51 protein-coding genes and 2 CRISPR repeat arrays (1 of these 53 cut by a window edge) are annotated in these 57,415 nt (G+C 63.3%); of the genes, 28 read left to right on the top strand and 23 right to left on the bottom strand.

The genetic code is table 11. The features are described 5' to 3' along the window. Window positions 1-57: 57 nt before the first annotated feature. The 6 genes from SAJA_RS14665 to SAJA_RS14690 form a co-directional block, all read right to left on the bottom strand. Window positions 58-1,260: a UbiH/UbiF/VisC/COQ6 family ubiquinone biosynthesis hydroxylase gene (locus tag SAJA_RS14665; protein ID WP_123659419.1), complete on the bottom strand. Its 1,203-nt coding sequence runs from the start codon at window positions 1,258-1,260 to the stop codon at window positions 58-60. Continuing rightward, complete coding sequence (gene ubiH / locus SAJA_RS14670) at window positions 1,257-2,486, bottom strand: 2-octaprenyl-6-methoxyphenyl hydroxylase (protein ID WP_123659420.1); 1,230 nt, start codon at window positions 2,484-2,486, stop codon at window positions 1,257-1,259. Before ubiH ends, SAJA_RS14665 begins: the two co-directional genes overlap by 4 nt. Next, a complete protein-coding gene (locus SAJA_RS14675; protein ID WP_221180275.1) occupies window positions 2,483-3,820 on the bottom strand; it encodes an aminopeptidase P N-terminal domain-containing protein in 1,338 nt (445 codons plus the stop codon). The genes ubiH and SAJA_RS14675 overlap by 4 nt, the downstream gene beginning before the upstream one ends. Beyond that, the gene (locus SAJA_RS14680; protein WP_184999928.1) at window positions 3,817-4,362 is read right to left on the bottom strand and encodes a UPF0149 family protein; all 546 of its coding nucleotides are present in this window, start codon (window positions 4,360-4,362) and stop codon (window positions 3,817-3,819) included. Before SAJA_RS14680 ends, SAJA_RS14675 begins: the two co-directional genes overlap by 4 nt. A 339-nt stretch (window positions 4,363-4,701) precedes the next feature. Beyond that, window positions 4,702-5,103: a JDVT-CTERM system glutamic-type intramembrane protease MrtJ gene (gene mrtJ / locus SAJA_RS14685; RefSeq protein WP_123659423.1), complete on the bottom strand. Its 402-nt coding sequence runs from the start codon at window positions 5,101-5,103 to the stop codon at window positions 4,702-4,704. A gap of 42 nt (window positions 5,104-5,145) precedes the next feature. Then, window positions 5,146-6,423 (bottom strand): JDVT-CTERM domain-containing protein, encoded by a 1,278-nt coding sequence (locus tag SAJA_RS14690; protein WP_184999929.1) that lies wholly within the window; start codon window positions 6,421-6,423, stop codon window positions 5,146-5,148. Between the two features lie 525 nt (window positions 6,424-6,948). Here SAJA_RS14690 and argE point away from each other — a divergent pair. The 9 genes from argE (at window position 6,949) to SAJA_RS14735 (ending at window position 14,170) form a co-directional block, all read left to right on the top strand. Continuing rightward, window positions 6,949-8,100 (top strand): acetylornithine deacetylase, encoded by a 1,152-nt coding sequence (gene argE / locus SAJA_RS14695; RefSeq protein WP_123659425.1) that lies wholly within the window; start codon window positions 6,949-6,951, stop codon window positions 8,098-8,100. Window positions 8,101-8,157: 57 nt separating this feature from the next. Beyond that, window positions 8,158-9,501 carry an amino-acid N-acetyltransferase gene (gene argA / locus SAJA_RS14700; RefSeq protein ID WP_221180276.1) on the top strand — a complete coding sequence of 448 codons (1,344 nt, stop codon included), beginning with the start codon at window positions 8,158-8,160 and terminating at the stop codon, window positions 9,499-9,501. A 26-nt stretch (window positions 9,502-9,527) separates the two neighbouring features. After that, window positions 9,528-10,256, top strand: coding sequence for a 16S rRNA (uracil(1498)-N(3))-methyltransferase (locus tag SAJA_RS14705; RefSeq protein ID WP_184999930.1), 729 nt, complete (start codon window positions 9,528-9,530; stop codon window positions 10,254-10,256). Next, window positions 10,253-10,507 carry a hypothetical protein gene (locus SAJA_RS14710; RefSeq protein ID WP_123659427.1) on the top strand — a complete coding sequence of 85 codons (255 nt, stop codon included), beginning with the start codon at window positions 10,253-10,255 and terminating at the stop codon, window positions 10,505-10,507. Before SAJA_RS14705 ends, SAJA_RS14710 begins: the two co-directional genes overlap by 4 nt. A 142-nt stretch (window positions 10,508-10,649) precedes the next feature. Then, window positions 10,650-11,600, top strand: a complete 951-nt coding sequence (gshB, locus tag SAJA_RS14715; RefSeq protein ID WP_123659428.1) for a glutathione synthase — start codon at window positions 10,650-10,652, stop codon at window positions 11,598-11,600. Between the two features lie 59 nt (window positions 11,601-11,659). Next, window positions 11,660-12,214, top strand: a complete 555-nt coding sequence (locus SAJA_RS14720; protein ID WP_123659429.1) for a YqgE/AlgH family protein — start codon at window positions 11,660-11,662, stop codon at window positions 12,212-12,214. Then, window positions 12,207-12,671 (top strand): Holliday junction resolvase RuvX, encoded by a 465-nt coding sequence (gene ruvX, locus SAJA_RS14725; protein ID WP_184999931.1) that lies wholly within the window; start codon window positions 12,207-12,209, stop codon window positions 12,669-12,671. The genes SAJA_RS14720 and ruvX overlap by 8 nt, the downstream gene beginning before the upstream one ends. Next, the gene (gene pyrR / locus SAJA_RS14730) at window positions 12,668-13,171 is read left to right on the top strand and encodes a bifunctional pyr operon transcriptional regulator/uracil phosphoribosyltransferase PyrR (protein ID WP_123659430.1); all 504 of its coding nucleotides are present in this window, start codon (window positions 12,668-12,670) and stop codon (window positions 13,169-13,171) included. The genes ruvX and pyrR overlap by 4 nt, the downstream gene beginning before the upstream one ends. 21 nt (window positions 13,172-13,192) lie before the next feature. Further along, window positions 13,193-14,170, top strand: coding sequence for an aspartate carbamoyltransferase catalytic subunit (locus tag SAJA_RS14735; protein ID WP_123659431.1), 978 nt, complete (start codon window positions 13,193-13,195; stop codon window positions 14,168-14,170). A gap of 472 nt (window positions 14,171-14,642) precedes the next feature. Here SAJA_RS14735 and SAJA_RS14740 read toward each other — a convergent pair whose 3' ends face one another. The 5 genes from SAJA_RS14740 to SAJA_RS14760 all read right to left on the bottom strand — a co-directional run bounded on the left by SAJA_RS14740 (window position 14,643) and on the right by SAJA_RS14760 (window position 19,514). Further along, a complete protein-coding gene (locus SAJA_RS14740; protein WP_123659432.1) occupies window positions 14,643-15,722 on the bottom strand; it encodes a succinylglutamate desuccinylase/aspartoacylase family protein in 1,080 nt (359 codons plus the stop codon). A 96-nt stretch (window positions 15,723-15,818) separates the two neighbouring features. Next, window positions 15,819-16,724 (bottom strand): 30S ribosomal protein S6--L-glutamate ligase, encoded by a 906-nt coding sequence (gene rimK / locus SAJA_RS14745; RefSeq protein ID WP_123659433.1) that lies wholly within the window; start codon window positions 16,722-16,724, stop codon window positions 15,819-15,821. 68 nt (window positions 16,725-16,792) lie between these two features. Beyond that, window positions 16,793-17,233 (bottom strand): ATP-dependent zinc protease family protein, encoded by a 441-nt coding sequence (locus SAJA_RS14750; RefSeq protein ID WP_123659434.1) that lies wholly within the window; start codon window positions 17,231-17,233, stop codon window positions 16,793-16,795. 47 nt (window positions 17,234-17,280) lie between these two features. Further along, entirely contained in the window at window positions 17,281-18,480 is a 1,200-nt protein-coding gene (locus SAJA_RS14755) for a PilT/PilU family type 4a pilus ATPase (protein ID WP_123659435.1), read from the bottom strand. After that, window positions 18,477-19,514 carry a type IV pilus twitching motility protein PilT gene (locus tag SAJA_RS14760; RefSeq protein WP_123659436.1) on the bottom strand — a complete coding sequence of 346 codons (1,038 nt, stop codon included), beginning with the start codon at window positions 19,512-19,514 and terminating at the stop codon, window positions 18,477-18,479. The genes SAJA_RS14755 and SAJA_RS14760 overlap by 4 nt, the downstream gene beginning before the upstream one ends. A 396-nt stretch (window positions 19,515-19,910) precedes the next feature. On the opposite strand from SAJA_RS14760, the gene SAJA_RS14765 reads away from it, so the two are divergent. The 5 genes from SAJA_RS14765 to moaCB are packed head-to-tail and all read left to right on the top strand — an operon-like array spanning window position 19,911 to window position 22,971. Beyond that, complete coding sequence (locus SAJA_RS14765; RefSeq protein ID WP_123659437.1) at window positions 19,911-20,624, top strand: YggS family pyridoxal phosphate-dependent enzyme; 714 nt, start codon at window positions 19,911-19,913, stop codon at window positions 20,622-20,624. A gap of 28 nt (window positions 20,625-20,652) precedes the next feature. Then, window positions 20,653-21,315 carry a ribose-5-phosphate isomerase RpiA gene (gene rpiA, locus SAJA_RS14770; protein ID WP_123659438.1) on the top strand — a complete coding sequence of 221 codons (663 nt, stop codon included), beginning with the start codon at window positions 20,653-20,655 and terminating at the stop codon, window positions 21,313-21,315. Between the two features lie 19 nt (window positions 21,316-21,334). Next, window positions 21,335-21,592: a MoaD/ThiS family protein gene (locus SAJA_RS14775; RefSeq protein ID WP_123659439.1), complete on the top strand. Its 258-nt coding sequence runs from the start codon at window positions 21,335-21,337 to the stop codon at window positions 21,590-21,592. A gap of 2 nt (window positions 21,593-21,594) precedes the next feature. Next, entirely contained in the window at window positions 21,595-22,032 is a 438-nt protein-coding gene (locus SAJA_RS14780; protein WP_123659440.1) for a molybdenum cofactor biosynthesis protein MoaE, read from the top strand. 21 nt (window positions 22,033-22,053) lie between these two features. Further along, a complete protein-coding gene (gene moaCB / locus SAJA_RS14785) occupies window positions 22,054-22,971 on the top strand; it encodes a bifunctional molybdenum cofactor biosynthesis protein MoaC/MoaB (RefSeq protein ID WP_123659441.1) in 918 nt (305 codons plus the stop codon). A 48-nt stretch (window positions 22,972-23,019) separates the two neighbouring features. On the opposite strand, the gene SAJA_RS14790 is transcribed toward moaCB, so the two are convergent. From SAJA_RS14790 to modA, 4 genes are all read right to left on the bottom strand, one after another. Beyond that, window positions 23,020-23,469, bottom strand: coding sequence for a DUF1496 domain-containing protein (locus tag SAJA_RS14790; RefSeq protein WP_123659442.1), 450 nt, complete (start codon window positions 23,467-23,469; stop codon window positions 23,020-23,022). A gap of 79 nt (window positions 23,470-23,548) precedes the next feature. Then, entirely contained in the window at window positions 23,549-24,658 is a 1,110-nt protein-coding gene (modC, locus tag SAJA_RS14795; protein WP_184999932.1) for a molybdenum ABC transporter ATP-binding protein, read from the bottom strand. Further along, entirely contained in the window at window positions 24,655-25,338 is a 684-nt protein-coding gene (gene modB / locus SAJA_RS14800) for a molybdate ABC transporter permease subunit (RefSeq protein ID WP_123659444.1), read from the bottom strand. Before modB ends, modC begins: the two co-directional genes overlap by 4 nt. A gap of 6 nt (window positions 25,339-25,344) precedes the next feature. Beyond that, the gene (gene modA / locus SAJA_RS14805) at window positions 25,345-26,154 is read right to left on the bottom strand and encodes a molybdate ABC transporter substrate-binding protein (protein ID WP_123659445.1); all 810 of its coding nucleotides are present in this window, start codon (window positions 26,152-26,154) and stop codon (window positions 25,345-25,347) included. A gap of 408 nt (window positions 26,155-26,562) precedes the next feature. On the opposite strand from modA, the gene SAJA_RS14810 reads away from it, so the two are divergent. From SAJA_RS14810 to cas3f, 9 genes are all read left to right on the top strand, one after another. Continuing rightward, window positions 26,563-27,225: a hypothetical protein gene (locus tag SAJA_RS14810; RefSeq protein ID WP_123659446.1), complete on the top strand. Its 663-nt coding sequence runs from the start codon at window positions 26,563-26,565 to the stop codon at window positions 27,223-27,225. Between the two features lie 364 nt (window positions 27,226-27,589). After that, on the top strand, window positions 27,590-28,441 hold the full coding sequence (locus tag SAJA_RS14815) for a cytochrome b/b6 domain-containing protein (RefSeq protein WP_123659447.1): 852 nt from the start codon (window positions 27,590-27,592) through the stop codon (window positions 28,439-28,441). Next, complete coding sequence (locus tag SAJA_RS14820) at window positions 28,434-29,216, top strand: molybdopterin-binding protein (protein WP_123659448.1); 783 nt, start codon at window positions 28,434-28,436, stop codon at window positions 29,214-29,216. The genes SAJA_RS14815 and SAJA_RS14820 overlap by 8 nt, the downstream gene beginning before the upstream one ends. Beyond that, entirely contained in the window at window positions 29,213-29,830 is a 618-nt protein-coding gene (msrB, locus tag SAJA_RS15410) for a peptide-methionine (R)-S-oxide reductase MsrB (RefSeq protein WP_123659449.1), read from the top strand. The genes SAJA_RS14820 and msrB overlap by 4 nt, the downstream gene beginning before the upstream one ends. Before the next feature lie 146 nt (window positions 29,831-29,976). Beyond that, entirely contained in the window at window positions 29,977-31,815 is a 1,839-nt protein-coding gene (locus SAJA_RS14830; protein WP_123659450.1) for an ABC transporter ATP-binding protein, read from the top strand. Between the two features lie 5 nt (window positions 31,816-31,820). Then, the gene (locus SAJA_RS14835) at window positions 31,821-32,747 is read left to right on the top strand and encodes a DMT family transporter (RefSeq protein WP_123659451.1); all 927 of its coding nucleotides are present in this window, start codon (window positions 31,821-31,823) and stop codon (window positions 32,745-32,747) included. After that, window positions 32,747-33,616, top strand: a complete 870-nt coding sequence (locus tag SAJA_RS14840; RefSeq protein ID WP_123659452.1) for a DMT family transporter — start codon at window positions 32,747-32,749, stop codon at window positions 33,614-33,616. The genes SAJA_RS14835 and SAJA_RS14840 overlap by 1 nt, the downstream gene beginning before the upstream one ends. 156 nt (window positions 33,617-33,772) lie before the next feature. Next, window positions 33,773-37,163: direct repeats of the CRISPR family, unit length 28 nt; unit sequence GTTCGCTGCCGCGTAGGCAGCTTAGAAA. A 118-nt stretch (window positions 37,164-37,281) separates the two neighbouring features. Further along, window positions 37,282-38,265, top strand: coding sequence for a type I-F CRISPR-associated endonuclease Cas1f (cas1f, locus tag SAJA_RS14845; RefSeq protein ID WP_123659453.1), 984 nt, complete (start codon window positions 37,282-37,284; stop codon window positions 38,263-38,265). Then, window positions 38,262-41,663, top strand: a complete 3,402-nt coding sequence (gene cas3f, locus SAJA_RS14850; RefSeq protein WP_123659454.1) for a type I-F CRISPR-associated helicase Cas3f — start codon at window positions 38,262-38,264, stop codon at window positions 41,661-41,663. Before cas1f ends, cas3f begins: the two co-directional genes overlap by 4 nt. Here the strand turns inward: cas3f and SAJA_RS15575 are convergent. Continuing rightward, on the bottom strand, window positions 41,624-41,875 hold the full coding sequence (locus SAJA_RS15575; RefSeq protein ID WP_221180279.1) for a type II toxin-antitoxin system RelE/ParE family toxin: 252 nt from the start codon (window positions 41,873-41,875) through the stop codon (window positions 41,624-41,626). The two genes, cas3f and SAJA_RS15575, sit on opposite strands and share 40 nt — an antisense overlap. A gap of 104 nt (window positions 41,876-41,979) precedes the next feature. Then, window positions 41,980-42,174, bottom strand: coding sequence for a type II toxin-antitoxin system RelB family antitoxin (gene relB, locus SAJA_RS14860; RefSeq protein WP_123659455.1), 195 nt, complete (start codon window positions 42,172-42,174; stop codon window positions 41,980-41,982). A 495-nt stretch (window positions 42,175-42,669) separates the two neighbouring features. On the opposite strand from relB, the gene csy1 reads away from it, so the two are divergent. From csy1 to cas6f, 4 genes are read left to right on the top strand one after another with little or no spacing between them, the layout of a single operon-like run. Further along, window positions 42,670-44,031, top strand: coding sequence for a type I-F CRISPR-associated protein Csy1 (csy1, locus tag SAJA_RS14865; RefSeq protein ID WP_123659456.1), 1,362 nt, complete (start codon window positions 42,670-42,672; stop codon window positions 44,029-44,031). Continuing rightward, entirely contained in the window at window positions 44,028-45,014 is a 987-nt protein-coding gene (gene csy2, locus SAJA_RS14870) for a type I-F CRISPR-associated protein Csy2 (protein ID WP_123659457.1), read from the top strand. The genes csy1 and csy2 overlap by 4 nt, the downstream gene beginning before the upstream one ends. A 29-nt stretch (window positions 45,015-45,043) precedes the next feature. Beyond that, window positions 45,044-46,078 (top strand): type I-F CRISPR-associated protein Csy3, encoded by a 1,035-nt coding sequence (csy3, locus tag SAJA_RS14875; RefSeq protein ID WP_123659458.1) that lies wholly within the window; start codon window positions 45,044-45,046, stop codon window positions 46,076-46,078. 3 nt (window positions 46,079-46,081) lie between these two features. After that, window positions 46,082-46,651, top strand: a complete 570-nt coding sequence (cas6f, locus tag SAJA_RS14880; protein WP_123659459.1) for a type I-F CRISPR-associated endoribonuclease Cas6/Csy4 — start codon at window positions 46,082-46,084, stop codon at window positions 46,649-46,651. A 129-nt stretch (window positions 46,652-46,780) separates the two neighbouring features. After that, window positions 46,781-48,850: a CRISPR direct-repeat array (repeat unit 28 nt; unit sequence GTTCGCTGCCGCGCAGGCAGCTCAGAAA). Between the two features lie 303 nt (window positions 48,851-49,153). Here cas6f and SAJA_RS14885 read toward each other — a convergent pair. Both SAJA_RS14885 and SAJA_RS14890 read right to left on the bottom strand, forming a co-directional pair. Further along, window positions 49,154-50,011 carry a MurR/RpiR family transcriptional regulator gene (locus SAJA_RS14885; protein ID WP_123659460.1) on the bottom strand — a complete coding sequence of 286 codons (858 nt, stop codon included), beginning with the start codon at window positions 50,009-50,011 and terminating at the stop codon, window positions 49,154-49,156. Window positions 50,012-50,152: 141 nt separating this feature from the next. Further along, entirely contained in the window at window positions 50,153-51,568 is a 1,416-nt protein-coding gene (locus SAJA_RS14890; protein WP_123659461.1) for a sugar porter family MFS transporter, read from the bottom strand. 268 nt (window positions 51,569-51,836) lie between these two features. Between SAJA_RS14890 and SAJA_RS14895 the strand changes: the two genes are divergently transcribed. Next, window positions 51,837-52,847: a Gfo/Idh/MocA family protein gene (locus SAJA_RS14895; RefSeq protein WP_123659462.1), complete on the top strand. Its 1,011-nt coding sequence runs from the start codon at window positions 51,837-51,839 to the stop codon at window positions 52,845-52,847. Window positions 52,848-53,015: 168 nt separating this feature from the next. On the opposite strand, the gene SAJA_RS14900 is transcribed toward SAJA_RS14895, so the two are convergent. The 4 genes from SAJA_RS14900 to iolE all read right to left on the bottom strand — a co-directional run. Further along, a complete protein-coding gene (locus tag SAJA_RS14900) occupies window positions 53,016-54,149 on the bottom strand; it encodes a Gfo/Idh/MocA family protein (RefSeq protein ID WP_123659463.1) in 1,134 nt (377 codons plus the stop codon). Window positions 54,150-54,175: 26 nt separating this feature from the next. Further along, window positions 54,176-55,357, bottom strand: coding sequence for a Gfo/Idh/MocA family protein (locus tag SAJA_RS14905; protein WP_123659464.1), 1,182 nt, complete (start codon window positions 55,355-55,357; stop codon window positions 54,176-54,178). 201 nt (window positions 55,358-55,558) lie between these two features. Continuing rightward, window positions 55,559-56,722: a Gfo/Idh/MocA family protein gene (locus SAJA_RS14910; protein WP_123659465.1), complete on the bottom strand. Its 1,164-nt coding sequence runs from the start codon at window positions 56,720-56,722 to the stop codon at window positions 55,559-55,561. A 165-nt stretch (window positions 56,723-56,887) separates the two neighbouring features. Then, window positions 56,888-57,415, bottom strand: partial view of a myo-inosose-2 dehydratase gene (gene iolE, locus SAJA_RS14915; protein WP_425471675.1) — the 3' portion only. Its footprint extends 366 nt past the window's final position; the window shows 528 of its 894 coding nt (coding positions 367-894); its start codon lies off the right edge, out of view — the gene reads right to left on this strand; it ends in the stop codon at window positions 56,888-56,890.

Below are 57,415 nucleotides of genomic sequence, written 5' to 3' on the forward strand. Positions count from 1 at the left end.
CTTGCCCGGCCAGATTTTGGGCACCAACGCGGCGCTCGTACGAAACGGCAACAGGCCCTAGCGCAGCAGGCGCGCCTGACTGCCGGAAAGCCCCACGGCCTGGCCCAGCATGAGCCGGCGCACCGGGGCCAGCGCCGTGGCGCCGGTGATCGCCCAGGCGCGTAGCTCACGGAGCATCGGGTTGGCGCTGCCATAGAGCCGCTTCAACCCGTCGGTGGCGGCCAGCATGGCCATGTTGTCGGCCATGCGGGCCCGCTGATAACGCTTCAGATACGCCAGCGCGCCGGCATCCGCCTGGGCGGCCCGGCCGGCCTCGAGCGCATGGACCAGCTCGGCCACGTCCAGCAGGCCCAGATTCACGCCCTGCCCGGCCATCGGGTGCAAAACGTGCGCGGCATCCCCGATGAGGGCAACCCGCGGGTCGACGTAGCGCTCGGCGTGCATGAGCTTGAGCGGAAACGCGGCCCGTGTATCGATGGACACGATCTCGCCCAGCACATGCTCGCTGGCTGCCGACAGCCGGGCACAGAAAGCCGCATCATCGAGCGCGGCCAGCTCTGCGGCCAGCGCGTCATCGGCGTGCCAGGCCAGCGAGCAGCGCCCGTCGGCCAGCGGCAGAAACGCCACCGGGCCGGTCTCGGTGAAACGCTGCCAGGCGATATGTCGATGATGGCGTTCCGGCGTGACCGCGCCGACCGTGCAGCGCTGATGATAAGACCAGCCGGTGGTCTTGATGCCGGCCGCGTCGCGCACGGCGGAGTTCGCCCCCTCGGCACCCACGACGAGGCGGGCCGTCAGTTCACTGTCGTCGTCGAGTGTCAGCCGTGCACAGTCGGGCTCGACTGTCAGATCCGCCAGCAGCGCCGGGCAGAAGACATCGACCTGATCGAGTGCCTGCCAGGCCGTGGCCACCACGAGCCCGTTCTCGACGATATGGCCGAGCTCGGGCAGGCCCACGGCGGTGTTTTCCAGAAACAGCTCGGCGTGATGGCCGGCGTCCCACACTTTCATGCCGGTGAAGGCACAGATCCGCTCGGCGGCGATGGTCTGCCACAGCCCGAGATTATCCAGCAGCCGGCGCGGCCCCGGGGCGATCGCCGACTGGCGCAGATCGAACTCGGCGCCGGCATCGAAAGCCGGCGGCGCCTTGGCCTCGACCAGCGCGACATCGAAACCGGCCTGGGACAGCGCGACCGCGGCCACGGCGCCGACCATGCCGCCGCCCACGATCGCCACGTCATATCGTGCGGCCTTGTTCATCGCTTGATTCCTTTATCCACGCGCGGAAGATCATCCAGCAGCGCCAGCCCCATGCTGCGACGCGCCATGTCTGCGCGCAGGCCCGGCGCCAGCGACAGGCCGAACAGCCCGGCCCCGCGCGCATGGCCCAGGCCCGGCAGATGATTAGAGAAGAGCCGGACAATGCCGTCGGTGAAGTTGGCCACGCGGTGCTGGTCGGGCCGGCGGGCCTCGGCCCACGCTGCCAGCATATCGGCGTCGCCCGGATCGAAGGCATCGCCTTTCAGGCCTTGATGCTCACGGATGATATCGGCCAGCCCCAACGCATCGCGGATCGACAGATTGAAGCCTTGGGCAGCCGCCGGATGCAGCGCGTGCCCGGCGTTGCCGATAAGTGCGGCCCGCGGCGCCACGGCCTGATCGGCCAGTACTCGGGCCAAGGGATAGGCCCCGCGCGGGCCGGCCAGCGTGAGCGCGCCAAGGCGGTGGCCAAACGCGGCGTTCAGCGCTTGGGTGAACGCTGTCTCGCTGGCGCTGCAAAGCTCGGTGGCCTCGTCCGTGGGCACCGCCCAGACCGCGGCGCAGGTATCGGGCGTACGTGGCAGCAATGCCAGCGGGCCGCCCGGCAGGAAACGCTCATAGGCACAGCCCTCGTGGGCACGCTCGGGCGTGACCACGGTGATGATCGCGCTCTGGCCGTAATCATCGACCTGTGCGCCGATGCCAAGTGCGGCTCGCACCGCGGATTTCTGGCCGTCAGCGCCGATGACCAGGCGGGCATGCACGGCCCGGCCGTCATCAAGAGTAAGCACCGGGTGGCCCTGGCCGTTATAGTCCAACGACTCGAAGAGCGCCGGGGCGATGATATCGACATGCGCCTGGGCTGCCAGCCGGTCACGCAGTGCCGCGATCATCGCCGTGTTGGGCACCACATAGCCCAGCGCCGGCAGATCGTATTCGTCTGCGGCAACCGTCACACGGCCGAAATAGCCGGCCTGGGAGACGTGCAAGCGCTCGATGGCGGCCGCGGAATCGGCCATCGCCCCCCACAGATCCAACGACTCGAACATGGCCCGCGTGCCCCAGGCCAATGCGGTGGTGCGTGCCTTGAGGTTGTCATCGGCCGGCGCATCGAAGGCCACGGCCTCGATCAGGGCCACCGACAGACCAGTATCGGCCAGCGCACAGGCCAGGCTCGCCCCGGCCAGCCCGCCACCGACGACGGCGATATCGTATTCGCGACTCACGTGGGGCTTGCCTCGCTCATCAGGGTTTCGATGTCGTCAGGCTTTTTGACCACATCACCGGTGAGTACGTCCGGGCCGTCTCGGGTGATGAGCACATCGTCCTCGATGCGTATGCCCATGCCGCGATACGCCGCCGGTGCCTCGGCACAATCCGGGGCCACATACAGCCCCGGCTCGACCGTCAGCACCATGCCCGGCTCCAGCGCTCGCCATTCACCGGCCTGTTTGTAAGCGCCCACATCGTGCACGTCCATGCCCAGGAAATGGCTCGTGCCATGCATGAAAAAGACGCGATAAGCATCTGATTCGATGACGCTTTCTCGGTCACCGCCAAGCAGGCCAAGCGCAATCAGACCGTCAACCAGCACCTCGCGTGCCGCCAGATGCGGGGCATTGGCCGGCGCGCCGGCCTGGCAGGCCGCGATGCCGGCCTCGTTGGCCGCCAGCACGATATCGTAGAGTGCACGCTGGGCGCTCGTAAACCGCCCGTTGGCGGGAAACGTGCGGGTGATATCGCCGGCATAACCGGCGTTTTCGGCACCGGAATCGATGAGCACCAGATCACCGTGTTCGATCACGCTGGCGTTCTCGGTGTAGTGGAGAATACAGCCGTTCTCGCCGGCGCCGACGATCGTCGGGTAGGCCCAGTGCATGCCGGCCCAGCCATAGACGTGATGTAGGGTAGCCGCAAGCTGATATTCGGTCACACCCGGCTCGCAGGCATGCATGGCCGCCTCGTGGCCGGCCGCGGATACCTCGGCGGCACGCCGCATGAGCGCGATCTCGTCATCGCTCTTGACCAGACGCATCTCGTGTAGCGGCGTATTCAGCGATACCGTCGTCGCCGGCGGCGTGTGCCCGCGCCCTTGGCTCTCCAGGCCGGCCATGGCCTCGGCGATGCGCTGCTCGAAAGCCGGATGGATGCCGCGCGTGAGATACAGCGTGTCGCGTCCGGCCACCATCTCGGCAAGCGAGGCATCAAAGGCTTCAATGGGATAGGCCGCGTCCGCGCCGTAATTGTCGATCGCGCCGTCCGTACCGGCCCGCTTGCCGGTCCAGGTTTCGGCCGCAGGGTCACGCTCGCGCACAAACAGCGTGAACGCACCCTGGGGATGGCCCGGGGCAATGACAGCGATCGCCTCGGGCTCGAGAAACCCGGTCAGATAACGAAAATCGCTGTTGGCACGATACGGATAATCGACGTCGTTATTGCGCTTGCGCTCGGGCGTGGCCGCGAGGATCGCCACCGCGTTCTCGCCGATCATCCGGGCCAGGCGCCGGCGATGCACGCCGGCCCGCTCGATCTCGGCCTGTCTGTTTTCGGTCTGGCTCAATGCAGTGTCTCCCGTGTCTGCGGGCCTTCGCGTTTGGGCTGGCATTCCAGAAAGATCATCTGAACCGCGACCCGCACATATTCGACCAGCTCGGCATAGTCGCCTTCGGCCGAGTCGCCGTCTTCCTCGGCGGTGAGCTCGGCCTTGGACAGCTCGGTCAGATCGTTCAACACCTCGCGTACCTCGGCCGACAGATGCGCCGGATTGAAGTCGCCGAAAAAACTCAGGCCATAGAGAAACCCACCGCACCAGCGCGCAAGCGCGGCCACGCGGGTATCCAGGTCGACCGTGTCGTCATCCGGCAGCAGCGGGCGAAACGATAGATCCGGGTCGAACAGGCCCTCCAGCGTCATCTCGCGCAGGGCATCCAGCGCCTGGCCGAGTTGCTCGCCGGCCACGTCGTCCACCGCGGCCGCGGGTGACACCTCGTTGTTGATACACAGCATACCGGTCAGCGTGCCGTGGGTTTCACCGGGGGTCTGGACCGAGCCGGCCTGGGTCAGCCCGGTCTGCAGGACAGAAAAGATATCGGTTTGGCTCATGAGACGACTGGGATTGTAATCACGGGGGCATGGTAGGGCCTGTTGCCGTTTCATACGAGTCCGCGCCAAGCGCTGTTTTACGGCAAGACGGGGCGTAGCCCGCGCCGCGCAGTCGTTCTGCGCCAGTGGGCTAGAACGCTGTATTGCCGTAAAACAGTGCTTGTCCCGAAGGGTTGGGCCGCAAATCGCGTCCTGCGGCGTTGCGAGTCTTGATCGTGGCACACCACGACGCGGCGACTCGCGCCTTGCAGGACACGATTTGCGGTCTCCAACGCGGACTCGTATGAAACGGCAACAGGCCCTACGCCAGCATCCGGCGTGTGGCGATGGGCCCGGTTTTCATCCCGGGCACAGCAGCGTCAGCCAGGCCAGATTATAGACTGCGTGTACGCCCATCACGGGGCCCAGCCGGCCGGTGCGCTCATAGAGCCAGCCCAGCACGAGCGAGGGCAGAAACACCAGCCCGATAACTGCGCTGTCTTGCAGCACGACATGGCCGGCAGCGAACACCACGCTGGCCAGGGCATTGGCCGCGCTGATCGGCCCGAGGCGTGCACGCCGCAGCGCTTGATTCCGGGCCAGCAGGCTTTGCAGCCCGCCACGGAAGACGATCTCTTCGATGACCGGCGCGGCCACCACACCCATGGTCAGGATCGATCGCGCCGGCCAGTGGGGGTGCCAGCTGGCCCAGCCGGTCACGATCGCCACCAGCGGGCCAAGCGGCGTGAGTCCAAGGGCCACCCACAGGGGCCAGCCTGTCGTCCGGCGCGGGTCAGGCCGCAACTAAACCCTGCCCTGCCCGTTACGCCGCACCATGAGCACTCCGGCAGCCAATACGCACAGCACGAGCCAAACCGGATCAAACGCCTGGCCCGGCGCCATGGTGCAACCGCCACTCGAGCCGCCGTCGTCGTCATCGTCGCTCTCCGTGGCCGGGCGCTCGGCAGCGCGCGGCGCCGGCGTGGCCGGCTCGGCAAACGCGCGGACGTACTGGCCGCGGGCCGTACCGACGATCGTGGCGGTCTGGGTATCCGGACAGTGCACGCCGTCGGCCAGCTGCCAGCCGATATCGCGCAGCGCACAGCTGGCAAGCCCCAGGCCGTTCAGGACACTGGTCTCGACCGACTCGAAGGGCTCCATGATCTGGTCGGGCTCGACCGCCGGCGACCAGTGTGAAATAGAGCTGGCGGGCCGAACGACTTCGGGCGCGAAGAGCCGGATCCGGCCTTCTTGTCGGCCGGCCGTCAGAAAGTTGGTTGTCGCCGCGTTGGTTATCGCCGAGGACCAGACCACGAACGGCGCATGGTTCAACGCGTTCGCACGTCGGGCCACGGTTAGTTGTGGGAACCGCGGCTGGCCGGTCATCGAGAGATCCTGAGGGTATAGATCAAACACGCTTGGAAAACGCTGGCCGGGGCGAAACACGGGGTAGGCGCCCTGTCGTCTATCACCGGTGTCGGTCAACGAGACAATCGCCTGAAAGCCCATGCCGTGGATCAGTTCGTGCACGGCGGTATGCACGAAGTCGATCTGGTTGTTGCCGGGCGTGCCATTCAGCCCGTAGTACCAGGTGGCGCCGCGCAGGCAGTCACTGGCGCCAGCATCGAGCTTGCCGTTCATGAACAGGCGGGCATCGGCGCCTTGCGCCAGGCGCTGGCCGGCAAGCGCGTTGGCCAGCGCCAGCGGATAGAGCACATCACGCTGCGGCGCACCCGGGAAATTCGCGGTGTAGTTCGTCGCCCCGCCCAGGCCGAGCGTGGCGGCGTTGCGCCTGCAGGACAGCTCGGGATTATCGCTATCCACCCGTGCATCGATACGAATCGGCACCGGGCTCACCAGTCGCGAGGTCACGATACGCACGGCGTAACGCAACGCGATCCGGCGCTGCTCGCCCAGCGTGGTGCCGGTATTGCCATCGATAGGGGCCACACGGCGCGTATCCGACAGACCCGCAGTACTGCCGGCATCGAGATTGCGTATCGTGAAATCCGCCGCCGACGCGTTTTGTACCATTGCCACCAGCAAGAGCGCGGTCGCGATACGTCGTATCGTTGCGATCATTGGCCTGTCCCTGTTTGTGATCAGGCGGTCGATCAATGCTCGGTGCATGCGCCCGGGCCGCGCTCTGCCGCGACCAGACGCCCGTCGTCGCAGCGTCTTACACTCAGATGCGGCGATGCGCTTGGTGCCACGCGCAGCATGTGAACGCCATCTGGGGTCGTCCATGGCTGATAGCGGTCGGCTTCGGTACGCCGAGCCGTCTCGCCGGTCGCGTTGCCAGCCGTCTGTTCGCCGCCCGGCGAGGCCTGGGATGTCGCTTGGGACGTGGCCGCGGCAGGCCCTGCACCGTTAGGCCAGGCCTGCTGCTGTGACTCGCTATCGGGCGAGGCGGCACACGCCGCGAGTGAAACCAGTACGCCGGCCAGAACCAGCCCTGCGGTGGATGCTCCGTGTCGCGCCATCGTCATCGCCCCTGTGACCGTTCGGAAATTTTCATCAAGACCGTTGTTTGTAGCACTTCCGGGTGACGACTTGAACACGGCGCTTTGCGTATGATCAGGGCCATGGTCATAGCCGTATCCGCCCATGTCTGATATCGCCTGGCGCCCGCTACTCGAAGAACTTGTTGCCACACGCACGATCAGCAGTGACGATCCCGCGCTGGATTGCGGCAATCGCCCTGCCGTCGAGGCCCTGGCCGCGCGGCTCGAGCGTGTGGGTTTTGATTGTCGAATTCAGGCGTTACCAGATCGTGACGACAAGGCCAACCTGATCGCCACCAAGGGCGGCGGCGCGCCCGGTGACGGCCTGGCCCTGGCCGGGCATATCGATACCGTGCCCTTCGACGCCGAGGGCTGGGACAGTGATCCGTTCGTGCTCACCGAGCGCAACGACCGGCTCTACGGCCTGGGCAGCACCGATATGAAAGGCTTTCTGGCGCTGGCCGCCGAGGCGGCCAGCCGGGTGGATGCCAAGCAACTCGCCCGCCCGTTGACCCTGATCGTCTCCGCCGACGAGGAATGCGGCATGGACGGGGCGCGGGCGCTGGCCGATATGGCCGCACCGGCGCGCTTTTGTGTGATCGGCGAGCCAACGTCCCTGGTGCCGATCCGCCGCCACAAGGGTATTTTCATGGAGCGCATCGAAACCCGCGGGGCCTCGGGCCATTCGAGCAACCCGGCCCACGGCGCCAACGCCATCGAGGCCATGCACCGGGCGACGTCAGCGGTGCGCGCCCTGCGCGACGAGCTTATTGAGCGACAGCGTGTGGCCGGTTTTCCGGTGCCGCACGCCACGCTCAACCTCGGCGCGATCCGCGGCGGCGATGCGGCCAATCGCATCCCGGCCCGGTGTCGTCTGGATATCGACCTGCGGTTTCTGCCGGACATGACGATCGACGGGCTGCGCGCGGAGCTGCACGAGCGTGTGCGCGCGGCGTTGTCCGATAGCGATTGCACGGTGGCCTTCACCCCGCTGTTCGACGGCACGCCGGCCTTCGAGACGGCCGGCGACGCCGAGATCGTTGCCGCCTGCGAACAACTGACCGGGCACAGCGCGCAGAGCGTGGATTTCGGCACCGAGGGCGCCTATTACAACGCCATGGGCATGCAGACGGTGGTCATGGGCCCGGGCGATATCGCACTGGCCCATCAGCCCAACGAATATCTGGCACTCGATCAGATCGGGCCGGCCCAGCGGATACTCGCCGGGCTGATCCGGCGTTTCTGTATGAATTGACCCGGCTTCGTGCGCTTGACCATCGCCCCGGGCGAGCGCATTTGATCTAATACGCGGATGCGCGATTCCTTCGATATGACCCACGACAACGGGCTGGTGGCTGCCCTGCGCGCCTCGGCACCCTATGTGCATGCCCATCGCGGGCGCACGTTTGTCATCCATCTGCCCGGCGAGGCCGCGGCCTCGGATCGCTTCGCCGATCTGATCTATGACATCGCCCTGCTGCATTCGCTCGGTGTGAAGATCGTGCTGGTCTTCGGTGCGCGGCCTCAGATCGATGACGCCATGGCCGCCGCGGATATCGCCCCCAACTTCGTCACCGGCGTGCGCGTGACCGACGGCGCGGCACTGGCCTGTGTGCGCCAGGCCGTGGGCAGCCTGCAGATGTCGATCGAGGCGCATCTGTCGACCAGTCTGGCCAGCACCCCGATGGGCGGGGCCCGGATCGCGACTGTCAGCGGCAACCTGGTCACCGCGCGCCCGGTCGGCGTGGCGGGGGGCGTCGATCACGGCCATACCGGCGAGGTGCGCCGTATCGATACGGCCAGCCTGGCCGCGCATCTGGGCCGTGGGCATATCGTGCTGCTTTCGTGTATCGGCTACTCGCCCTCGGGGGAGATCTTCAATCTCGTGGCCGAGGATGTGGCCGCGGCCACGGCCACCGCGCTGGCGGCCGACAAGTTCGTGTTGCTGCACCCGGGCAACGCCGTGCACGCGCGTCTGGCGCGCTCGGCGCCGGGCCTGTCGGTCGAGGGTGCACGTGCGCTGCTGGACACGCCCGATAGCGAGCTGTCAGTGCCCGACCGGGCACGGCTGGCGGCGGCGATCGCTGCCTGCCAGGCCGGCGTGGAGCGCGCGCATCTGGTCTCGTTCGAGGCCGACGGCGCGCTGCTGCGCGAGCTGTACTCCCGAGACGGTATCGGCACGATGGTGGCCGCGGATTCCTATGACGCGATCCGAACCGCGCGCCCGGAGGATCTGGGCGGCGTGCTGGCACTGATCGAACCCCTGGCGGCCGCCGGGCTGCTGGTGGCGCGCTCGCGCGAGGCCATCGAGCTGGATATCGAGCGCTATATCGTCATGGCGCGCGACGGGCTGATCACGGCCTGTTGTGCGCTCATGCCCTACGCCGAGGAAGCCATCGGCGAGCTGGCCTGCGTGGCCGTGCACCCGGATTATCGCGGCGGGCACCGGGCGGCGGATCTACTGGCCGAAGTCGAGCGTCGTGCCCAGGCTCAGGGCCTGGCTCGGCTGTTCGTGCTGACCACCAAGGCCCCGCACTGGTTCGTCGAGCACGGCTTTGTGGCCTCCTCGATCGAGGCGCTGCCCCTGGCCAAACGCGCGCTCTACAACTATCAGCGCAACTCGGCGGTGCTGATCAAGCCGCTGGCCCCGGCATGAGCCGGCCGACATCAAACAGGAGCCACGTGCCGCGTGTGTTCATCCCCGGCCCGATTGCCGTGGGCACGCCGCTGGCCCTGCCCGACGACAAGCGCCATCACTTGGCCACGGTGCTGCGCAAGCGGATCGGCGATGCGCTGGTGGTCTTCAACGGCGACGGTTTTGAATATACGGCCACCCTGTCACGCGTCGATCGCAAACAGGCCGAGGCGGCCATACACGCCCAAGAGGCACCTCGGCGGGAATCACCGGTTGCGATCACGCTGATCCAGGCCATCGCCCGCGGCGATCGCATGGATTTCGCGCTGGCCAAGGCCGTGGAGCTGGGCGTGACCCGCATCGAGCCGGTCTTTTCCGAGCGTGGCCAGGTCAAACTGGCCGGCGAACGGCTGGCCAAGAAAACCGAACACTGGCAACGCGTGGTCGAATCCGCGGCCGAACAGTCGGCCCGGCTGATCTGCCCGATGCTGGCCGAGCCGCGCGCCCTGGCCGAGCGGATCACCCGGCCCATCGACGCCGACATCGGCCTGATGCTAGCCCCCACGGCACAAACCGGCCTGGCGGGTATACCGCGCCGCGCATCGGCGGCCCTGCTCATCGGCCCGGAATCCGGCCTGTCGGATCGCGAAATCGAGCAGGCGGCGGCTGCCGGCTGGCAAGGCGTGCGCCTTGGCCCGCGCGTGCTGCGTACCGAAACAGCCGGCATGGCTGCATTGGCCGCGTTGCAGAGCCTGTGGGGGGATCTGGCGGGGTGAAGCTGGAACGCATCAAGGAAGAGATCGCCACGCTGCGGGCGGCATTGATTCTGGATGCCGCCAGCGGCATATCGATCGCTGGCTGGCTTTTCTCGAATTACGACACGACCGATTCCGCGAGGCTCTGGACCGCCATCTACGCGCTGCTGATCGTCATCGTTGCTGGTAGTGTAGTAATCAGGTTCTTGTTTCGTGGTCTACAGAAGTTGGAGAACAGCGATGATCTGGATCCCGATCGCCGCAATCACTAGCCTAGCGGGCCTGTTCGGCTATGCCTGCTACGAGTGGTATCGCACACATTGAGGGCATGCCGGCCGGCCACCGGTTGCGTGCGCTACCATGCACGCATCAATCGACCGGCAACGACAAGAGTCGTTAAGGAACGCATAGGCCATGGCTCATTCGCTTGGCGTTGTGATGGATCCCATCGAGGACATCACCCCCTATAAGGACACCACCCTGGCCCTGCTACTCGAGGCCCAGCGGCGCGGCTACACGATCCATTACTTCACCATGAGCGATCTGTTCGTGGCAGACGGCGTGGGTTACGGCAATGCGCGCACGATCTCGGTGGCCGACGATAACGATCACTGGTTCGACTACACCAGCGAGTCCCGGATCATGCGTCTGGCCGATCTGGACACGATCCTCATGCGCAAGGATCCGCCGTTCGATACCGAATACATCTACGCCACCTATATCCTGGAGTTGGCCGAGAACGAAGGCACGCTCGTGGTCAATCGCTGTGACGCGCTGCGTGACGTCAACGAAAAGATGGCCATCAACCGCTTTGCCCATCTTTGCGGGCCCACACTGGTCGCGCGTCGCGCTGATGCCTTCAAGCGCTTCATCGCCGACCATCACGACGTGGTTCTGAAGCCGCTGGACGGCATGGGCGGTTCGCGCATCTTTCGTGTCACCGAGGGCAACGACAACACCAGCGTGATCCTGGAAGTGCTCACCGAGCACGGCACCCACTACGCGATGGCCCAGGCTTATCTGCCCGAGATCAAGGACGGCGACAAACGCGTGCTGCTGGTCGACGGCGAGCCGGTCGGCTATGCCCTGGCGCGCGTGCCGGCCGAGGGCGAGCTGCGTGGCAACCTGGCCGCCGGCGGGCACGGCGTGGGCCGCGAGCTGACCGAGGGGGATCTGAAAATCGCCCGCGAGGTCGGCCCATACGTACGCGACAAGGGCCTGTTGTTCGTGGGCCTGGATGTCATCGGCGACAAGCTCACGGAAATCAACGTCACCAGCCCCACGTGTGTGCGCGAACTCGAGGCGCAGTTCGATATCAATATCTGCGCCCGGCTCTTCGATGCCATCGAGAAACGCCTGCACTGATCGCATCGATTTCTGCATGTCGGTTTGCCGAGCCGCCCGCGGCATCGGATAATCACGGCATGCAGAACATGCAATTCAAGAATCAGTTCCTGATCGCCATGCCGGGACAGGTCGGCGGCGATTTCTCTCGCAGCGTCACCCTGCTGGCCGACCACAACGACGATGGTGCGATGGGGCTCGTGATCAACAAGGCCAGTGATCTGTCGCTTGTGGATATGCTCTCGCAGCTCGATATCGAGGCCCATGTGGATCGCAACATGCCGGTCTACTGGGGCGGCCCGGTACAGACCGAGCGCGGCTTCGTGCTGCATACCGACGAAGGCGAGTGGGAGTCGACCCTGCATATCGACGGCAACCTGGCGATCACCACCTCGCGCGATATTCTGGAAGCCATCGGCAACGGCTTCGGGCCCAGCGCGTATCTGATCACGCTGGGCTATGCCGGCTGGGGCGCCGGCCAGCTGGAAAACGAGATTCTGGCCAACAGCTGGCTCACGACCCCGTCCAGGTCCGCGATCATCTTTCAGTCCCCGGCCGAGCGGCGCTGGGCCGATGCCACCGGCCTGCTGGGGCTTGAGGCTTATCAGCTTTCCGGGGCGGCCGGGCATGCCTGAGCCGGCCGATGATCTGGCCCAGGATCTGGCCCTGGGCTTCGACTACGGCAAACGCCGAATGGGTATCGCCGTCGGTAATGCCATCGTCGGCACCGCCAAGGCATTACAGGCGCTCGAGCATATCGCCGGCCAGCCGGACTGGGAGCGCCTCGATGCGCTGGTCGATCAATGGGGCGTGGGCATCTTCGTGGTGGGCCTGCCGCTGGACAAGGACGGCACCAACCAGAAGATGACCAACCGGGCCCGTAATTTTTCCGAAGAGCTTTGGGGCCGTTACAAGCGACCGGTGCATCTGATGGACGAGCGTTACTCGACCATCGAGGCCCGCGAGCGTCTGGCCGCGGCCCGGGCCTCGGGCAGCCGCGGCAAACGCCTGGCCAAGGGCGATTCCGATGCCATGGCCGCACAGGTCATTCTCGAGCGCTGGCTGCAGAACGACATAAAGGACACCGTATGAACGACGTATCGCCCACCACCTTCGACGCCGATGCCGCGCTGGCCGCGCTCACGGCCCAGCTGGCACCGATCGTCGCCGACAACCCGGATGCCGTGATCGTCGGCGTGGAAACCGGCGGCGCATGGATCGCGGAACGCCTGCACGCACACTTCGGCCTGGACAGCCCGCTGTGTACGATCAACATCAGTTTCTATCGCGATGATTTTTCGATGGTCGGCCTGCACCCGAGCGTGGGGCCCAGCCATATTCCGGCCGATATCGACCACAAGACGGTCATTCTGATCGACGACGTGCTCTACACCGGGCGCACCGTACGGGCCGCGCTCAACGAGCTGTTCGACTATGGCCGGCCGGCGATCGTGCGCCTGGGCGTGCTGGTCGATCGCGGCTGTCGCGAGCTGCCCTTCGCCGCGGACGCCACCGGTCTGAATCTTGATCTGGCCAGTGATCGTCAGATCAAGCTTACCGGCCCCGAGCCCCTGCAGCTCGTGCTGCGCTGATCCCGGCCGCACCCGTTACGCATGAGCGATATCCAACTCGACGACGCCGGCCGTCTGCGCCACCTGATCACCACCGAAGGCCTGTCCGCGGACCTGATCACCCAGATTCTCGACACGGCCGAATCCTTCGTGCCCGAGATCGGCGCGCCGGCCAAGAAAGTCCCGTTGCTGCGCGGGCGCACCGTATTCAACCTGTTCTTCGAGAACTCCACTCGCACGCGGACCACTTTCGAGCTCGCCGCCAAGCGGCTCTCGGCCGACGTGATCAACATGGATGTGGCCACCTCGTCGCGCACCAAGGGCGAGGACGATCTGGACACCCTGTTCACCCTGCAGGCGATGGGCGCGGACGTTTTCGTCATTCGTCATCCGGAAAACGGCGCCGCGGCTCGTTTTGCCGCGCACGCCGGGCCCGGCGTGGCTATCATCAACGCCGGCGACGGCAGCCATGCGCACCCGACCCAGGCACTGCTGGATGTCTTCACGATTCGTCGTCACCGCCCGGATTTCGACAATCTCTCAGTGGCCATTGTGGGTGATATCGCTCATTCCCGGGTCGCGCATTCCACGATCCATGCGCTCAAGACGCTGGGCACGACGGATATCCGTCTCGTCGGCCCCACGGCCTTCTTACCCGAGAACCCCGCCACGCTTGGCGTCACCGCCACCACCGATATCACGGCTGGCCTGGCCGATGCGGATATCGTGATGGGCCTGCGTATCCAGCGCGAGCGCATCGCCGGCGACGTGCTGGGCGATATCGCCGATTATCATCGCGACTTCGGCCTGACCGAGGCCAATCTCGCCCATGCCAAGCCCGACGCCTTGATCATGCACCCCGGCCCGATCAATCGCGGCGTCGAAATCACGCCCGAAGTGGCTTATTCCAAGCAGTCACTGATACTCGAACAGGTCCGCAACGGCATCGGTATCCGCATGGCCGTCATGGCCCTGATCGCCGGCCAGCCCGCCGCCGCCGAGCACGCCCGCACGTCCTGAGCCTTCGTTCCGCGATTGTTTATCCGCAAATAGACGCGAATAAGCGCGAATGAATAAAGACAGCAATCCGCAGATGAACGCTGATGTACGCAGATTGAAAGACAGATTGTGCAGGGTCGTTTGAGATACCGGCGCGCTGATCAGCTAACGAGCAATACCTCGACAGTCTCCCTTCTTCATTCTGGGCGACGTGTTCTTTTCGAAGATTGTCCGCGAATGGACGCGAATAAGCGCGAATAAAAAAGATGATCCGCAGATATTGGTCGATACGGTGAGCTTCGAGCCGCCGCTTAGCGGCCCAATGATCAAAAAACGTAATCTGTGAAATCTGCGCAATCTGCGGATGACTATCTTGTCGAATCGATCGTTAATTTCAGTCGATCATCTTTTTCATCTGCGGCCATCGGTGTTCATCGGCGGATAACTGCCTGTATTCAGTCGCGTTTATTGGCGTTCATTCGCGGATTATTTTTCAGACCAGGGGCGGCTCGTCGGCCAGGCCACGATCGTCCGGGTGGTCGGGTTCGTGCGCTTCCTGGAATTTTTCGACGCGGGCAGCGAGTTTTTCCGCGCCCTTCACGCGGGCGACGTGGTATATGGCATCGCCGGCGTGGGCGAGCGGCAGGTAGGTGCGACCAATGACAATACCGGCGTGCTCGGACTTGACCTCGACCTCGGTCTGGCCGAACGGGTCGGCCACGTAGGCCAGCACCTGTTCTTTATTTACGTACTGGCCCAGCTCGACCAGCATGCGCAGGATGCCGGACTCGGGCGCGCGCTCCCACGACGAATCTTCGGCGACCACCGGGGCGGCGGTCTTCTTGGCGTTACGTCGTTCGCTGAGCATGCCCAGATGCCGCATGACGCCCACCACGCCGCGTACGCCCGCGCGGATCGAGAACTCGTCGAAGCGTAGCGCTTCGCCGGCCTCGTAAAGCAGCAGCGGTACGCCCTTGCGATCGGCATATTCGCGCAGGCTGCCCTCTCGCAGCGGGGCATCGATCAGCAGCGGACAGCCGAAGGCATCGGCCATCGCACGTACCGTGTCCTGGGACAGATCCGCCCGAATCTGGGGCAGGTTCGAGCGATGCACGGCGCCGGTATGCAGATCGATGCCGTAGTCGGATTTCATCACGATCTCGTCGATGAAGACCTTGGCCAGACGCCCTGCCACCGAACCGCTGCTGCTGCCCGGGAACGAGCGGTTCAGATCGCGCCGGTCGGGCAGATAACGCGAGTTACGCAGAAAGCCATGAACGTTGACGATCGGCACCGCGATGACCGTACCCGTCAGGCGTTTCAACTGGCGCAGGCGCAGCACGCGCCGGATGATTTCCACGCCGTTGAGCTCATCGCCGTGGACCGCGGCCGACAGAAACAGCACCGGGCCGGGCTTCTTGCTGCGGATGACGGTGACCGGCATCGTCAGCTTGGTATGGGTATATAGATCGGCGACCGGGATATCGATCGTCCTGGTCTGCCCGCGGGCGACTTCCTGCCCGGCGATCTCGATCGTCTGGGCGTCCCGGGTCTTGGGGGGCTCGTCACTCATCGCGTGTCCTTCGTGGGCAGGCCCACATACGAAAACGGCGACACGAAACGCGTGTCGCCGTTTGTCATCATAAGTGCGGCTGGCTTAACAAACGGCTCAGCCCGCGCCGCGGGTTCGGGTCTTGCCGCGTTTGGAATGGTTCTCGATGAAGCTGATGATCTGGCCGGCCACATCCTTGCCGGTCGCCCCCTCGATGCCTTCCAGACCGGGCGAGGAGTTGACCTCCATGACCACCGGGCCGTGATTGGAGCGCAGCAGATCCACGCCGGCCACGTTCAGGCCCATGATCTTGGCCGCACGCACGGCCGTGGAGCGCTCTTCCGGGGTGATCTTGACCACGCTGGCACTTCCGCCGCGGTGCAGATTGGATCGGAACTCGCCATCCTTGCCCTGGCGCTTCATCGAGGCCACGACCTTGTCGCCGATCACGAAACACCGGATATCCGCGCCCTTGGCTTCCTTGACGTATTCCTGCACCAGAAAATGCGCGTCCAGCCCGCGGAAGGCATCGATCACCGACTCGGCGGCACCGCGCGTTTCGGTAAGCACCACGCCCTTGCCCTGGGTGCCCTCGGTCAGCTTGATGACATACGAATTGCCGCCGACCAGATCCAGCAGGTCGTCGGTATCGTCCGGGCTGTGGGCAAAGCCGGTCACCGGCAGGCCAATGCCCTTGCGTGAGAGCAGCTGCATGGAGCGCAGCTTGTCGCGGGATCGGGAGATGGCCACCGATTCGTTGACCGGATAGACGCCGATGATCTCGAACTGGCGCAGCACGGCCGTGGCATAGAACGTCACCGAGGCGCCGATACGCGGGATCACGGCATCGATGTTCTCGAGCTTCTTGCCCTTGTAATGGATCTCAGGCGCATGCGGCACGATGTTCATATAGCAGCGCAGCGGATCGACCACGGACACCTCGTGGCCGCGCGCCTTGCCGGCTTCGATCAGCCGTCGCGTCGAGTAGAGCTGTCGGTTTCGCGACATGATGGCGATATGCATGATCGAACCCCCGGGTTCGTAGCCGGAGATGCACTCCGGCAAGTGTGAGTAGCGGGCCAGCAACAGCGCTATCGCGCGCCGCGGCGGCCCATCAGGAAAGACGCACTCGGATCGACCTGCAGGCCGGCCATGGCCGTGCGCCCGACAAGCATCCGAAACAGCATTGTATCGCGCGCCGTGAGCGTGATCTCGACCGTCCATCGGCGATCGGCCAGGCCCAGCTCGGTGGCAATGACAAAACGCCACTCCCGATGCCCGCCCGAGTCGCGTACGTTGCGCTCGTCGACCACCGGCGCCTGGCACCACACCACGGTGTCGGTATCGCCCTGCAGGGGATGCACCCCGAAGCGCGCAATACGCTGGCCGCCTTCATAGTCGGCGTCCAGGGAAAACGTATGCAGCGCCGAGGTTCGCGCGCCGGTATCGATCTTGGCCTTCACGGCATCAATACCCAGGCTCGGCAGGCTCACCCATTCACGCCAGCCGATCAGCGGGATGTCGTTGGTCATGGTCTAATCATCGTCCAGTACGAGCGCCAGCTTACCCGCTTGATCGTTCAACGATGCGGTGAGCCGTCTGGCTGGTGCGAATATCGGGCGCCGGACGCATCGGAATCCGGCGTATCGGCCAGGTCCAGCGACAGCCCGTCGATCGCATCGGTCTGCTCACGGGCGGCGCGTTGGCTGGCCAGCTTGATGTTCAAACGCAGCTCGTTGGCCGAGTCCGCGTGGCGCAGCGCTTCGGTCAAATCGATCGCCCCTGCCTCGTAGAGCGCAAACAGATGCTGGTCGAAGGTCTGCATGCCCTGCTCGGCGCCGCGGGCCATCGCCTCGCGCAGCTCGACCAGGCGCCCGCGCAGAATCAGATCGCTGACCAGCGGCGTGGCCAGCAGGAGCTCCAGTGCGGGCACGCGCCCGCCGGCAGCCCGGCGCACCAAGCGCTGGCTGACCACGCCCCGCAGGTTCAGCGATAGATCCATCAACCGCTGGGCACGTTCGGCCTCGTCGAACAGATTGAGCACGCGATCGATCGCCTGGCTGGCGTTGTTGGCGTGCAGGCTAGCCAGCACCAAATGCCCGGTCTCGGCGAAATTCAGTGCATGTTCCATCGTCTCGCGCGAGCGCACCTCGCCGACCAGAATGACGTCCGGGGCCTGGCGCAGGGTGTTCTGGAGGGCGGCCGTCCAGCTCTGAGTATCCACGCCGATCTCGCGCTGGGTCACGATCGAGGCCGCGTGTTCGTGCACGAACTCGATCGGGTCTTCCAGCGTGATGATGTGCCCGGCCGCATGACGGTTGCGATGGCCCAGCATGGCAGCCAGCGAGGTGGATTTTCCCGACCCCGTGGCGCCCACGAACAGCACCAGCCCGCGCTGGGCCATGACCAGCTCGGCCAGCGTGTCCGGCAAATCAAGATCGGCCAGCGTCGGGATCTCGGTGTTGATGACCCGTATCACCGCCCCGCTGTGCCCGCGCTGGACGAACGCTGACACCCGAAACCGCCCGGCGGCGCCGGCGATGGCGAATTGCGCTTCCTGCGTCTCGGCGAACATCGCGCACTGGGCATGGCTCATCGATGCCGCAACCAGGCGCTCCGCCTGTTCGGGGCCCAGTGCACGCTCCATGAGCGCGACCAGCCGGCCATCCTTCTTGATCGCCGGGGCGAATCCTGCGGTGATGAACAGATCCGAGCCGCCCTCGCTCACCAGGCGTTCGAGCAGCACCGTCAAGAGCTTATCGGCCTGTTCTACGTTCATGGGAGCGCGTCCTTCTGCACGGCATAACGCCGGGCCTGATCACGGCCCACGATACCGCGACGCAGCAGATCGGCCAGACACTGGTCGAGGGTCTGCATGCCGTGGGCCTGCCCGGTCTGGATGGCCGAATACATCTGGGCGGTCTTGCCCTCGCGGATCAGGTTTCGAATAGCCGGGGTGCCGCGCATGATCTCGTGGGCGGCCACACGCCCGCCCTCGGGTTTCTTCAACAGAGTCTGAGAGATCACCGCCGCCAGCGACTCCGAGAGCATCGCGCGCACCATGTCTTTCTCACCGCCGGGAAATACATCGATCACGCGGTCGATGGTCTTGGCCGCTGATACGGTATGCAGCGTGCCAAAGACCAAATGCCCGGTTTCGGCCGCTGTGAGCGCCAGGCGGATGGTTTCCAGATCGCGCAGCTCGCCCACCAGAATCGTGTCCGGATCCTCGCGCAGCGCGCTGCGCAGGGCTGCGGCGAACGAGTGCGTATCGCGGGCCACTTCGCGCTGGTTGATCAGGCAGCGATGCGAGGCATGCACGAACTCGATCGGGTCTTCGATGGTCAGAATATGGCCCAGCTCGTGCCGATTCTTGTGATCGATCATCGCGGCCAGCGTGGTCGATTTGCCCGACCCCGTGGGCCCCGTGACGAGCACCAGCCCGCGGGCCAGGCCGGCGATATCGGCAAAGCTGCCCGGTGCGCCCAATTCAGCCAACGAAAGCACGTCGGCCGGGATGGCACGAAACACGGCCGCCGAGCCCCGGTTCTGTTGAAACGCGTTGACACGAAACCGCGCCAGACCCGGGATCTCGAAGGAAAAATCCGTTTCCCAGTGCTCGTCGAAATCCCGACGCTGGCGGTCATTCATGATCTCGGTGATCAGCTCGAAGACTTCTTTCTCGGGCATCGCCGGCAGATTGATCCGCCGGATATCGCCATCGACGCGAATCATGGGCGCCAGGCCCGCCGACAAGTGCAGATCCGAGGCCGATTGCTTGACCGCAAAGGCCAGCAGCTGTGCGATATCCATGTCTCCCCCTGTTGATGATGGCCGCCGGAGGGCGAACCTCGGTCTAGGGCGTGTTGAGGTTTCATACGAGCCCGCGCCAAGCGCTCCATATTGTGACTATGGGCGGCAAGACGAGGCGTAGCCCGCTTGGCGTGTCATTGTCGCGCAGTGGGCTAGAACGCTGGGTTGGCGACGTCGTTAATTTTAGGGCGCTTGTCCCGAGAGGTTGGGCCGCCCATAAAAATTGAAGATGGGCGCCGTGGCGCTAGCGAGTCTTGATCGTGGCACAGCCAGAGCCGCGACTCGCGCCTTGCAGGACACACTGCGGACTCTCGACGAAAGCGGCGCTCGTATAAAACCTCAACACGCCCTAGCATGCGTTATCCTAGCGGCTCGCCTTCTTCTGCGTGCAAAGCGATGGCCGAAACCCCCGATACCGATATCGACGTGGCCGCCCGGCTGGCCACGGTACGCGATCAGATCGCCGCGGCCGCGCAGGCCCACGCGCGCGCACCGAATACGATCACGCTGGTAGCCATCAGCAAGAAAAAGCCGGCCACGATGATCGAGACCGCACTGGCCGCCGGCCAGCGCGATTTCGGCGAGAACTATCTCCAGGATGCGCTCGACAAGATTGACGCCCTGGCCGATGCCGAGCCGGCACCGATATGGCACTTCGTGGGCGATATCCAGTCCAACAAGACCCGCGATATCGCCGCCCACTTCGCCTGGGCCCATGCCGTGGATCGCTTCAAGATCGCGCGGCGCCTGTCCGAGCAGCGCCCGGATGACATGGCGCCGCTCAATATCTGTATTCAGGTCAATATCGACGACGAAGACAGCAAATCCGGTGTCGCACCGCCAGACGTGCCCGAACTGGCGGCCCGGATCGCCGAATTGCCCGGCGTATGCCTGCGCGGCCTGATGACCATTCCGGCCTACAGCGACGATTTCGAGGCCCAGCGCAAGCCATTTGCCCGCCTGCGGGATATCCAGGCCGATCTGGTAGCCCGCGGCTTCGCGCTGGACACCCTCTCGATGGGCATGACCGCCGATATCGACGCGGCCATCGCCGAAGGCGCGACCCATGTGCGTGTCGGCACCGCGATCTTCGGCGCGCGCGACACTTGAGCCATTTTCTTCCGCCCGTGACAGAGCTATGAGCAACAACGAACAACAAAAGCGCGCCGCCGCCGAGGCCGCCTATGAATACGTCGTCGAAGGCGAGTATCTGGGCGTGGGTACCGGCTCTACCGTCAATCATTTCATTGACGTGCTGGCCGAGCGCCGCCCGGCCATCAAGGGCTGTGTCTCCAGCTCCGAGGCCACCACCGCGCGCTTGAAACGAGCCGGCTTCGATGTCGAGACCCTCAACTTTGCCGGTGATCTGTCGGTCTATGTCGACGGCGCCGATGAAGTCAGCCCCCAGCTGGCGCTGATCAAGGGCGGCGGCGGTGCCATGACGCGCGAAAAGATCATCGCCCAGGTCTCGGACACCTTCGTGTGCATGGTTGATACCTCCAAGCAGGTCGATGTGCTTGGTGCGTTTCCCCTGCCCATCGAGGTGATCGAGATGGGCCGCAGTGCCGTGGCCCGGGCGCTGGTGAAGATGGGCGGCCTGCCCGAGCTGCGCGAGGATTTTCGCAGCGACAACGGCCACCCGATCATCGATGTCTATAACCTGGACCTGACGGATCCGAAAGCCGTGGAAGCCCGTATCAACGCCATCCCAGGCGTGGTCACCGTAGGCCTGTTCGCCCAGCGGCCGGCCGATGTTCTGATCGTCGCCGGCGCAGACGGCGTCACGACGAAAAAACGCTAATCCTGACCTGCGAGATGCCATGAACGACGATCTAGCCAACATCACGCTCGAAGCCAACGGCGCGCTGATCGATCATCTCGGCGAAACGGCCGAGATCGCCATGGGCCCGCCCTACACCGTCGAGCGCGTACGCGGCGTCGCCGCCGAGCGCTGGCCGGCCGCAGTGGGCCTGATCTCCCAGTCCGCCTGTGCCCGTGGTGATGCGTTACTGGCCGACGACGACGAGGTCACCGACGGCGAAACCATCGTGCTGGTCCCGCCCGTCTCCGGCGGCTGACTATGCACCTGACCGCCGAACCGCTTGATCTGGAGGCCCTGCTGGCCGAGACCGAGGACGAGACCTGCGGCGCGCTCGTGGCCTTTGGCGGCACGGTGCGCCTGGCCAACGCCGGCAAAACCGTGGCTTCGATGGACTACTCGGCCTACGGGCCGCTGGCAGCACGCACCATGGCCGATATCGAGACCGAGACCCTCGATGCGTTTGATATCGGCCACTGCCGCATGATTCATCGCACGGGCCGGCTGGTTCTCGGCGAGGTCAGCGTGTATATCGTGGTGCGCGGCGTGCACCGCGCGCCGGCGTTCGCGGCGGCCGAGCACGCGCTCGAGGAATTGAAGGCCCGGGTCGCGGTCTGGAAGAACGAAACCTACAGCGACGGCAGCCAGGCCTATCTCGAAGGCACCGAGCTGGCGCGTCCCGAACGCTCTCGCAACTGATCTTTTGGACAAGGCGGCTCGATGAAAAACGTCGGCATGAAGCCCGATACCCTGCGCTCGGCCACCGCCGGCGCCAAGTTCTACGCGCCGGCGCACTGCCTGGCGCGGATCGCCGCGCGCGATACCGAAAAAGGCGACCCGCAGGCCAGCGCGCGTATCGCCGGCATCCTGGCCGCCAAACGCACGGATGAGCTGTTGCCGTTGTGTCATCCGTTGCCGATCCATGCCGCGGAAGTGCGCTTCACGATCCACGACGACCACGTCGCCATCGCCGCCGACGTGCATACCATCGGGCCCACCGGCGTCGAGATGGAAGCGCTCACCGCCGCCAGCATGGCCGCGCTCACGCTCTATGACATGCTCAAGCCCTACGCCGAACCCGACGAGCTGGCCATCGGTGATACGCATCTCATCGACAAGACCGGCGGCAAGTCCGACCACGTACGCAAACTTGACGCACCGATCAAGGCCGCGGTGTTCGTCGTCTCGAACCCGGTCGTCGACGGCAACAAGCCGGATACCGCAGGCCAGCAGGTCAAGGCCGATCTGGAAGCGGCCGGCTTCACCCCGATCGATTATCAGCTGTCGGCCGAAGCGCCGGAACAGCTCCAGGCCGCCATCGACCACGCGCTGGCCACGGATTGCGGGCTTATCGTCACGGTGGGCGGTACAGGCATCGGCCCGAACGACAAGGTGGTGGAAACGGTCGAACCGTTATTGACCACGCCCATGCCGGGCCTGATGGAAACCGCGAGAGCCTTCGGCCAGCGGCGTAGCCCCCAGGCCGTGATGTCGCGCGGCGTGGCCGGTTTCATTGGCAACACGCTTGCACTGACCTTTCCCGGCTCGCGCGGCGGCGCCGAGGAAACGATGACCGCGCTGCTCCCCAGCCTGGTGCATATCCTGAAGATCCAGGCGCGCTTCGCCAGCGGGCAGTAACACGACATCGAAAACAGCCGGCGCGAGACGCGCCGGCCGGCCTTGTGGTTACTCGTCTTCTTTCACGGCCACCCAGTGCAGCGTGCCCGACGTATCGTCGGCCATGGCCTGGCAGGCATAAGGCTTCTGGTTCATCGTCACGACCGCGCCCGGGCTGTACGCCTGGTCCTTGCTCAAGCACACATGACGTAGCGGGTTACCCGCGGCCATCGGCCCGTCGGGCGGCGGCGGTGCATGACGGCCAGGGCCGTGATGCGGGCCCATTGACTTTTTATGGTCCATCGGCTTGTCGTTGCCATTGGCCGCCTGCTGCGGCATCGACGAACGCGGCTGCTGCTGTTGTTGCTGCTGGCCGGCTTGTTGCTTCGACTGCGTCGGCGATTGATTCATCGACGACTCGTTATCGCCGCTGCCGCCCGACTGGGCCCAGACCGGTACGGCTACCAGAGCGGCCACGGCCACAACGCCGGCAGCCACAAAACCTTGAGATCGACGCATACATCCTCCAGATGTGGTTGAATCATCTCTAGATGGCGCGTTTTCCAACCCGCCGTCAACTACCGCTCGTCGCCTGATCTTATAACCCGCCCAAGCGTTGCCACGCCTGCTCAGCCAGGGCGAGAGATTTGATGATCGCGGTCACGGTATCGCCCGGGGCCAGCCGCATGGCCGGTGCCGAAAAACGCGTGATGCGCGCATCCAGGCGTTGGCCGGCCACATCCAGGCGCACCTCGACGCCCTGCCCATCGGCGGTCTCAGTCATGCCCGTGATGCGCGCCGCCAGCCGGTTGAGCGCGCTCATGTCGGCCGGCACCTCGCGCGCCAGGATCACGTCCAAGGCACGCACATGCACCGTGATCTCGTCGCCGGTGTTGTTCGCATCCAGCTGCGGCACGTACAGGCGCTGATCGCCGAGCGCCAACACACTCAACCCGTCGACGGCCTGATGCGCGATCGGGCGGGCCCGCAAGAGCGTGCCGGCCTCGTGGTAGCCGGTATCGCCCAGCAATTCCGGCCGGGCCAAAAAATCGGCCGTCGGCCCGGCAAAGACGACGCGCCCGTCATCCACGGCCGCCACATAACGATTGGCCAGACGCAGCAGCTCATCCAGCTGATGCGTGACGAACACGATCGGCAGCTCCGTCTCGGCGCCGAGGCGCTCGATATAGGGCAGCACTTCGGCGCGGCGAGCCACGTCGAGCGCGGCCAGTGGCTCATCGAGCAGCAGCATATCGGGTTCGGACAGCAGCGCCCGGCCGATCGCCACGCGTTGGGCCTCGCCGCCAGAGAGTGCCGCCGTGCGGCGAGTGAGCAACGCACCGATATCCAGCATCTCGACCACGTGATCGAAGCGCGCCCGGCTTGCCCGTTTTCGAGCAAACCAGCGCCCATAGGTCAGGTTGTGGGTGACGTTCAGATGCGCGAACAGCCGCGGCTGCTGGAACACCACGCCCAGTCGGCGACGATGCGTGGGCGTATTGACGGCGTGCCTGCTATCGAAGACGTCCCGCCCGTTGATTCGCACATGCCCCGCGTCGGGCCGCGCCAGCCCGGCGATTACGCGCAGCAGCGAGCTCTTGCCGGCCCCGGATGGCCCGAACAGCCCGATCACTCGCTCATCGCTGGCCAGTGTGGCCTGCAGTTTGAACGCGCCCTGGCGCAGGGAGATATCCAGATCGAGGCTCATGTCTGGCGCCTGCGGATACGTCGGGCGACCCATTCGGCCAGCACCAGCGCAGAAAGCGAGACCGCGATCGAGACCACGATCAGCTGGGCGGCCTGTGACTCGCCGCCCGGCACCTGGATGAAGCTGTAGATTGCCAGCGGCAGTGTGCGTGTCTCGCCCGGGATATTGGCGGCGAAAGTGATCGTGGCCCCGAACTCGCCCAGGGCCCGCGCGAATGCCAGCACCAGCCCGGCCAGCACGCCCGGCAGCGCCAGTGGCAGCGTCACGGTCAGCCAGACCATGACGGGCGCAGCCCCCAGCGTGGCCGCGGCGGCCTCGCTGCCGGCGTCGATAGCCTCCAGCGACAGTCGAATGGGGCGCACCATGAGCGGAAACCCCATGATCGCGCCGGCCAGCGCGGCCCCGGTCCAGTGAAAAGCGAACACGATCCCCAGATGCTCGGCCAGCCAGCCGCCGATCAGCCCGCGTCGGCCAAGCACCACGAGCAGCAGATAACCGGTGACCACCGGCGGCAAGACCAGCGGCAAATGCACGAGCGCGTCGACGATCATCCGCCAACGGCTGGTCGAGCGGGCGAGAAACCAGGCCACCGCCAGGGCAAGCGGCAGGCTGAACGCCACCGCCGTGCCCGCGACCTTCAGGCTGAGTTGAACGACCTCGAGCTGTGTCGCATCCAGCATGTGCGTCTAGTCGGCCTCATCCACGACTTGAAAACCCCACCGCTGAAAACGCTTGGCCGCTTCCGGCGCACTCAAAAACATTAAAAAACCGGCCGCCGCGGACGAATCCGCCTGGCGCGTCAACGCGGCCGGATAAATGATCGGGTCGTGCGTATCAGCGGGAAAACGCGCCACGACCTTCACGTCGTCTTCGGCCAGCGCGTCCGAGGCATAGACAATGCCCAGCGGTGCCTCGCCCCGGGCCACAAGTGCCAGGGCCGCGCGCACGTCCTCGGCCTGGGCGATCCGCTGCGACATGTCGTCCCAGGCGCCCAGATGTTGCAACGCCTGGCGGCCATAAATGCCGGCCGGCACGCTCTGGGTATCGGCCATGGCCAGATACCGGCCCTGTGGCAGGGCCGCGGCCAGATCCAACGGATTCGTCATCGCAATCTGCGTGCTCGAATCTGTTGGCGCCACGAGTACAAGCGCATTTCGCAGCAGATCACGCCGGGAATCGGCCCGGATCAGCCCATCCTTTTCCAGCTGATCCATCCAGCGCTCGTTGGCCGAGACATAGACATCGGCCGGGGCGCCCGCCTCGATCTGGCGGGCCAGCGTCGAGCTGCCGGCATAGCTGATCTTCAGATCGGTTTGCGGGTGATGTTTTTCATAGGCCGTGGCCACGTCGTCCATGGCGTTTTTCAGACTGGCCGCGGCAAAGACCGTGACCGACGTATCGTCGGCGGCCATGCCCGGCGTGGCCAGTAACGAGCAGAACAAGAACAGGCATAGGCTCTGTTGCCATTTCACACGAGTCCGCGCCAAGCGTTTCATAAAATTGACCAAGGGCGGCAAGACAGGACGCCGCCCGCCTGGCGTGTCATTCGGCGCAAGTGGGCTAGAACGCCGGACTGGCGACGTGTCGTTAATTGGGGGCGCTTGTTTCGAACAGAAGGGTCGGTCCGCCCATGAATAATGAAGATGGGCGCCCTGCCACTGGCGAATCTTGCTCGTGGCACGCCACGACGCTTCAACTCGCGCCTTGCACGACACACTGTGGACTCTCGACGAAAGTGGCGCTCGCGTGAAACGGCAACAGGCCCTGACGCATCAACACGCTGCATGAAAAACTCCCGGGGACGATGTCGTTATGTAGCTTAATACATAACGAGATGTGTTATCAGCCGAAAAACAAAGACGTTAGGCTCTAAACGCAAACCCGTGTCACAGGCTGTTTCACTCATGACGCAACGACTGCTTATTCCCTTGGTGGCTGCACTCGCCACCGTCGCCAGCCCCGGCGCGCTGGCGCAAAGCGACGAAACCTTTGATTCGTCCAGTGTCGCCAGCCCCGCCTCGGTCGGCGCCAACGGCGTTGTTGACGATACGCCCGAGGCGGGCCAAACCGAGGCGCCGCGCGCGCAGACAACGGTCGATCCCGAACGCAAGGCTGATCTCGATGCAGCCATGGCCGACGAGCAGGCCACGATGGACGACGACACGACATCAGCCGCATCCTCAGGTGAAAAAGCTCTGCCCGAAGCCGACGGCAGCGATTACGGCGCCAACGATTTCCGCGCGCCCGACGACTCGGAAATCGCCGCAGCGCAGGACAAGACGCGCCGTGACAAAGCCGCCGAGAGCGATACGCAAACGCCGGACGACGACACCGTGGGCGAGCAAAATGTTCCTGCCGGCAAGGACGTGGGCGACAACCTCGAAGAATCCGCCGAGAACAACGCGTATCGCCCGTTGGCCGAGGACAGTGACGCAAATGATCAAACCGATGACCCGGCCGATGATCCGAGCGACGACTCGGCCGAGCGCGAGTCCGATCGCAAGGCTCGCGCCGCGGAAATGACCGCGCCGCCCAGCCCGGACGAGATCGACACCGGCGATCATTAGCGGCTGTTGCCGTTTCGTACGAGTCCGCGCCAAGCGCTCCATGAATTGACCATGGGCGGGAAGACGGGCGTAGCCCGCTTGGCGTGACACTCTGCGCAAGCAGGCTAGAACTCGCGACTGCCGACGCTCCGGTATCTGCGGGCGCCTGTCCCGTTTGGTTGGACCCAAAATCTGGCCACGCGGCATTGCTCATCTTGATCGTGGCGCACCCAGCGACGCAGCTCTCGCCTTGCCTGGCCAGATATTGGGCACCAACGCGGCGCTCGTACGAGACGGCGATAGCCGCGAAGCGGTGATCCGCAATCCCGTGCAGTCCGCCTTCGGTTGAGTACAATCGAAGTCGTGGCCTTTCATCGTGCTTGTCATGTCCGACACCCCGTCTCAATCCAAGCCATCAAGCCAGGTGGTCAAACGTCATGGTTTGACCACGCGGCTGTGGCACTGGATCAACGCCGTGTGCCTGCTCGTTCTGCTCATGAGCGGGCTCCAGATCTTCAACGCGCACCCGTCGCTCTACTGGGGCAACGGCTCCGACTTCGATAACCCGATCATGACCATCGGTGCCCAGCTGGGCGACGACGGCGATCCGATGGGCTATATGGCGATCGCCGGCTGGCAGATCCCGACCACCGGCGTGCTTGGTTATTCCGGGCCCGAGGGCGCCAAACAGGCCCGTGCTTTTCCGGCCTGGGCCACCCTGCCCGATTCGCAGTGGCTCTCGCTGGGCCGACAATGGCATTTCACCGCGGCCTGGGTGTTCGGGTTGTTGCTGGTGGGCTATCTCGTCTATTCGATCATCAGCCGCCACCGACGACGCCTGATCGGCGTGCATCGCGGTGAGATGAGCCAGTTCGGCCATGCCGTGGCGGAGCACGCCAAACTGCGGTTTTCCCGGGTGCGTGACTACAACATCATCCAGAAGCTGACCTATCTGCTGGTGCTGGCGGTTCTGCTGCCGCTGATGGTGCTCACCGGGCTGACGATGGCGCCGGGTATTGACGCGGCCTGGCCGTGGTTGACCTATGTCTTTGGCGGCCGCCAGAGCGCGCGCACGATCCATTTCATATCGGCATTCTCGCTAATCGGCTTTTTCGTCGTGCACGTACTGCTGGTGCTCGTCTCGGGGCTGTTCAACAACATGCGGGCGATGACCACCGGCGGCTATCGTGTCGATACCCCGTCCACGAGCACCGACAAGGAGCGCGATCATGGCTGATCTGCCGATTCGACCCACCGATCGCCGCCGGCGCCGGCTGTTGGCCAGTCTTGGCGCGCTGGGCGCGGGCACACTGCTTTCCGGCTGCGACTGGACCAAAAGCCAGGGCGTACAGGATTTTCTGGGCCGCACCGAAGACCTGACGCAGGCCGCCATGCGCCTCGTTTCCTCACGCGAGGCACTGGCGCGGGAATACCCGACGAGTGCCATCGCCGACACCTTTCGGCCCAACGGCTCGATCCAGCCACAGACGGATGCCTACCAGGCGCTGGTCGACAACGATTTCGCCGATTACAAGCTGGCCATTCACGGCGAGGTCGCCAACCCGCAGGCGTTGTCGCTGGCCCAGCTCAAGGCAGCGCCCGCGCGCACGCAGATCACCCGGCATGACTGTGTCGAGGGCTGGTCGTGTATCGGCCAGTGGACCGGGGCCCGGCTTTCGGATCTGCTGGATCGGGCCCAGCCGACAGAAAACGCCAAATACGTGGTGTTTCACTGTGCCGATCATCTGCTGGGCGCCCCCGAGCCGTATTATGAAAGCCTCGACATGATCGAGGCCTATCATCCACAGACCATTCTGGCCTACGGGCTGAACGGAGCTGACCTGCCGGTGGCCAACGGCGCGCCCATTCGGCTGCGCGCCGAGCGCCAGCTGGGCTACAAGATGGCCAAGTACGTCATGGATATCGAGCTGGTGAACTCGTTCGCCGATATCCAGGGCGGCAAGGGCGGCTTCTGGGAAGACCGGGGCTACAACTGGTGGGCCGGTATATGAGCCAATTCACGATCACCCCATCCGCGCGGGCGGGCCGTCGTCGTCTGTTGAAAGGCGGTCTTGCCCTGTCGGTCCTGTCGCTCGGCGGTATCACCGGCTGTGCCCGGGCCGAGCCCAGCGGGCGCACCGCGGCCAATGCCAACACGCCCAGCGCGGCCGGCCCGGTCACGATCGCCGTCTACAACGATCAAGGCGCGCGGGTCGGGCTCAAAGATGTGGCACGCATCACCAAAAGCCCGGCGGCCTGGCAAGACCAGCTCTCAGAGCAGGCGTATCACATCACCCGCGAGTCCGGCACCGAGCGCCCTTACACCGGCCAGTATTACGACGCCCCGCCGAGCCACGGGTTGTATGCCTGTGTCTGCTGCGACACCGCGCTCTACGACAGCGATACGCAGTTCCACTCGGGCACCGGCTGGCCGAGCTTCTTCCAGCCCATCGACGATCACAACGTGACCGAGCACAGCGATCACAGCTTTGGCACGACCCGCACCGAGATCGCCTGTACCCGGTGCGCGGCCCATATCGGGCATGTGTTCGCCGACGGGCCCGAGCCCACGGGCCTGCGCTACTGCATGAACGCTGCTGCGATGGTGTTCCACCCTATCGGCTGAGCCATCGTCTGAGACGGCGCCTCGCCCGCCGGCCGGGCATCGACCGGCCCGGCCGATCACTGCGGCATACACCGGTCAAGCACCTCGCGTAGACTCGCGCGCATCCTGTCAGCCCATACCCGTGGCCAACGCCGCGGGTGCTCGTCATGTTTCGTTATTTCGAACGTCTGGTCGATCCCTTTCCCGATGACGACCGCACCCCGCCGGATACCAGCATGCCGCGTTTTGTGGCGTTCTATGCGCGCTCGGTCTGGAAACTGCTGCTGCTGACCGCGCTTCTGACCGCGGCCGCCTCGATCATCGAGGTCTCGCTCTACGGGTTTCTCGGCCATATCGTCGATTGGTTCTCCACCAGCGACCGCGAGCATTTCCTGGCCGACAACGCCTGGCAGCTGGCCGGCATGGCGGTGGTGGTGCTGGCCCTGTTGCCCGCCCTGGTTTTCGGCCAGGGCTTGACCACTTTTCAGGCCATGGCGCCCAACGTACCCATGCGGTTTCGCTGGCAGGTTCATCGCTGGCTGCTCGGCCAGTCCCTGTCTTATTTTCAGGACGACTTCGCCGGGCGCATCGCTTCCAAGATGATGCAGACCGCGCTGGCCATCCGCGAAGTGATGATGAAATTCGTGGACGTGCTGCTCTATGTCGCGGTCTATTTCGGCGGCGTGGTCATCATGGTGGCCGGCGCGGATCTGCGCCTGGCCCTGCCGTTTCTGGCCTGGCTGGTCGGCTATATCCTGCTGCTGAAGTATTTTCTGCCACGGCTGCAGTCCATCGCCGAGGCCCAGGCCAACGCCCGCGCCGAGATGACCGGGCGCGTGGTCGATGCCTATACCAATATCGGCACGGTCAAACTGTTTGCCCACACCGAGCGCGAGTCCGACTACGCGCGCGACTCGATGCAGGGCTTTCTGAGCACCGTCTACACCCAGATGCGGCGTATCAACGGCTTTTACGCCAGCCTGTATCTGTTGAATGCCGGTCTGCTGTTTTCGGTCACGGGCCTGGGCATCGTGTTCTGGAGCGATCGCGCCATCACCGCCGGGGCCGTGGCCACCGCCGTGGGCCTGGTGCTTCAGCTCAACGGCATGAGCCAGTGGATCATGTGGGAAGTCTCGAACCTGTTCGAGCATATCGGCACCATCCGCGACGGCATGGGCAGTTTCACCGCCAACCGCGCGATCACCGATGCCCCCGATACCCGCCCGCTGGCGGTTACCGACGGGGCGATCGATATCGAGAATATCGCCTTCCACTACGGCCGCGATGATGCCAGCGTCATCAGCGATTTCTCGCTGGCGATCCGGCCGGGCGAGAAGATCGGCCTGGTCGGGCGCTCCGGGGCCGGCAAGTCCACCCTGCTATCGCTGCTGCTGCGTTTCCACGAGCTGGAGGCCGGGCGTATCAGCATCGACGGGCAAGATGTGACCGCCGTCACCCAGTCGTCCCTGCGCGCCTCCATCGGCATGGTCACGCAGGATACCGCCCTGCTGCATCGTTCCATCGCCGACAACATCCGCTATGGCCGCCCCGATGCCAGCGAGGCCGATCTGTGGGCCGCCATCGAGGCCGCCCATGCCGGCTTCATCCGCGATCTGGTCGATAACAAGGGCCGGCGCGGGCTGGCGGCCCACGTGGGCGAGCGCGGCGTGAAGCTTTCCGGCGGCCAGCGCCAGCGCGTGGCTCTGGCCCGCGTGATGCTCAAGAACGCTCCGATCCTGTTGCTCGACGAGGCCACCGCCGCGCTGGATTCAGAAATCGAGGCCGCGATCACCGATAACCTGCACGCCGTCATGGCCGGCAAGACCGTGATCGCCGTGGCTCATCGGCTATCGACCATCGCTGCGCTCGACCGGCTCGTGGTCATCGACGAAGGCGCGATTGTCGAAACCGGCACCCACGACGAGCTGATCGCCGCCGACGGGCTTTATGCCAGGCTCTGGTCCATGCAGTCCGGCGGCTTCATCGGCGCTGACGTGACCGGCTAGCCGGCATGCCCGGCACAGCACGCGGGAACACTCGGCTGGCGTATACGTGGCTCTTGATCGCGACGCTCGCGTGGGGCCTGAACGCGGTCGTCGGCAAACTGGGCGTGGGTCATATCAGCCCCATGATCATGACCAGCCTGCGCTGGGCGATCGCGGCCGGCGTGGCTGTGCCGTTCGCCTGGCCCTATCTCGTGCGCGACTGGCCGGTGATCCGGCGCTATCCCGGGCGCCTGGCGGCCTACGGCGTGGTGGGCTTTGCCTGTTTCAACGCGGCCATGTACAGCGCGCTCAACCACACGGCGGCCGTCAATGTCGTCATCGAACAAGCCGGCGTGCCGGGCGTGATATTCGCGCTGAATTTTCTCGTGCTGCGCCAACGGGTACGCGCTGCCCAACTGGCCGGCTTCGCGCTGACACTGGCCGGCGTGGTGCTCATCGTCACCCACGGCGCGCCCGCGCGTATGCTGTCGCTCGATCTCAATCGCGGCGACGCGCTGATGCTGGTGGCCATCCTGTGCTACGGCGGCTTCACCGTGGCCCTGCGCGCCAAGCCAGACCTGCATCATGCCAGCTTCATCACCGTCATCTGTGCGGCTGCCGCCCTCGGCGCGCTGCCGTTTGTCGGCCTGGAATATGCCCAAGACGCGATCATCTGGCCCGATGCCACCGGCTGGGCGGTCGTGGTCTTTGCCGCCCTCGGCCCCGGGCTGATCGCCCAGGCGCTGTTCATCCACAGCAACGCGCTGATCGGCGCCAACCGCGCGGGCGTGTTCTTCAATCTCGTGCCGATCTTCGGCACGCTATTCGCTGTCCTGCTGCTCGGCGAACAGCTGGCCTGGTTTCATATCGCCGCGCTCGTCCTCGTGCTGGGCGGTATCGCCCTGGCCGAGCGCACCCAGCCCGCCGCGTCCTCACCCAAGGCTCGTCCGTGATGCTCGAACGCCTCATGCCCATCGCCTTCGTCGGCATCTGGTCCACCGGCTTCATCGTCGCCCGGCTCATCGCGCCTTACGCCGAGCCGTTGACGTTTCTGACCTGTCGTTACGTGCTGAGCGGCCTGGCCTTCGCCCTCATCGCCCGGGCTGTCGGTGCCCCCTGGCCCCGAACCGGCCGCGCCTGGGCCAATGCGCTCGTCGCCGGCGTGCTGCTGCAGGGCATCTATCTGGGCGGCGTGTTCTGGGCCGTGCGCCACGGCATGCCCGCGGGCATCGCCGCACTAATTGTCGGCCTGCAGCCCCTGGCCACCGCCATCCTGGCCTACCCGCTGCTCGGCGAGCGCGTCACGCGCGGCCAATGGCTCGGCACCGCACTGGGTCTCGCCGGCGCCGTGCTCGTATTGCTCCCCGGCATCACCGCCGGCCTGCACGCCGGCGTCGCACTCTGGCCGCTCGCCGTCGTCATCGCCGCCATGGCCGGCATCACACTCGGCACCCTCTGGCAAAAACACACCGCCACCGCGGCCGACATCCGCACCAACGCCGCCATCCAGTTCATCGGCGCAGCACTCGTCACCGCCCCCGTCGCCGCCATGCTGGAAACCGGCCACATCGCCCTCGTCTGGCAAACCGTCATCGGCCTGGCCTGGTCCGTGCTGGGCCTGTCCGTCGGCGCCATCTCCCTACTGCTCATCATGATCCACCGCGGCGCCGTTACCCGCGTGGCCAACCTGTTCTACCTCGTGCCCCCCGTCGTCGCCGTACTCGCCTGGCTGCTGTTCAACGAGGCGCTAAGCGCGATACAAATCACCGGCATGGCCATCGCCGCGGCCGGCGTGGCGCTCGCCAGCCGAGCCGGACGCTGAAACCCCGCCAAACGGATTACCGCCCGCGACCCTTTTTTCAACCGGCCGCCTATATCTTTGATAATCAATAAGTTAGCGAACGCGCTCAAAAAGGGTTATTCTGAGAAGAATAGCGATAGCTCTTTCAAAACATGGATTTATCGTTTTAATCTTCTAGTTCGCTGCCGCGTAGGCAGCTTAGAAAACGACAAAATATTTCGCGACGGGTCACTGCTCGTTCGCTGCCGCGTAGGCAGCTTAGAAAGAACCGGTATTTGCGCGCAGATGAGGTGGAGAGTTCGCTGCCGCGTAGGCAGCTTAGAAACTAGAGAGCATCGTCAGCAACTTTAGAGGTGAGTTCGCTGCCGCGTAGGCAGCTTAGAAATGATCGCCGTCTCGGTAATCGTGATGCTCACGGTTCGCTGCCGCGTAGGCAGCTTAGAAAAAGAACGCTTGCGGCTTTCTCGTCGCCCATCGGTTCGCTGCCGCGTAGGCAGCTTAGAAAGCTGGCAGGAATGTCGCTAATTGAATCCAGGCGTTCGCTGCCGCGTAGGCAGCTTAGAAAGCTGTATCTCGACACGTCAACGTATTCGCTGTGTTCGCTGCCGCGTAGGCAGCTTAGAAATGGACTGGGCGGGCGTGCTGACGCAGATGATCGTTCGCTGCCGCGTAGGCAGCTTAGAAAAACGTGATGGCGTATGCCGAGCTGGTGAGCGAGTTCGCTGCCGCGTAGGCAGCTTAGAAAAATCGCGGGTGGTGTATTTGTTACCGAGAGTAGTTCGCTGCCGCGTAGGCAGCTTAGAAAAAACCAAAGAGGCGGCCTGAGATGCAGTGCTCGTTCGCTGCCGCGTAGGCAGCTTAGAAAGCGCGCGCATGACGACAACGTCCACGACAAAAGTTCGCTGCCGCGTAGGCAGCTTAGAAAACTACGCAAATCTGTGCAGACCATGTGGTAGTGTTCGCTGCCGCGTAGGCAGCTTAGAAAACGATCAATGCCAAGCATGTCGGCGATGAACGGTTCGCTGCCGCGTAGGCAGCTTAGAAAGCGTCTCAGTCATCGCCCGCTGGGCGTAATGCGTTCGCTGCCGCGTAGGCAGCTTAGAAATCCGTGATCTGCACGACCAGCATGTCGCCGGGGTTCGCTGCCGCGTAGGCAGCTTAGAAATGATTATAGGTTCGGATCGCCTTACCGTTGGCGTTCGCTGCCGCGTAGGCAGCTTAGAAAAAAGAGATGGCCGAATCCCTCGAGCGCGAGCCGTTCGCTGCCGCGTAGGCAGCTTAGAAAGAGATCGGCGCGCTATCGATCGTGACCGTGCGGTTCGCTGCCGCGTAGGCAGCTTAGAAAACGCGCAAGTGGGCGGTCGTTACCCCGGCCGGGTTCGCTGCCGCGTAGGCAGCTTAGAAAACATTATCGCAAACCAACCGACGTGGCATAAGGTTCGCTGCCGCGTAGGCAGCTTAGAAATTTGTACAGCGGGGCATCGTCGAGCTTTGTTTCGTTCGCTGCCGCGTAGGCAGCTTAGAAAAACACGACCTGGGCTGATCTAGTCCAGCCTGCGTTCGCTGCCGCGTAGGCAGCTTAGAAAAATCGTTACCGGAGCGAGCACGGATACTCGTATGTTCGCTGCCGCGTAGGCAGCTTAGAAACGAAAGCGCTGATCGATCGGGTCATCGAGCAGGTTCGCTGCCGCGTAGGCAGCTTAGAAAAGCGTGCCGATGCGCGTCGCCAGGATATTGGCGTTCGCTGCCGCGTAGGCAGCTTAGAAACGTGGGCTGGCGATACGTGATGCTGTGCATGCGTTCGCTGCCGCGTAGGCAGCTTAGAAAGAAGCCCGCGATCACGCGGAATCGGCAGTCAAGTTCGCTGCCGCGTAGGCAGCTTAGAAAACGGGTTGCACGTTCGACGCATCAAACGCCTAGTTCGCTGCCGCGTAGGCAGCTTAGAAATGGGCGTGCGGGTCCATCTGGCCCGTGGTCAAGTTCGCTGCCGCGTAGGCAGCTTAGAAAAGCGCAATCTGACGCGAAGCCTCGTATCGCAAGTTCGCTGCCGCGTAGGCAGCTTAGAAAATGTAGCTATCGGCTGCGCGCTGCATCGTGTTGTTCGCTGCCGCGTAGGCAGCTTAGAAAAGCGCGCGGACGCCCGCCGGGCCATGTCCATCGTTCGCTGCCGCGTAGGCAGCTTAGAAAGCTGGCCTGAACCGCCCGGGCGTCAACGCCGAGTTCGCTGCCGCGTAGGCAGCTTAGAAATGAAACGCGTTGACCCAGCCGATGCCCGAATCGTTCGCTGCCGCGTAGGCAGCTTAGAAATGCATAACCTCCGCAAGTTAATCGAGCGAGAGGTTCGCTGCCGCGTAGGCAGCTTAGAAAATGTCATAGCTGAGATAGATCGAGTCAAACCGGTTCGCTGCCGCGTAGGCAGCTTAGAAAGCTTGGATTCTGTCATCGGAGCACTAGGCGGGGTTCGCTGCCGCGTAGGCAGCTTAGAAAAACTGGGCGCGCCACCACGAGCAGATGGCCGAGTTCGCTGCCGCGTAGGCAGCTTAGAAAGATCTCATCGATGAGATCAATGCGCTCAAGCAGTTCGCTGCCGCGTAGGCAGCTTAGAAATGCTTGAGCCGGTGTATGCCATCCAGATCGGCGTTCGCTGCCGCGTAGGCAGCTTAGAAATGCGCGGCACGCGATTGGACAAGGGCACCTACGTTCGCTGTCGCGTAGGCAGCTTAGAAAGTTGACGCGTTTCGCGAGATGTTGGTGCGCGGGTTCGCTGCCGCGTAGGCAGCTTAGAAAAGCGCCTCACTCTCGATGTGTAGGACTGCATGGTTCGCTGCCGCGTAAGCAGCTTAGAAAATCACAAAACACGAGATCGTGTCGTGCTCGAGGTTCGCTGCCGCGTAGGCAGCTTAGAAAGAGACGTGGGCCCGCTGGGCCCGTGACGCGATGTTCGCTGCCGCGTAGGCAGCTTAGAAATTCGCCGTACGACGCCGGCGGCCAGGGCCGGCGTTCGCTGCCGCGTAGGCAGCTTAGAAATCGATTGCCTGTGCAACAGCATCTCGCTCGGCGTTCGCTGCCGCGTAGGCAGCTTAGAAAATCGAAAAACTCGACGTTTGCGGACGAACTCCGTTCGCTGCCGCGTAGGCAGCTTAGAAAGACATGGCCGACTTCTGTACCTGCATTGTTGATGTTCGCTGCCGCGTAGGCAGCTTAGAAACAGACGCAGGACAAACTGGTCAACCCGCCAATGTTCGCTGCCGCGTAGGCAGCTTAGAAATGGTTGACGCGTGGCAGTGCTACTGCCGTACGGTTCGCTGCCGCGTAGGCAGCTTAGAAACGGCGAAACCGTCCACGAGCTGCTGGAGCGGGGTTCGCTGCCGCGTAGGCAGCTTAGAAAATCAGTGACGACCCAAACCGGAAAGCCGCAACGTTCGCTGCCGCGTAGGCAGCTTAGAAAGGCGATTCGTCGGCGCTGGCTTCGCCGGACGGGTTCGCTGCCGCGCAGGCAGCTTAGAAAAGACGAGGGCACGTAATTGACGGCTTCCTGAGGTTCGCTGCCGCGTAGGCAGCTCAAAAACCGCCGTGCCCCTCAATCTCGTCCTAGCTGAAGTTAGCTGCTTCAGCCTGGCGATTTGCGCAATGTTTTCCGGATATTTACGTTATTTATTTCGGGGGACACAAGTCGGGGGTTTGGCGTGGATGATCTGGCACCAGGCGATCTGAAAACGATACTGCATTCCAAGCGGGCCAATCTTTACTACTTGCAGTATTGCCGGGTGCTTGTGAAGGGCGGCCGTGTGTCCTATGTCACCGACGAAGGACGCGAATCGAAATACTGGAATATTCCGATCGCCAATACGACTTCGATGCTGTTGGGCACGGGCACGTCCATCACCCAGGCCGCCATGCGCGAGTTGGCCAAAGCCGGTGTGCTGGTCGGGTTTTGTGGTGGCGGCGGCACGCCGTTGTTTGCGGCCAATGAAGTAGATGTCGACGTGGCGTGGTTGTCGCCACAAAGCGAATATCGGCCAACGGCCTATTTACAGCAATGGGTGAGCTTCTGGTTCGACGACACACTCCGTTTAGCAGCGGCCAAAGCGTTTCAGACGCAGCGTTTGCAACAGATATCGACCCTATGGGCTGATGATCGCGGCCTGCGCCAGGCCGGCTTCAAGTGCGATTTGAAGACATTACAGGACGCGCTGGCTCGCAACGGCGACGACATCGAACACGCTGACAACACCACCGAGCTGTTAACGCTTGAAGCGCGCTTGACCAAGACCTTGTTCAAACTGGCCGTGGAAGCCACTGACTACGGCGAATTCACGCGGGCCAAGCGCGGCAGTGGCCTCGATCCGGCGAATCGGTTTCTCGATCACGGCAATTATCTGGCCTATGGCTTGGCCGCGACCTGTTGCTGGGTGCTGGGGTTGCCGCACGGCCTGGCCGTCCTGCATGGCAAGACACGCCGCGGCGGGCTGGTTTTTGATGTCGCCGATCTGATCAAGGATGCCGTGATTCTGCCGCAGGCGTTCATTTCCGCGGTCAACGGCGATGAGGAGCAGGCGTTTCGCCAGGCCTGTATCGAACGCCTGGCACAGGTCGAGGCGCTCGACGGCATGATCGAGACGGTACAAAACGTCGCCGACGATCTGGCAAGACGAGCCGCCAGCGCATGAACGTGCTGCTGGTATCGCAGTGCAACAAGAACGCACTGCGAGAGACGCGCCGCATACTCGACCAGTTCGCCGAGCGTCGCGGCGATCGCACATGGCAAACACCGATCACCAAGGCGGGGCTGGATACGCTACGCAAGATGCTGCGCAAAACAGCACGCAAGAACACGGCGGTGGCCTGCCACTGGATACGCGGGACGAATCACAGCGAGCTGCTCTGGGTAGTGGGCAACGCGGCGCGTTTCAATTCGCGGGGCGCGACACCGACGCACACAACGAAACGCAACGTCCTGCGCGCCCAGGACGAGAACAACTGGCACACCGGCGAAGACATCACCCTGCTCGCGATGATGAGCGGGCTAATGCATGACTTGGGTAAGGCGACTCTTGCGTTCAAGCAACGCTTGGACGGCCGTCTTACCGAGCGCAACCGCTTTCGCCATGAATGGGTTTCGCTACGTCTGTTTCTGGCGTTCGTCGGCAATGACGACGACGAGGCCTGGCTGACGCGACTACTCGATGCCGATAGTTACGACCTGATGGCTTGGACACGTACACCGGCGTTTCAACGCGACGGCCTGGATGCGAGCGATCCTTACCCGTTCCGCGGCTTGCCGCCTTTGGCGAAGGCAATCGCCTGGCTGATCGTATCCCACCACCGGCTACCGGTCGCGCCGGCTATGCAGGACGATGGGCAACAGGCGCGCTTGGGCAGCCGGGCAAAATCGTTTAACCCAGACTGGCTAGATGCGCCACTCGACGCTTTATCTCATACGTGGAACGAGCGACTGTCGCCGGGCGACGAAAGCGAGATCGCCCCCTACTGGGCGCTGGCCGGCGAGTTACCGGTCGCCAGTCAAGACTGGCGCAAGAAAGCCGCCCGGCTGGCCCGTCGCCTGCTCGAGCTTAAAAGCAAACACCGCGACGACTGGCACGAAAACCCTTACGTGCTACATCTGGCCCGACTGAGCCTGATGCTGGCAGACCACTATTATTCCAGCCTCGGTCTGGACGATAACGACCGGCCGGTACCCGCGCGGCGGGCTTTCGTGCATCCCAACTCTCCGCTGAAAGCGAATACGACCCGCAATCGCGCCGGGCGAGTCGTGGTCAACCAGAGCCTGGACGAGCACCTGTTGGGCGTGACGCACCACGCCGGCCAAATTGCCCATGCCCTACCGACACTCGAGCGCGATCTGGCGCGTATCGGCCGGCATCGGGGCCTGCGAAAACGTAGTGGCAAAGGCAAGTTTCAATGGCAGGATACGGCGTTCGATCAGGCAGTGGGGCTGCGCGAACGCGCGGCCCGCAACGGCGCTTTCATCATCAACATGGCGTCAACCGGCTGCGGCAAGACCCTGGCCAACGCCCGCCTGCTTTATGCTCTGGCTGATCCGCAACAAGGCATGCGGGCAACGTTCGCGCTCGGGTTACGCGCGCTGACCCAGCAAACCGGGCGCAGCTATCGTAAAGATCTGCACCTGAGCGATGACGAGCTGGCGATACGCGTGGGCGGCAGTGCGAGCCGCGCGCTATTTGCCTACTACGAGCGACTGGCCGAAGAAACGGGTTCGGCGTCTGTTCAACACCTGATCGACGAGGATGATCACGTGTTGTTCGGAGCATCCAACAACCAACACTCGCTGCTGACCTGGACCCACCACAACCCGAAAACCAAAAGCCTGATCGCCGCGCCGATGCTGGTCTGTACCGTGGATCATCTCGTGCCGGCCACCGAATCCCTGCGCGGCGGGCGCCAGATCGCGCCCATGCTGCGCCTGATGAGTAGCGATCTCGTGCTCGATGAGCTGGATGACTATGGCCTCGACGACCTGCCCGCCCTGACTCGGCTAGTGCAGTGGGCCGGCATGCTGGGCACGCGGGTCGTGCTGTCGTCAGCCACTTTGCCGCCCGATATGGTCGAGGGCATGTTTCTGGCCTATCAGGCCGGTCGACGTGACTACCAGCGCAATCGCGGCGCCGATGGACCGCATGCTGCGGCCGCCGATGTGCCCTGTCTTTGGGTCGACGAATTCGGCGTACAACAAAACGACTGCGGCCAAGCGTCAGCGTTCGCCAGCGCGCACGACGACTTCGTGCAACGCCGCGCCGACAAACTTCGGCAGAAGCCCACGCTGCGTCTCGGCGCGCTCTGGCCGCTCGATATCGCCGGCGCCCAGAAACGAGAACAAACACGCGCGGCCTTTGCGCAGCATGTGCGTGATGCCGCACTCGATCTCCACCACGACCATGCCACGCCGGTTCCGGCTAGCCACAAGCACGTCAGCTTCGGTCTGTTGCGCATGGCCAATATCGATCCGCTGTTCGATGTTGCCAAAACACTGTTTGAAATGGGCGCCCCCGAGGACACCCAGTTCCATCTGTGTGTCTATCACGCGCGTTTTCCGCTCGCACAACGCGCGGCCATCGAACAGCAGCTCGATACGGCCTTGAACCGCCGCGATGAAACCGCGGTTTTTAAGGATCCGGACATTCGCCGCGCGCTCGAACAGAGCACGGCCACCCATCATCTATTCATCGTGCTGGCCTCGCCGGTCTGTGAGGTGGGGCGTGACTGGGATGCCGACTGGGCCATCGCAGAGCCGTCTTCGATGCGCGCGCTGATTCAGCTCGCCGGCCGCGTACAACGCCACCGCCAGCAGCCAAACGGCCGCGCGAATCTAGTGATCTTCGACACTAATCTTCGGCATTTCGATAACAACCGTGGCCCTGACGGCAAGCCGGCAGCTATCTTCGTGCGACCGGGCTTCGAGCAAGAGCGCGTTGCAGCCAACCACCCCTTTCGATTGGTGGCGCATCGGCTCGGCAAGCTGATGCGCGCCGACGAATACCAGACGATCGATGCCTTACCACGCGTCGCACCGCGCCCGGCCGCTGAACGTCAACCCAAGACCCATCTGGTCGATCTAGAACATGTGCGCATGGCCGATACCATGCAGCCGATATCGGCCGACGCGACACGACGGCTGAACGCCGCCAGCGCTTGGCAATATCCCCAGTCCATGCTGACCGGCGTGCTCGCTCAGCAACAACCGTTTCGCGACAATACGATGCGGACCGTACAGCTGGTGCTGCTACCCGACGACGATGAGGCGGGTACACTTAGCCTGTATCGAGTCGAGGCGGATCCGGCTCGACGCGGCCAGAGCCTATATGTACCGGTTGAGAACAGCCAACGTGACAACATCGCCCTGTCATGCGGCCCACGCGTCGCGCCGTGGGGCGAGTTCGATCTCTACGGCCTGGTCGACGCCCAAGCCCGCGTGCACGACCTGACGCTGCATGTCGCCGCCTGTCGCTTCAGCCAGCTGGAAGCGCCAGACAGCGCGCAAGGCTGGCGCTACCACCCGTGGCTTGGGTTTTCGATATGGCGCGGGTAAAAGTCGCCGACGGCCCGGCCTGCGAGACAGGCGTGACCTTGTCCGGGATATTTCCGACAGGCGTGCACCACGGCGATGATGTCGACGCGCTCCGCCCCGACTTTGTAAACGATCAGGTAATTGGGATGCGCGACCAATTCACGCGTACCCACCACGCGGCCGCGCGGGTAGAGATCGGGGTACTGGGCCAGCGCAACGACAACGGCCTTAATGCGCTTCGTGAACTAACGCGCAGCCGGCGGGTTGTCTTCGGCGATGAACGCAACGATCTCGACGAGTTGCCTTCGAGCGGCTTCTCGCCAAACAACAGGCCGCATCAGCAGTTTTGGGGGCCTCGCTGCTCGGCGCGATCGACGATGGTCGCCATCTCCGCCATCACCTCGTCGTGCGCCACCGCCGGCCGGTCGTCCGCAAGCCCCAACCGAACCTGTTCACTCAGCCAGCAATCATGGCTTTCGGCCTCGGCTTCCGTGTCGAACTCGCTGACGCGAGGGTCCTGGGATTTCGGCATGGCGGCGCGTCTGTTGCTACTGAACAGTCTAAGCCAAAAAGTCTCTATATCAGGCTTGTCATTTCGAGCTGCGAAGCCTCTCACCCACCGAGGCTCGCAATATATCTGCCTACTCGGCAGCGAATCGTTTTACAAACAGTCTTCTGAGCTACCTGCGCGGTAGTGAGTGAGGAATCTTACAGCAGCCGATACGGTGCGAAAAAATCTGAATACTTACAGCAACCTGTATTACATACAGTGGATTGACATACGAATAGACGGAGCCTAGATTGTTAGGTGCCGCAGCTCGGGCCAACGAGCTACGGCAAATGCAACCGCCGATGAGCACCGGCTCCACAACATAAATCGCAGGAGGACAAGGACGTGAAAGACCGTCGCAGAAGAGCCTGATCAAACGAGACTCAGCTACTGACCATCAACCACGCCCCACGGCGGCGAGTTGCCGTGGGGATTCTATAGCCCGGGCCCACCAGGGTCCACCGGTTTGGGATTTCTATGTCCGAGACAACCGATCATCCGACCGGGACGGCCGCTCGACGTGATCGCTTTCGCCAAGCGATTGCCGATTTCATCGACGCGCGCCGTACCGCCAAGCTCAAAGGCCGCGAGGACGATACTGCGGCCGCTGCCAAATACGAATACGAAACCTGGCTGGCCAGCGCCGCCCGCCGCGTGGGCCAGATTCAGGCCGTTACCCACGTGCTCAAGGCCAGCCACCCCGACGCCCGCGGGTCCAGCCTCTATATACCGCCCACCGACCTGCCAACGCGTGACGAGATCGGCAGTCATTCCTTGGGGAGTGACTTCACCGACGACGTGGTCGGCAACGCCGCCGCTCTCGATGTCTTCAAGTTCCTGAAAGTCGAAGTTGACGGCCGGGCGCTATTGGACTGGGTCAAACAAGATGACCCTGATCTCAAGCATGCCCTGCACGCAGACGCTAACACCGCCGATGAGCGCATGCAGGCCTTCGGCAATCTCGTGCGCAGCGGAGCGCCCAGCTCGCACGCGCTGGCCAAACAGGTGTACTGGCTCATCGATGGCCGCCCCGACGACAACCGCAACTTCCACCTGCTACAGCCGCTGTTTTCCAGCGCCCTCGCCCATCGCGTGCATGCCGATATTCAGGCTGCCCGGTTTGGGGAAGAAAACAAGGCACTTCGGCAAGCCAAAAAGTCTGACAAGCCGCACGACGGAATATATCGGGACTATCGCCAGCTGGCCGTGAGAAAGCTCGGTGGCTCGAACACTCAAAACGTGTCCCAGCTAAACGCTGAACGCCGCGGCACCAATTATCTCTTCGCCTCACTGCCGCCAACGTGGTCGCGAATGCGCGCCATCACTTTGCTCGAGCTGGAATCTTCCACCCGCCAGTTCTTCTCTTTTGAAGGCGTTCGCGATCTGTTGCGCAGGCTCGTCCAGCTGCTCCAGTCAGATCCGAAACGGACAATGGAAACTCGCCAGAAGCGTGAAGCCATCGAACAGGCGTTGGGCGCGCGGTTGCCACTTTTCGCGGCCACGATTCGCGACCAACTCTCAGCGGGTTGGACGCGCGACCCAACCTGCGAGTTGCCGCTATGTGAACAGCTCTGGCTCGATCCGGATCGCCTCACTTTGAATAAGCGGCCAGCTGGCGAAGGCGGCGAGGCAGACCATGCCTTCGAACAGGCCTACCACTGGGGTGACTGGCCGGACGATGTCGCCGGCATTTTCGCGAACTGGCTCAACGAACAGCTGCGGCGTGTCGGCGTTACCTCGGTCGGCGATATGGAATACCGCCACTGGGCGCGACAGGCGATCGTCGATGCGGCCTGGCCGATTCCCATGCAACGACGCGCCCCAGAGGATCGATCATGAGCGACGCTCCGAACTTCACGCACCTGCTGGTACTGCCACGGCTGAACGTACAAAACGCCAACGCGATTTCGAGCCCGCTGACCCACGGCTTTCCTTCGATAACAGCTTTCATCGGGCTGATGTGGGCATTGGAACGCAAAACCCGGGCCGCCGGTCTGGATGTTGCTTTTCAGGGCATCGGCGTGGTTTGCCATCGGCATCAAGAACAAACCACGGAGGGCGGCTACACCAAGGCTTTTCATCTGACACGCAACCCGGCCGCCAAGGACGGCAGTACGGCAGCGATCGTCGAGGAAGGCCGGATTCATATCGAGGTCAGCCTGATCCTGGCCGTCACGAGCGACCGCTGGCAGCGCGACGCCAAGGCACAGCAAGACGATACCGAGACCATCCAGCAATTCATCGCGGCCATGCGCATTGCTGGCGGCTCTGTCATGCCGCCGGACAGTCCGTGGTTACCGCGGTACCAGCCACAAGTGGTCGACCTCACCGGCAACGAAGCCGATCGTCTCGATGCGTTTCGCAAACTCCGGCTGCGCCTGGTGCCCGGTTTCACCCTGGTCTCCCGCGACGATCTGATCACACAGCGTCACGACGCTTTGGCCGCCGAAGATGCCAACGCCACGCGCCTCGATGCCTGGCTTTCACTGTCCCGCATCAACTGGCGCTACAACGACGACGAACATAAGTGGCAACACGACCGGCGCGGTCTGGGCTGGGTCGTACCGATCCCCGTGGGCTACGGCGCACTCGGTGATGTCCACCCCGGCGGCGACGTCGTCAATGCACGCGACCCCGATACCCCGTTCCGATTCGCCGAAAGCCTGTACTCGATGGGGCAGTGGATCAGCCCACACCGCCTGGAACAGGCCGAACAACTGATCTGGTACGCACAAACACGCCCCGACGACGGCCTGTATCGCTGCTGCAACGACTACCGCCCCATCGACGACCCGTTCGAAGCGCTTTACGACTTCGACTGACGATCAACCGTATTCAAGGAGATATCAAAATGGCTAAAAACGACGCTCTCAAAACCGCTTCCGTCCTTGCTTTCGAACGCAAGCTCGACCCGTCAGATGCCGTGCTGCGGGCCGGTCGCTGGGCCGACCGTGAACAACACGCGCAATGGCTGGCCGTGCCGGTACGAGAAAAGTCCGTGCGCGGCACGATTTCGAATCGCCTCAAGACCAAGGACCAAGACCCGGCGAAACTCGACGCGGCCATCGAAAATCCCAATCTCCAAACCGTCGACGTCGCGGCCCTGCCGCACGATGCCGATACGCTGGCCGTGCATTTCACTCTGCGCGTACTCGCCGGTGCCGGTATTCCTTCGGCCTGCAACAACGCTGACTACCAAGACAAGCTCAAACAGACCGTCGCCGGCTATGTCAGTGAACACGGCTTTGGCGAGCTGGCACACCGCTATGCCTGCAATCTCGCCAACGGGCGTTTTCTATGGCGCAACCGTCTCAAGGCCGACGAGATCGAAATCGTCGTCTCGCAAACCAAAGCGGGCAAGGTCGAACAACAATGGACCTTCAACGCCCTGGCGCATTCGCTGCGCGATTTTCAGGGTAATGAGGAAACGCGTGAACTCGGCCAAGTGATCGACGCTGCCCTGGCAGGCGACGATTATCTCCTGCTCGACGTCGTTGCCTTTGCGCGTATCGGCGGCGGCCAGGAAGTCTTTCCATCTCAGGAATTGATTCTGGAACGAACCCGCGGCGATAAGAGCAAAACACTCTATTACATCGGCAATAAAGACAACGCCGCAATCCACTCACAGAAGCTCGGCAACGCCTTGCGCACCATCGATACCTGGTACCCCGCAGCGGACGACGGTGCCGATCTCGGTCCAATCGCGGTCGAACCCTATGGCTCGGTGACCACGCAAGGCGCCGCTTATCGCCAGCCAAAGGAGAAGAAGGATTTCTACAACCTGCTGGATCGCTGGCTTTTGAAAGACGAAACGCCGTCCGCAGCAAATCAGCATTTCGTCATGGCCACCCTCATCCGTGGCGGCGTATTCGGCGATGCGGGGTAAGCAATGGACCACTACATTGACATCCATATACGCCCGGACCCCGACTTTCCCGCGCCCATGCTCATGGGCGCGCTTTACGCCAAGCTGCATCGGGCGCTACACGATCTAGACGCCCAGGACATCGGCATCAGCCTGCCCGACCACAAAACCGGCGCACGGGCTCGCACGCCAGGGCAACGGCTTCGGCTGCACAGCACGCAGGATAGGCTGAACACGCTGATGGCCATGTCCTGGCTGAACGGCATGCGCGATCATTTGACGGTGGAGGCGGTAAAACCTGTGCCGCCAGACGCCCGGCATCGTACGGTCAGGCGCCGACAGTTCAATACCGGCGGGCCCAGCCGCATACGTCGCTACGCCAAACGTCATGGCGTATCCGAACACCATGCACGAAGCCTTATGGCTGGCCCAGCGGATCGGAAAATCACCCTGCCCTTCATCCAGATCGCGAGTCGCTCAACCGGTGAACGCTTTGCCCTGTTCATAGAGCACGGCAACCTGCAGCGCGAACCAGTCGATGGCACATTCAATCACTACGGCCTCAGCCAGCAGGCCACCATCCCATGGTTCTGACCCTTTTTTCCGACGGCTATTTACCCGTCGGAAAATCAACAACTTATATAGGCACCATAAAAAAGGGTAACTCACCGTGATTCAATCGATTCTCCCTTGGAAACAGGGCGTTAAGAGGATATAGCGCTAGTTCGCTGCCGCGCAGGCAGCTCAGAAAGACAGCGTCACGATCAACGTCGGCGACACCAGGTTCGCTGCCGCGCAGGCAGCTCAGAAAATACATCGCACCATAGGAACTGTCAATGCCAAGTTCGCTGCCGCGCAGGCAGCTCAGAAAGTGCGTTGTTCGAGATCAAAGGACGGCACAGCGTTCGCTGCCGCGCAGGCAGCTCAGAAAGTACAGATCCTGATCATTCGCGTATGCCGTGAGTTCGCTGCCGCGCAGGCAGCTCAGAAAAACAACACGCGACGCAGCAGCGAGGCATCGGAGTTCGCTGCCGCGCAGGCAGCTCAGAAATCGATCGCCGTGATCTTGGTGTCGCAGATGATGTTCGCTGCCGCGCAGGCAGCTCAGAAAAACGTGGATATCGAGTCATGAGCAGCATCAACGTTCGCTGCCGCGCAGGCAGCTCAGAAAACTGATCGTACGGCCGGTGTTTCGGTCCATGCGTTCGCTGCCGCGCAGGCAGCTCAGAAAGAGATCCAGGCAACACACCGGACGCGCCTGGAGGTTCGCTGCCGCGCAGGCAGCTCAGAAATGGCATACCGTCCACTGCCCACTGCCGCCAGAGTTCGCTGCCGCGCAGGCAGCTCAGAAAATAGCGCTACAACGCACGCTCTTGCCCTGCGTGTTCGCTGCCGCGCAGGCAGCTCAGAAAGATCGGGACAGCTTCGTCACCGTCGTGTAAATGTTCGCTGCCGCGCAGGCAGCTCAGAAAGTCTGGCCGGCTGTTGGGCTCGAAATACTGCGTGTTCGCTGCCGCGCAGGCAGCTCAGAAAGTCCGGCAGCTCGGTGCTCACGTAGCCGAGGAGTTCGCTGCCGCGCAGGCAGCTCAGAAATTCGTGGCCGACCTTCGCGCCGCTGCGCCGCCGTTCGCTGCCGCGCAGGCAGCTCAGAAACTTGTGATCGAGCGCTCGGGATCCACGGCCGTGTTCGCTGCCGCGCAGGCAGCTCAGAAAATCCTCGGGCCTCCGGGGCTGGATCAAGGAAAGTTCGCTGCCGCGCAGGCAGCTCAGAAAAGCTGGGTGAGCAGTTCTGGCCGACGCGCGATGTTCGCTGCCGCGCAGGCAGCTCAGAAAACCACCGCTGCCACCAGCCGCTGGTTTGCAACGTTCGCTGCCGCGCAGGCAGCTCAGAAAATCGACGAGCCGGGTTTCTTCCCGCCGTCGAAGTTCGCTGCCGCGCAGGCAGCTCAGAAAAGAACAAGCGCGACGGCCCCATCGGCCCGGCGGTTCGCTGCCGCGCAGGCAGCTCAGAAAGTGGGTGGCTTGCATGGTGGAAGCGCGACAGCGTTCGCTGCCGCGCAGGCAGCTCAGAAAAGGGCCACGACCTCGCGCGCCAGCCGGTCGATGTTCGCTGCCGCGCAGGCAGCTCAGAAAGGTACGGATTCGCCTGTATCGCGGTGCCATACGTTCGCTGCCGCGCAGGCAGCTCAGAAAATCCAGCCGGGCCGGGTGCTGGATATGGATCGGTTCGCTGCCGCGCAGGCAGCTCAGAAAGCTGACAGCCCAAGCGGTGGCTGATCGTGCCCGTTCGCTGCCGCGCAGGCAGCTCAGAAATGTACGAGCTGCAAGGCCGCGACGTAGAGCTAGTTCGCTGCCGCGCAGGCAGCTCAGAAAATAGCTCGGGCGGAACACATCAACCTTGCAAGGTTCGCTGCCGCGCAGGCAGCTCAGAAAAACACGCACCGGCATAAAACGCCTGGCGCCTGGTTCGCTGCCGCGCAGGCAGCTCAGAAAACGAGTCATCCATGTAGCGCTTGTCGCGCTCGGTTCGCTGCCGCGCAGGCAGCTCAGAAACAGCCGTCTCGTTCGGCGATGTTGGTCATGGCGTTCGCTGCCGCGCAGGCAGCTCAGAAAAGCGGGCGATCGCTCGGATGCTACGCCCGGTCGTTCGCTGCCGCGCAGGCAGCTCAGAAAGCTTTACGGCTCGCTCGTCGCGGCTCATGGCGGTTCGCTGCCGCGCAGGCAGCTCAGAAATCGATACGGCTCATCGTGACATCGGCGCCGAGGTTCGCTGCCGCGCAGGCAGCTCAGAAAGGAAAGCTGAAAGCCGAGGGCGTGCGCGCCAGGTTCGCTGCGGCGTAGGTAGTTCGTAAACCGATGATGTATCGGATGTCGGCCGGCCAGCTATTTACAGTTGCGTACACAGCTTGGAAATGGAAGGCAGTTACGATAGGCCTAACCGATTTGGGTGCTGTGCCGCATAAAGCGCGAGGGCGCACTACGCCCTCTCAGGAGAGTCGGCGGTCGCACGGGCAGGTAGAAAATCGTTGCCGTTTATTTCGACCGGGGTGCGGGCCGCTTGTTGAGGGCCCAAAGATTTTAAAGCGGCTGAGTCGCTCAGCCGTTGTCCGATTCCGCATCGCCGCGTCCGAGGGCCAGGCCGACGGAGACGGTCAGGGCTTGGGCGAGGCACATAGAGGCGGTCAGGGAGCGGAAGTTATGGAGTTCGGCGTCGTGTATTTCCAGGCATACGGTGGCGTGGGCGGCTACGGGGCTCAGGGGGCTGTCGGTGAGCACGACGATCGGGACGTTGTGCTCATCGGCGCGACGGATGACGTCGGCGGTTTCTTCGGCGTAGGGATGGAAGGACACGGCGAACAGGACGTCGGCGGCGTTCATGCGCACGGCCTGTTGGCCGAGCATGCCGCCCAGGCCGTCGAGCAGAACGGCATCGGCATCGATCTGGCCGAGTGCGTAGGCCATGTAGGCCACGACGGGAAACGAGCGACGCTGACCGCAGAGGTAGATGCGCTGTGCGCCGGCCAGGCACTGGGCGGCACGCTCGAGTGTGGCGGGCGCAATGTCTGCAGCCAGGTGTTCGAGTGAGATGCGATTGGCCTGGCAGAACTGGCGCAAGACGCCTTGCGGCGTAACGGACTCGGTGGCGTTTTCTTCATCGCGGCGCAGGCGGCGCAGGCGCTCGCTGTAGCTGGATGCGCTTTCGGCCAGGCGGGTCTGATACACGCGCTGGAGCTCGGAGAAGCCGGAGTAGCCGAAGGCTTTGGCGAAACGGATGATGGCCGAGGGCTGTACGCCGGCGCGCTCGGCGATGGTGGCGGTGGTTTCCAGGGCCATGTCGTTGGGGTGGTCGACGGCGAACTGTGCGATCTGTTGCAGGCGCTTACTGAGATTCTTGTAGTCGGCCAGGATCCGGCGTTGCAGCTCGCCGGGGGTTTCGGGCGCTTGGGTCTCCATCGCGGACGGTACTCATGCGGTTGTCGTCAGCTGCGCGCCGATCATGTCGCCGCGCAGCTCCTGAAATAAGTATAGGGCGAATAAAATTTCTATTCCAACCAGGGCCGAGCGCCGCGTTGGTGCGGCGCAATTCGGCACGGTTCAGGCATAGCGCTTTCGGGCATGGGCTTCGAATTCTTCGAGCGATTGGCCGCGCGTTTCGGGCACGGTTGTGATCGTGAAGATCAGGCCCACCACGGCAATGCCGGCGAAGATGAAGAACGTGGGCGCGATGCCGATGGTGGCAACAACCGGCGGGAAGCCGAACGCGACGATCGCGTTCGCCGTCCACAGCACGAACACACAAATGCCCATGGCGAAACTACGAATCTTGAGCGGGAAGATTTCGGAAAGCATCAGCCAGACCAGCGGCCCGAGTGTGCCCTGCATGGAGAACACGAAGGCCACCACGAACACCAGCACCACGTAGGGCTTGAACGCGGTATCGGGCATGTAGGCCGACGACAGGCCGACGAGCACGTGAAACAGCGCGATCAGGAAAAAGCCGCCAATCAGCATGGTACGGCGGTTCAGCTTGTTGATCAGCAGAATGCCCACGGTGATGCCCAGCACGCTGAACACGCCGTTCAAGGTGTTGGCGATCACCGCGCCGTTGCTTGAGAAACCGGAGTTTTCGAGAAGTTGCGTGCCGTAATACATGATGGCGTTAATGCCGGTGAACTGTTGGAACACGCCCAGCGTGGCGCCGATCAGGATCAACCGGCGCACCCAACGCTCGGACAAATCCGATACGCCGCCGGTTTTTGACTTGCGTTCTTTTTCGAGCAGGGCATCGACCTCGGCCATTTCAGCCTCGGCCCGGTTGGGGGAGCGAATCTGCTTGAGCACGTGCAGGGCGTCCCCTCGCCGGTTCTGATCTGAGAGCCAGCGCGGGCTTTCTGGTACGCGCAGCATGCCGACCAATAAGGCGAACGCCGGGATCACACCCATGATCAGCATGTAGCGCCAGACGTCGGGGTCACTTCCCCAGATATTGAGAATCACGGCGTTGATGATGAACGCGCCCAGCTGCCCGGACACGATCATGATCTCGTTACGGGTGACGATACTGCCGCGTTGCTCGGTGGGCGACATTTCAGCCAGATAGACCGGCACCGTCGTCGAAGCGCCGCCCACGGCCAAGCCAAGTATAAAGCGAAAAACCGAGAGAATCTGCCAGTTGGACGCCAGCGCCTGGCCGAATGTGCCGACGATGAATATGCCCGAGAGCAGCAGGATCGTCTTGCGCCGGCCGTGCCGATCCGCCATGCGGCCGATCACTGCGGCACCGATGGCCGCGCCGAACACGAGGATGCTGACGGCAAATCCCTGGGTGAACGGTGTCAAGCCCAGATCCTGTTTCATGGGGTCCACGGCGCCGTTGATCACGCCGGTGTCGTAGCCGAACAACAGGCCGCCGAAGGTCGCGATGAAGGCGATCATGCCCAGTTTTCGGGTATGCACGCCGGCGGCGTTGGGCGGCAGTGTGCTCGATAGTGATGGTTCTGGAGTGCTCACGGATCTCTCCTCCGGAAGGCAACGCACCACCGGCACAGGCCGGGGCACGATATACCCGGTGACATGCGACGGTGGCTGTGTCTGTTCGTTGAACGGGCCGAGCGCGCGACGTGCGTCCGATACGTTTCTAATCTGAGCTCGACACTACGATCCGCTTACCAGTCGGTCAATTTTTATATTTCATCCATTAGTATTATAGAATTAATATTCTATTATTTTACTATGACTGTTCCTCTTTTCTTTGACCCCAAAATCCCGGGAGCACGCCATGAAAAAGCCTCGTATCGGTATTCTGGGCGCTGGCTTCATTGCTGGTGTCCATGCCAACATCCTGGCGGACGATGACCGCGTTGAACTTGTCGGCGTGGCCGATCTCGTCGAAGACAACGCTGCGCGTCTAGCGACACGAATCGGCCACGCGCAAACCGGTTCATCGCTAGAAGATTTGTTCCGGATGGATGTAGATACAATCTATGTCACGACGCCGAACACACGGCATGTGGATCCAGTCGTCGCCGCGCTTGAACAAGGTTTCAACGTTTTCTGTGAAAAACCCATGGCCACCGATCTTGTCGGCGGCGACCGTGTTCTGGCTGCCGCACGCGATTCGGCCGGCGTCTATAACCTCGGCATGAACCGGCGTTACGCGTGGACACACGACAAGCTCAAGCAGCTCATCGACGACCGCCAGCTAGCACCAACAAGTGCCCAGTTCAAGCTCAACCGCGGCGAACTGCTGCGCCCGGCCTGGACGGCCGACCCAGCTCAAACCGGAGGCTTTCTCTACGAAACGACGATCCACCAAATCGATCTGTTGCGGTATCTGCTTGGCCCGATTGCCACCCTGCGCTGTGCGGCTCGACAGACAATTTCAAGCACCGAGTTCGATGATTTCTCGATGCTGTTCACGTTTGTTTCTGGCGCAACGGCCACGCTGAGTTCTTGCGCGCATTCGGGCTGGAGTTTTCCCTTCGAACGGGTCGAGATCTATGGACGCTACGCTACGGCCATGACCGAGGAGCTGGAGCGTGTGCGCTATGCACTGAATCTCGACGACACGGTGCACACCGAGGACTACACCCATATCGGCTTTGCCGATAAAGGCGGCTACGCAAAAGAAAACCGTCTGTTTGTCGATGCTTTGGTCAACGGTAGCGCGCCGCCGGTCGATGCCGAGGACGCGGCCGCACTCAACCTGTTGCTGGCCTGTATCTACGAAAGCGCGAACAACAACCAGGAGATCGACTTCGCGGCACGTCGCCGTGAACACATCGGCTGATGGACAAATAGCGCGAGACTTACCCGTGGAATAGACCGCGCCGCGCTATCTGCCTTGCTTTTATGGCCCGGCCGAATAGATCAGCAACGATGGACCCGATCGTAGTGCGACATGCGGGTATCGCGGGATATAACGGCACGCCGCGCCCAGCCGACTCTCGTGTGCCGATCAATCCTCGGCCACGTTCACCCAATGCCCGGCCCGGGCTGAATCGAGCGCCGCATCGATCACGCGGTGTACGGCGAGCGCATCGCTGAAGTTGGGCCACGCCTTCGGGCAGTGGCCGGTGCTCGCGGCGATGAAATCGCGCATTTGTATCGTAACCATGTCGTTGTAACCGGTGCCATGGCCAGGTGCCGGACAGAAGTCCCCGTAGTCCCGGTGGCTCGGCCCGATCGGGATACGTCGAAAGCCGGTCACACGGGCATCGTCGGTATGCGCATAGAGCTGTAACTCGCTCAAGCGCTCCTGGTCGAAAATGATCGTGCCCTTGGTGCCGACGATCTCATAAGACAGGCCCATCTTGTGCCCGGTGGCCACGCGCGAGACGTGCAGCGACGCGCTCACGCCGCGGACGAACCGGAGCAACAGATCGGCCTGGTCATCGTTTTCGACCGGCACGCGCTGGCCGGTATTGTCGTCGGGCCGCTCGCGATGAATGACCCGTGTCTCGGCCATGACCTCCGCAATCGGGCCGAGCAGCCAGTGCGCCATGCCGATGGCGTGCGAGCCCAGATCACCGAGCGCTCCGGCCTTGCCGGCCTCGGCGGCCCGCATGCGCCAGTCCACCGGCAAACCCGGATCCGCCAAAAAATCCTCCACGTGGACAATGCGTGCCGAGACGATCTCTCCAAGCGTGCCGTCGGCAATCAAATCCCGAGCGAGCTGGGAGGCCGGATTCTTGGGATAGTTGAGCCCGACCATGCAGGCTAAACCGGTTTGTTCCGCAGCGTCGCGCATTTCGATGGCTTCTGCCGTATGGCTGGCCAACGGCTTTTCGCACAAGACGTGCTTACCGTGTTCAAGTGCCGCCAACACCATTTCACGGTGCGGCAACGGGGCTGCAACGATCACGGCATCGATGGCCGAGTCAGAGACAAGCTCGCGCCAATCGCCGGTATATCGAGCAAAGCCCAGCCGTGCCGCGGCCCGCTCGGCTGATTCGACCGAACTGGTGGCTATCATATCGGCGACGGGCCGGGTATCGAGCCCGAAAACAGCCCCCACAGCATGCAATGCAAGGGTATGCGTCTTTCCCATAAATCCGGCGCCGATGACACCGACGCGCCATGTCTTGTCCATCGATAATCTCCCGGTCGTTCGTCGGGTTAGCAGCCCAACGTCGTGATCGTTTCGATATCCATCCACTGGCCGTCAGCGGCCGCAGACTTGCGTACGGCCTCGACGAACTGCAAGCCCAATACGCCGTCTGCCGTGTTTGGGTAATCCAGCGGGCCGCGTTCGGGCCGCACACCATCGCGACAGGCGGCGATCGCCGTGGCGGCATCGGAATAGATATTGGCAAAAGATTCCAGGAAGCCCTCGGGATGGCCGAGGCCGATCCGGGTCAGCGCTGCCGCCGCGTCGGACTGGGCAGCCCCGCCCTGTAGGATTGTTTCGCGACGCCCGTCCGGCCAGGCAATGGTCAGGTGGTGTGGGTCTTCGTGGCACCAGGTCAGTGAGGCCTTGGACCCGATCACGCGCAGACTCAGGCCATGCTCGGCGCCGGTTGCGGCCATGGTGATCCAGAACGCGCCGCGCGCCCCGCCCGCGAACCGCAGCATCACATTGGCGTTATCGTAAACCCGGCGGCCCGGCACCACGGTCGAGACATCGGCCGCAAGCGCTTCAAGCGACAGTCCAGACACATAACGCGCCAGATGATGGATATGCGTGCCCAGATCATAGATCACACTGGCTTCCCCGGCCTGGACCGGATCGGTACGCCAAGCGGCCTGCTTGTTGTCGGTGTCTTTTTCCACTTGGCCGGCGGCCCAGCCCGAGGCGAACTCGCCCTGCACCATCCGGACCTCGCCGAGATCACCTCGTCTTACACGCACGGCGGCCTCGCGCACCATGGCATGGGCGCTGTAGTTGTGGGTCAAAACAAAAACGAGTCCCTTCTTCTCGGCCAGTTCGTGTAACGCCAGCGCATCCTCGAGATCGTCGGTGATGGGCTTGTCACAGATGACGTGGATGCCATGTTCGAGAAACGCCTTAGATACGCCGTAGTGGCTGGCGTTGGGCGTGACCACGGCCACGGCCTCGATACCGTCGTCTCGTGCGGCCTCGGCAGCGGCCATGTCTTCATAACTGGCATAGACCCGGGACTCATTGACGCCCAGCTCGCGAGCAGCGGCGCGGGATTTCTCAGCATCGCGCGAAAAGGCACCGGCCACCAACGCATAACGCCCGTCGAGCCGCATGCCGGCCCGATGCGCCGTTGCGATCCCGGCTCCGGGTCCGCCGCCCACCATGCCGATACGAATAGGTTTCTCGAATGCTTTCATGAGGTTTGCCTCTTTGGGGGCTTTGTTCTTTCCTATCGCGGCTTACACAGATGACGCAGATTTGAAGACAAGTCATTCATTGACAGCCATCAGATCACGGCGTCGTCATGAGCTTCACATCCACTTATCTTCAATCTGTGAAATCCGCGCAATCCGCGGATAGTCTTTCTGTCTTACGATCTTTCAGCCCGAGCAGCCCGCTCAGACCGTGACCCAGGCCTCGGACTGGCAAGACTGGTCAATCGCTTCTAGGATGCGCTGGTTGTGGGCACCGAAGGCGAAGCTGGGAAAGCAGCCTTCATCGCCTGCGATGCCAGTCACCAGATCACAGACGTCGATCACCTTGGCGTCGTAGAAACCCAGGCTGCCGCCGCCGAAATCGAACGGGAAGAAGCCGGCGTATTGCGGCACCTGGGAGCCGGCCAGCAGCGTTTTGAAGCCGCGGTCGCGTTTGGGTTCGTCCATGCGAAAGACCTGCAGCTCGTTGAAGCGTTCGCCGTTCATGATGATCGTGCCCTCGGTGCCCGAGATCTCCCATTCCACGCCCATGATCTTGCCGGCGGCGATACGCGAGGACTCGACCACGCCGGCCGCACCGGAGGCGAACTTGACCAGACACTGCGTTTGGTCATCGTTTTCCACCGCCCGCCATTCGGCATCCGCCCCGGCCTTCGACGAATAGCCGGCGCCGGGATCGGCCATGGGGCGCTCGTCGAACACGATCTGCGACTGGCCGCAGACCCGATCGAAGTCACCCATCAGATACTGAGCCACGCCGATGACGTGGGCCCCCAGATCACCCAGCGAGCCGGTGCCGGCCGCGCCGCGCGAGCAGCGCCAGGACCACGGCAAATCGGGATCGTTGAAAAACCCTTGATCGAAGGTGCCGCGAAACCGCGTGAGGGTGCCGATCTCACCGCGCTCGATGATCTGTTTGGCCAGGATCGCGGCCGGTGTCTTGATGTTGTTGAACGACACCATGGTCTTCACGCCCGCGGCCTCGGCCGCGTCGCGCATCTCGTCGGCCTCGGCCGTTGACATGGCTAGCGGCTTTTCACAATAGACATGCTTGCCGGCCGCGATCGCTTCCAGCGCCATTTCGTGATGGAACTGGTTGGGCGAAGTGATATCCACGACGTCTACCGCCGGATCGGCGATCAGCGCGTGCCAGTCGTCGTAGGCCTTGTCGAACGCAAAGCGTGTCTTGGCCGCCTCGGCTAGCTCTTGGCTGACGTCGGCCACGGCATAAAGATGCGGGCGGCGCGGCAGGTCAGTATAGAGTGCGGCACAGCGCCAGAACGCCTCGGCGTGGGCCCGGCCCATGAAGCCGGTGCCGATGATGCCGATATTGAGTGGGTCGGCCATGAGAGATCTCCTTGTTTTTGATTGTCGACGCGCAGATGGGCGCCGGTCGCCGTATATAGAAAAAGCTGAGGCCAATACGGCGGTCGAAATCGCGCCGGGTTTTTTGGTCAGCGATCAATCGGTCTTGCAATCGGCGTGCATCGGCGTATCAGCGTCTGTAGTGCATTACTCGCCAAACAGAGACCGCACGGTGTGCATGGCCTTGTCGGCGTATTCGGCTGATGGGGCCTGGCCGGGATCTTGTTCGGCCTCGACCACAAGCCAGCCGGTATAGGCATCGCTCCTGGCGAATTCGATAACCGGCGAATAGTCGATATACCCGTCGCCCGGCACCGTGAACATGCCGACACGCACGCCGGTGTTGAACGATGCGTCGCGTTGGCGAACGTCGGCAAAGACATCGCGACGGATGTCCTTGAGATGAATATGGTTGATGCGACGGCCGTGATGAGCCAGCACACGGCCCAGATCACCGCCGCCGGCCACGATGTGCCCGGTATCGAACAACAACCCCACCGCGTCACCCGTCTCGGCCATGAGCCGATCGATTTCGGCCTCGGATTCGGCGACCATCATCAAGTGCGCGTGATAAGCCAGCTGTATGCCGTATTCGCGCGCCAGCGCTTCAGCGAACGCGGTTAAACGCTGGCCATAGGCGGCCCAGTCAGCATCAGCCATGACCGGGGAGGCGGA

Source organism: Salinisphaera japonica YTM-1, from assembly GCF_003788585.1.
Classification (GTDB): domain Bacteria; phylum Pseudomonadota; class Gammaproteobacteria; order Nevskiales; family Salinisphaeraceae; genus Salinisphaera; species Salinisphaera japonica.

What these genes read in the sequence shown, in the direction of transcription:
- msrB (WP_123659449.1), top strand. Translation starts at nt 29,213, where the DNA reads ATGAGCCAATTCACGATCACCCCATCCGCGCGGGCGGGCCGTCGTCGT.
- cas6f (WP_123659459.1), top strand. Translation starts at nt 46,082, where the DNA reads ATGGACCACTACATTGACATCCATATACGCCCGGACCCCGACTTTCCC.
- SAJA_RS14910 (WP_123659465.1), bottom strand. Translation starts at nt 56,722, where the DNA reads ATGGCCGACCCACTCAATATCGGCATCATCGGCACCGGCTTCATGGGC.
- cas3f (WP_123659454.1), top strand. Translation starts at nt 38,262, where the DNA reads ATGAACGTGCTGCTGGTATCGCAGTGCAACAAGAACGCACTGCGAGAG.
- SAJA_RS14790 (WP_123659442.1), bottom strand. Translation starts at nt 23,469, where the DNA reads ATGCGTCGATCTCAAGGTTTTGTGGCTGCCGGCGTTGTGGCCGTGGCC.
- SAJA_RS14750 (WP_123659434.1), bottom strand. Translation starts at nt 17,233, where the DNA reads ATGACCAACGACATCCCGCTGATCGGCTGGCGTGAATGGGTGAGCCTG.
- SAJA_RS14680 (WP_184999928.1), bottom strand. Translation starts at nt 4,362, where the DNA reads ATGAGCCAAACCGATATCTTTTCTGTCCTGCAGACCGGGCTGACCCAG.
- SAJA_RS14820 (WP_123659448.1), top strand. Translation starts at nt 28,434, where the DNA reads ATGGCTGATCTGCCGATTCGACCCACCGATCGCCGCCGGCGCCGGCTG.
- SAJA_RS14810 (WP_123659446.1), top strand. Translation starts at nt 26,563, where the DNA reads ATGACGCAACGACTGCTTATTCCCTTGGTGGCTGCACTCGCCACCGTC.
- csy3 (WP_123659458.1), top strand. Translation starts at nt 45,044, where the DNA reads ATGGCTAAAAACGACGCTCTCAAAACCGCTTCCGTCCTTGCTTTCGAA.
- SAJA_RS14720 (WP_123659429.1), top strand. Translation starts at nt 11,660, where the DNA reads ATGCAGAACATGCAATTCAAGAATCAGTTCCTGATCGCCATGCCGGGA.
- SAJA_RS14665 (WP_123659419.1), bottom strand. Translation starts at nt 1,260, where the DNA reads ATGAACAAGGCCGCACGATATGACGTGGCGATCGTGGGCGGCGGCATG.
- pyrR (WP_123659430.1), top strand. Translation starts at nt 12,668, where the DNA reads ATGAACGACGTATCGCCCACCACCTTCGACGCCGATGCCGCGCTGGCC.
- SAJA_RS14895 (WP_123659462.1), top strand. Translation starts at nt 51,837, where the DNA reads ATGAAAAAGCCTCGTATCGGTATTCTGGGCGCTGGCTTCATTGCTGGT.
- SAJA_RS14760 (WP_123659436.1), bottom strand. Translation starts at nt 19,514, where the DNA reads ATGGATATCGCACAGCTGCTGGCCTTTGCGGTCAAGCAATCGGCCTCG.
- SAJA_RS14755 (WP_123659435.1), bottom strand. Translation starts at nt 18,480, where the DNA reads ATGAACGTAGAACAGGCCGATAAGCTCTTGACGGTGCTGCTCGAACGC.
- SAJA_RS14765 (WP_123659437.1), top strand. Translation starts at nt 19,911, where the DNA reads ATGGCCGAAACCCCCGATACCGATATCGACGTGGCCGCCCGGCTGGCC.
- modC (WP_184999932.1), bottom strand. Translation starts at nt 24,658, where the DNA reads ATGAGCCTCGATCTGGATATCTCCCTGCGCCAGGGCGCGTTCAAACTG.
- SAJA_RS14835 (WP_123659451.1), top strand. Translation starts at nt 31,821, where the DNA reads ATGCCCGGCACAGCACGCGGGAACACTCGGCTGGCGTATACGTGGCTC.
- SAJA_RS14815 (WP_123659447.1), top strand. Translation starts at nt 27,590, where the DNA reads ATGTCCGACACCCCGTCTCAATCCAAGCCATCAAGCCAGGTGGTCAAA.
- SAJA_RS14740 (WP_123659432.1), bottom strand. Translation starts at nt 15,722, where the DNA reads ATGAGTGACGAGCCCCCCAAGACCCGGGACGCCCAGACGATCGAGATC.
- SAJA_RS14905 (WP_123659464.1), bottom strand. Translation starts at nt 55,357, where the DNA reads ATGAAAGCATTCGAGAAACCTATTCGTATCGGCATGGTGGGCGGCGGA.
- SAJA_RS14830 (WP_123659450.1), top strand. Translation starts at nt 29,977, where the DNA reads ATGTTTCGTTATTTCGAACGTCTGGTCGATCCCTTTCCCGATGACGAC.
- SAJA_RS14780 (WP_123659440.1), top strand. Translation starts at nt 21,595, where the DNA reads ATGCACCTGACCGCCGAACCGCTTGATCTGGAGGCCCTGCTGGCCGAG.
- ruvX (WP_184999931.1), top strand. Translation starts at nt 12,207, where the DNA reads ATGCCTGAGCCGGCCGATGATCTGGCCCAGGATCTGGCCCTGGGCTTC.
- gshB (WP_123659428.1), top strand. Translation starts at nt 10,650, where the DNA reads ATGGCTCATTCGCTTGGCGTTGTGATGGATCCCATCGAGGACATCACC.
- SAJA_RS14735 (WP_123659431.1), top strand. Translation starts at nt 13,193, where the DNA reads ATGAGCGATATCCAACTCGACGACGCCGGCCGTCTGCGCCACCTGATC.
- SAJA_RS14690 (WP_184999929.1), bottom strand. Translation starts at nt 6,423, where the DNA reads ATGATCGCAACGATACGACGTATCGCGACCGCGCTCTTGCTGGTGGCA.
- csy1 (WP_123659456.1), top strand. Translation starts at nt 42,670, where the DNA reads ATGTCCGAGACAACCGATCATCCGACCGGGACGGCCGCTCGACGTGAT.
- csy2 (WP_123659457.1), top strand. Translation starts at nt 44,028, where the DNA reads ATGAGCGACGCTCCGAACTTCACGCACCTGCTGGTACTGCCACGGCTG.
- rpiA (WP_123659438.1), top strand. Translation starts at nt 20,653, where the DNA reads ATGAGCAACAACGAACAACAAAAGCGCGCCGCCGCCGAGGCCGCCTAT.
- SAJA_RS14775 (WP_123659439.1), top strand. Translation starts at nt 21,335, where the DNA reads ATGAACGACGATCTAGCCAACATCACGCTCGAAGCCAACGGCGCGCTG.
- moaCB (WP_123659441.1), top strand. Translation starts at nt 22,054, where the DNA reads ATGAAAAACGTCGGCATGAAGCCCGATACCCTGCGCTCGGCCACCGCC.
- SAJA_RS14900 (WP_123659463.1), bottom strand. Translation starts at nt 54,149, where the DNA reads ATGGACAAGACATGGCGCGTCGGTGTCATCGGCGCCGGATTTATGGGA.
- relB (WP_123659455.1), bottom strand. Translation starts at nt 42,174, where the DNA reads ATGCCGAAATCCCAGGACCCTCGCGTCAGCGAGTTCGACACGGAAGCC.
- SAJA_RS14885 (WP_123659460.1), bottom strand. Translation starts at nt 50,011, where the DNA reads ATGGAGACCCAAGCGCCCGAAACCCCCGGCGAGCTGCAACGCCGGATC.
- modB (WP_123659444.1), bottom strand. Translation starts at nt 25,338, where the DNA reads ATGCTGGATGCGACACAGCTCGAGGTCGTTCAACTCAGCCTGAAGGTC.
- modA (WP_123659445.1), bottom strand. Translation starts at nt 26,154, where the DNA reads ATGAAACGCTTGGCGCGGACTCGTGTGAAATGGCAACAGAGCCTATGC.
- argE (WP_123659425.1), top strand. Translation starts at nt 6,949, where the DNA reads ATGTCTGATATCGCCTGGCGCCCGCTACTCGAAGAACTTGTTGCCACA.
- SAJA_RS14840 (WP_123659452.1), top strand. Translation starts at nt 32,747, where the DNA reads ATGCTCGAACGCCTCATGCCCATCGCCTTCGTCGGCATCTGGTCCACC.
- rimK (WP_123659433.1), bottom strand. Translation starts at nt 16,724, where the DNA reads ATGCATATCGCCATCATGTCGCGAAACCGACAGCTCTACTCGACGCGA.
- argA (WP_221180276.1), top strand. Translation starts at nt 8,158, where the DNA reads ATGCGCGATTCCTTCGATATGACCCACGACAACGGGCTGGTGGCTGCC.